Source organism: Mesorhizobium sp. M1027 (assembly GCF_040318745.1).
In the GTDB taxonomy this organism is placed as follows: Bacteria; Pseudomonadota; Alphaproteobacteria; order Rhizobiales; family Rhizobiaceae; genus Mesorhizobium.
The window spans coordinates 1-57,671 of the sequence record NZ_JAMYMW010000005.1 but is presented as its reverse complement, the minus strand read 5'-3'; the positions used below and the strand labels follow the sequence as shown (position 1 = coordinate 57,671).

The 57,671-nt window shown below is 58.7% G+C and carries 38 protein-coding genes and 20 pseudogenes; 42 read left to right on the top strand and 16 right to left on the bottom strand.

The genetic code is table 11. The features are described 5' to 3' along the window. Positions 1–794 precede the first annotated feature (794 nt). A pseudogene (locus NKH50_RS11210) lies at positions 795–926 on the top strand (Lrp/AsnC family transcriptional regulator); the annotation flags it as partial. 30 nt (positions 927–956) lie between these two features. After that, positions 957–1,250, top strand: a complete 294-nt coding sequence (locus NKH50_RS11205; protein ID WP_352879102.1) for an Lrp/AsnC family transcriptional regulator — start codon at positions 957–959, stop codon at positions 1,248–1,250. A gap of 324 nt (positions 1,251–1,574) precedes the next feature. Here NKH50_RS11205 and NKH50_RS11200 read toward each other — a convergent pair whose 3' ends face one another. Next, positions 1,575–1,889: a hypothetical protein gene (locus NKH50_RS11200; protein WP_352878664.1), complete on the bottom strand. Its 315-nt coding sequence runs from the start codon at positions 1,887–1,889 to the stop codon at positions 1,575–1,577. A 214-nt stretch (positions 1,890–2,103) separates the two neighbouring features. Here NKH50_RS11200 and NKH50_RS11195 point away from each other — a divergent pair, with 214 nt between their 5' ends. Continuing rightward, a complete protein-coding gene (locus tag NKH50_RS11195) occupies positions 2,104–3,078 on the top strand; it encodes a D-alanine--D-alanine ligase family protein (protein ID WP_352878661.1) in 975 nt (324 codons plus the stop codon). A gap of 3 nt (positions 3,079–3,081) precedes the next feature. On the opposite strand, the pseudogene NKH50_RS11190 reads toward NKH50_RS11195, so the two are convergent. Beyond that, positions 3,082–3,410 (bottom strand): annotated as a pseudogene (locus NKH50_RS11190) (IS66 family transposase). Positions 3,411–3,534: 124 nt separating this feature from the next. Next, a pseudogene (locus NKH50_RS11185) lies at positions 3,535–3,591 on the bottom strand (hypothetical protein); the annotation flags it as partial. A gap of 201 nt (positions 3,592–3,792) precedes the next feature. On the opposite strand from NKH50_RS11185, the pseudogene NKH50_RS11180 reads away from it, so the two are divergent. After that, positions 3,793–4,755 (top strand): annotated as a pseudogene (locus tag NKH50_RS11180) (IS110 family RNA-guided transposase). A 315-nt stretch (positions 4,756–5,070) separates the two neighbouring features. Further along, positions 5,071–6,084 (top strand): annotated as a pseudogene (locus NKH50_RS11175) (IS256 family transposase); the annotation flags it as partial. Positions 6,085–6,398: 314 nt separating this feature from the next. Here the strand turns inward: NKH50_RS11175 and NKH50_RS11170 are convergent. Beyond that, a complete protein-coding gene (locus NKH50_RS11170) occupies positions 6,399–7,616 on the bottom strand; it encodes an IS110 family RNA-guided transposase (RefSeq protein ID WP_352516397.1) in 1,218 nt (405 codons plus the stop codon). Positions 7,617–7,868: 252 nt separating this feature from the next. Here NKH50_RS11170 and NKH50_RS11165 point away from each other — a divergent pair. After that, a pseudogene (locus tag NKH50_RS11165) lies at positions 7,869–8,084 on the top strand (transposase); the annotation flags it as partial. Here NKH50_RS11165 and NKH50_RS11160 read toward each other — a convergent pair. Beyond that, positions 8,074–8,238: a transposase gene (locus tag NKH50_RS11160; protein ID WP_352879100.1), complete on the bottom strand. Its 165-nt coding sequence runs from the start codon at positions 8,236–8,238 to the stop codon at positions 8,074–8,076. The pseudogene NKH50_RS11165 and the gene NKH50_RS11160 overlap by 11 nt on opposite strands. Positions 8,239–8,856: 618 nt before the next feature. Between NKH50_RS11160 and NKH50_RS11155 the strand changes: the two genes are divergently transcribed. The 4 genes and pseudogenes from NKH50_RS11155 to tnpC all read left to right on the top strand — a co-directional run. Beyond that, positions 8,857–10,233, top strand: coding sequence for an ISNCY family transposase (locus NKH50_RS11155; protein ID WP_352878658.1), 1,377 nt, complete (start codon positions 8,857–8,859; stop codon positions 10,231–10,233). Positions 10,234–10,299: 66 nt separating this feature from the next. Next, a complete protein-coding gene (locus NKH50_RS11150) occupies positions 10,300–10,680 on the top strand; it encodes a transposase (RefSeq protein ID WP_352671857.1) in 381 nt (126 codons plus the stop codon). After that, the gene (gene tnpB / locus NKH50_RS11145; protein WP_096453731.1) at positions 10,677–11,021 is read left to right on the top strand and encodes an IS66 family insertion sequence element accessory protein TnpB; all 345 of its coding nucleotides are present in this window, start codon (positions 10,677–10,679) and stop codon (positions 11,019–11,021) included. Before NKH50_RS11150 ends, tnpB (NKH50_RS11145) begins: the two co-directional genes overlap by 4 nt. 73 nt (positions 11,022–11,094) lie before the next feature. Beyond that, positions 11,095–12,207 (top strand): annotated as a pseudogene (gene tnpC / locus NKH50_RS11140) (IS66 family transposase); the annotation flags it as partial. Positions 12,208–12,258: 51 nt separating this feature from the next. Here the strand turns inward: tnpC and NKH50_RS11135 are convergent. Next, positions 12,259–13,632 carry a hypothetical protein gene (locus NKH50_RS11135; protein WP_352878654.1) on the bottom strand — a complete coding sequence of 458 codons (1,374 nt, stop codon included), beginning with the start codon at positions 13,630–13,632 and terminating at the stop codon, positions 12,259–12,261. 894 nt (positions 13,633–14,526) lie between these two features. Here NKH50_RS11135 and NKH50_RS28975 point away from each other — a divergent pair. The 5 genes and pseudogenes from NKH50_RS28975 to NKH50_RS11115 all read left to right on the top strand — a co-directional run. Continuing rightward, positions 14,527–14,856: pseudogene (locus NKH50_RS28975) on the top strand (ATP-grasp domain-containing protein); the annotation flags it as partial. Then, positions 14,845–15,525: pseudogene (locus NKH50_RS28970) on the top strand (transposase); the annotation flags it as partial. The pseudogenes NKH50_RS28975 and NKH50_RS28970, both read left to right, overlap by 12 nt. A gap of 410 nt (positions 15,526–15,935) precedes the next feature. Further along, positions 15,936–16,979, top strand: a complete 1,044-nt coding sequence (locus NKH50_RS11125; protein WP_352878651.1) for a GntG family PLP-dependent aldolase — start codon at positions 15,936–15,938, stop codon at positions 16,977–16,979. 179 nt (positions 16,980–17,158) lie between these two features. After that, positions 17,159–18,547 (top strand): M20/M25/M40 family metallo-hydrolase, encoded by a 1,389-nt coding sequence (locus tag NKH50_RS11120; protein ID WP_352878648.1) that lies wholly within the window; start codon positions 17,159–17,161, stop codon positions 18,545–18,547. A gap of 194 nt (positions 18,548–18,741) precedes the next feature. Then, the gene (locus NKH50_RS11115; RefSeq protein WP_352878645.1) at positions 18,742–19,974 is read left to right on the top strand and encodes a hydantoinase/carbamoylase family amidase; all 1,233 of its coding nucleotides are present in this window, start codon (positions 18,742–18,744) and stop codon (positions 19,972–19,974) included. A 45-nt stretch (positions 19,975–20,019) separates the two neighbouring features. On the opposite strand, the pseudogene NKH50_RS11110 reads toward NKH50_RS11115, so the two are convergent. Then, positions 20,020–20,700: pseudogene (locus NKH50_RS11110) on the bottom strand (helix-turn-helix domain-containing protein); the annotation flags it as partial. A 143-nt stretch (positions 20,701–20,843) separates the two neighbouring features. Continuing rightward, entirely contained in the window at positions 20,844–22,070 is a 1,227-nt protein-coding gene (locus NKH50_RS11105) for an ATP-grasp domain-containing protein (RefSeq protein WP_352878642.1), read from the bottom strand. Between the two features lie 149 nt (positions 22,071–22,219). Here NKH50_RS11105 and NKH50_RS28965 point away from each other — a divergent pair, with 149 nt between their 5' ends. From NKH50_RS28965 to NKH50_RS11095, 3 genes and pseudogenes are all read left to right on the top strand, one after another. Then, a complete protein-coding gene (locus NKH50_RS28965; RefSeq protein WP_502906856.1) occupies positions 22,220–22,486 on the top strand; it encodes an MlrC C-terminal domain-containing protein in 267 nt (88 codons plus the stop codon). Between the two features lie 92 nt (positions 22,487–22,578). Then, a complete protein-coding gene (locus tag NKH50_RS11100) occupies positions 22,579–22,803 on the top strand; it encodes an MlrC C-terminal domain-containing protein (RefSeq protein ID WP_352878639.1) in 225 nt (74 codons plus the stop codon). 102 nt (positions 22,804–22,905) lie between these two features. Beyond that, a pseudogene (locus tag NKH50_RS11095) lies at positions 22,906–23,333 on the top strand (transposase); the annotation flags it as partial. A 336-nt stretch (positions 23,334–23,669) separates the two neighbouring features. Here the strand turns inward: NKH50_RS11095 and NKH50_RS11090 are convergent. The 3 genes and pseudogenes from NKH50_RS11090 to NKH50_RS11085 form a co-directional block, all read right to left on the bottom strand. Next, positions 23,670–24,085 (bottom strand): annotated as a pseudogene (locus tag NKH50_RS11090) (MlrC C-terminal domain-containing protein). A gap of 2 nt (positions 24,086–24,087) precedes the next feature. After that, complete coding sequence (locus NKH50_RS28960) at positions 24,088–24,366, bottom strand: MlrC C-terminal domain-containing protein (RefSeq protein ID WP_502906849.1); 279 nt, start codon at positions 24,364–24,366, stop codon at positions 24,088–24,090. 15 nt (positions 24,367–24,381) lie between these two features. Further along, positions 24,382–24,582 (bottom strand): M81 family metallopeptidase, encoded by a 201-nt coding sequence (locus NKH50_RS11085; RefSeq protein WP_352878636.1) that lies wholly within the window; start codon positions 24,580–24,582, stop codon positions 24,382–24,384. A 795-nt stretch (positions 24,583–25,377) separates the two neighbouring features. Here NKH50_RS11085 and NKH50_RS11080 point away from each other — a divergent pair. Together NKH50_RS11080 and NKH50_RS11075 are read left to right on the top strand one after the other, a co-directional pair. Then, a pseudogene (locus tag NKH50_RS11080) lies at positions 25,378–25,828 on the top strand (M20/M25/M40 family metallo-hydrolase); the annotation flags it as partial. 35 nt (positions 25,829–25,863) lie between these two features. Beyond that, on the top strand, positions 25,864–25,974 hold the full coding sequence (locus NKH50_RS11075; RefSeq protein WP_502906855.1) for a hypothetical protein: 111 nt from the start codon (positions 25,864–25,866) through the stop codon (positions 25,972–25,974). Positions 25,975–25,997: 23 nt separating this feature from the next. Here NKH50_RS11075 and NKH50_RS11070 read toward each other — a convergent pair whose 3' ends face one another. Next, positions 25,998–26,996 (bottom strand): D-alanine--D-alanine ligase family protein, encoded by a 999-nt coding sequence (locus NKH50_RS11070; protein ID WP_352878633.1) that lies wholly within the window; start codon positions 26,994–26,996, stop codon positions 25,998–26,000. A gap of 601 nt (positions 26,997–27,597) precedes the next feature. Between NKH50_RS11070 and NKH50_RS11065 the strand changes: the two are divergent. The 3 genes and pseudogenes from NKH50_RS11065 to NKH50_RS11055 form a co-directional block, all read left to right on the top strand. Further along, positions 27,598–27,851: pseudogene (locus tag NKH50_RS11065) on the top strand (Zn-dependent hydrolase); the annotation flags it as partial. A gap of 1,563 nt (positions 27,852–29,414) precedes the next feature. Further along, positions 29,415–36,680 (top strand): alpha/beta fold hydrolase, encoded by a 7,266-nt coding sequence (locus tag NKH50_RS11060; protein ID WP_352878630.1) that lies wholly within the window; start codon positions 29,415–29,417, stop codon positions 36,678–36,680. 336 nt (positions 36,681–37,016) lie between these two features. Further along, positions 37,017–37,634: a 4'-phosphopantetheinyl transferase family protein gene (locus tag NKH50_RS11055; protein ID WP_352879098.1), complete on the top strand. Its 618-nt coding sequence runs from the start codon at positions 37,017–37,019 to the stop codon at positions 37,632–37,634. 436 nt (positions 37,635–38,070) lie between these two features. On the opposite strand, the gene tnpB (NKH50_RS11050) is transcribed toward NKH50_RS11055, so the two are convergent. From tnpB (NKH50_RS11050) to NKH50_RS11040, 3 genes and pseudogenes are all read right to left on the bottom strand, one after another. Next, positions 38,071–38,187, bottom strand: coding sequence for an IS66 family insertion sequence element accessory protein TnpB (gene tnpB / locus NKH50_RS11050; protein ID WP_352878628.1), 117 nt, complete (start codon positions 38,185–38,187; stop codon positions 38,071–38,073). A gap of 195 nt (positions 38,188–38,382) precedes the next feature. Continuing rightward, positions 38,383–38,484: pseudogene (locus tag NKH50_RS28955) on the bottom strand (transposase); the annotation flags it as partial. 660 nt (positions 38,485–39,144) lie between these two features. Further along, entirely contained in the window at positions 39,145–39,318 is a 174-nt protein-coding gene (locus NKH50_RS11040; protein ID WP_352878622.1) for a hypothetical protein, read from the bottom strand. A 120-nt stretch (positions 39,319–39,438) separates the two neighbouring features. Between NKH50_RS11040 and NKH50_RS11035 the strand changes: the two genes are divergently transcribed. The 3 genes from NKH50_RS11035 to NKH50_RS11025 all read left to right on the top strand — a co-directional run bounded on the left by NKH50_RS11035 (position 39,439) and on the right by NKH50_RS11025 (position 41,748). Next, entirely contained in the window at positions 39,439–40,221 is a 783-nt protein-coding gene (locus NKH50_RS11035; RefSeq protein WP_352878619.1) for an SDR family NAD(P)-dependent oxidoreductase, read from the top strand. 9 nt (positions 40,222–40,230) lie between these two features. Beyond that, the gene (locus NKH50_RS11030; protein ID WP_352878616.1) at positions 40,231–40,995 is read left to right on the top strand and encodes an SDR family NAD(P)-dependent oxidoreductase; all 765 of its coding nucleotides are present in this window, start codon (positions 40,231–40,233) and stop codon (positions 40,993–40,995) included. A 129-nt stretch (positions 40,996–41,124) separates the two neighbouring features. Next, positions 41,125–41,748, top strand: coding sequence for a TetR/AcrR family transcriptional regulator (locus NKH50_RS11025; protein ID WP_352878614.1), 624 nt, complete (start codon positions 41,125–41,127; stop codon positions 41,746–41,748). 6 nt (positions 41,749–41,754) lie between these two features. Here the strand turns inward: NKH50_RS11025 and NKH50_RS11020 are convergent. Then, positions 41,755–42,162: pseudogene (locus tag NKH50_RS11020) on the bottom strand (transposase); the annotation flags it as partial. A 96-nt stretch (positions 42,163–42,258) separates the two neighbouring features. On the opposite strand from NKH50_RS11020, the gene NKH50_RS11015 reads away from it, so the two are divergent. The 16 genes and pseudogenes from NKH50_RS11015 (at position 42,259) to NKH50_RS10940 (ending at position 57,278) form a co-directional block, all read left to right on the top strand. Further along, the gene (locus NKH50_RS11015; protein WP_352878611.1) at positions 42,259–43,119 is read left to right on the top strand and encodes an IS110 family RNA-guided transposase; all 861 of its coding nucleotides are present in this window, start codon (positions 42,259–42,261) and stop codon (positions 43,117–43,119) included. Continuing rightward, positions 43,116–43,277 (top strand): hypothetical protein, encoded by a 162-nt coding sequence (locus tag NKH50_RS11010; protein ID WP_352878608.1) that lies wholly within the window; start codon positions 43,116–43,118, stop codon positions 43,275–43,277. The genes NKH50_RS11015 and NKH50_RS11010 overlap by 4 nt, the downstream gene beginning before the upstream one ends. Positions 43,278–43,598: 321 nt before the next feature. Next, positions 43,599–44,576, top strand: a pseudogene (locus NKH50_RS11005) (IS110 family RNA-guided transposase). A 683-nt stretch (positions 44,577–45,259) separates the two neighbouring features. Then, entirely contained in the window at positions 45,260–46,051 is a 792-nt protein-coding gene (locus tag NKH50_RS11000; protein ID WP_352878605.1) for an SDR family NAD(P)-dependent oxidoreductase, read from the top strand. A 372-nt stretch (positions 46,052–46,423) separates the two neighbouring features. Next, complete coding sequence (locus NKH50_RS10995; protein ID WP_352878602.1) at positions 46,424–48,013, top strand: ABC transporter substrate-binding protein; 1,590 nt, start codon at positions 46,424–46,426, stop codon at positions 48,011–48,013. Positions 48,014–48,030: 17 nt separating this feature from the next. Further along, on the top strand, positions 48,031–48,987 hold the full coding sequence (locus NKH50_RS10990; RefSeq protein WP_352878599.1) for an ABC transporter permease: 957 nt from the start codon (positions 48,031–48,033) through the stop codon (positions 48,985–48,987). A 36-nt stretch (positions 48,988–49,023) separates the two neighbouring features. Then, entirely contained in the window at positions 49,024–49,881 is an 858-nt protein-coding gene (locus tag NKH50_RS10985; RefSeq protein WP_352878596.1) for an ABC transporter permease, read from the top strand. Positions 49,882–50,059: 178 nt separating this feature from the next. Continuing rightward, entirely contained in the window at positions 50,060–51,775 is a 1,716-nt protein-coding gene (locus tag NKH50_RS10980; protein WP_352878593.1) for an ABC transporter ATP-binding protein, read from the top strand. Between the two features lie 192 nt (positions 51,776–51,967). Then, complete coding sequence (locus NKH50_RS10975; protein WP_352878590.1) at positions 51,968–52,711, top strand: IS4/Tn5 family transposase DNA-binding protein; 744 nt, start codon at positions 51,968–51,970, stop codon at positions 52,709–52,711. Beyond that, positions 52,663–53,190 (top strand): COG1470 family protein, encoded by a 528-nt coding sequence (locus tag NKH50_RS10970; RefSeq protein WP_352879136.1) that lies wholly within the window; start codon positions 52,663–52,665, stop codon positions 53,188–53,190. Before NKH50_RS10975 ends, NKH50_RS10970 begins: the two co-directional genes overlap by 49 nt. A gap of 261 nt (positions 53,191–53,451) precedes the next feature. Beyond that, positions 53,452–53,826 carry an IS66-like element accessory protein TnpA gene (gene tnpA, locus NKH50_RS10965; protein WP_352878587.1) on the top strand — a complete coding sequence of 125 codons (375 nt, stop codon included), beginning with the start codon at positions 53,452–53,454 and terminating at the stop codon, positions 53,824–53,826. Then, positions 53,823–54,170, top strand: a complete 348-nt coding sequence (gene tnpB / locus NKH50_RS10960; RefSeq protein ID WP_352878584.1) for an IS66 family insertion sequence element accessory protein TnpB — start codon at positions 53,823–53,825, stop codon at positions 54,168–54,170. The genes tnpA and tnpB (NKH50_RS10960) overlap by 4 nt, the downstream gene beginning before the upstream one ends. A 62-nt stretch (positions 54,171–54,232) precedes the next feature. After that, positions 54,233–54,406 (top strand): annotated as a pseudogene (locus NKH50_RS10955) (IS66 family transposase); the annotation flags it as partial. Next, positions 54,405–55,368, top strand: a pseudogene (locus tag NKH50_RS10950) (IS1380 family transposase); the annotation flags it as partial. The pseudogenes NKH50_RS10955 and NKH50_RS10950, both read left to right, overlap by 2 nt. A 709-nt stretch (positions 55,369–56,077) precedes the next feature. Beyond that, positions 56,078–56,366 (top strand): annotated as a pseudogene (locus NKH50_RS28950) (transposase domain-containing protein); the annotation flags it as partial. Positions 56,367–56,630: 264 nt separating this feature from the next. Beyond that, positions 56,631–57,278 (top strand): TetR/AcrR family transcriptional regulator, encoded by a 648-nt coding sequence (locus NKH50_RS10940; RefSeq protein ID WP_352878581.1) that lies wholly within the window; start codon positions 56,631–56,633, stop codon positions 57,276–57,278. Positions 57,279–57,671: the final 393 nt, after the last annotated feature.

The window sequence follows — 57,671 nt, the reverse complement described above, 5'->3', positions numbered from 1 at the left end:
CAGCAACAGTCCTGACTTCCGATCTGGTGGGCACGCTGTAGCAGACTTCATCGAACTTGCCCGCGTTCATCTTGCCCATCTTCGTCGGTGCGATCGCTGGTACCTTCAGCCGTCGCCGTGTCACGTCCGCCGGCCCGGTGCCTTATGGCGGTAGCACCTCCGGATGCTGACGCTACAGTGGCGCTCGGCTTCTTAGCCCCCTTGGGTAATCCTCGGCTAAAGCTTCTTGGTCGCATGCGGCGCAGCTCTCGACGATCCCCCGCCTGGCAGGCCCCGGTTGACGATATCGTGGACCAACGCGGTGTTCCGCTGCCGTCAGATTAAGGCTGTCCGGACCGCGGGCCAGCGCTCATGGGCTCTTCGGTGACGAGAGCCCGCGTTCCTCCTATTCAAAGCCTTTGCATCTGAGGAACCCCGGCGAACTCGGCCGCTACCCGTCATGCCCTCATCAAGTCAAAAATGTACCCTTCCTGGCGCGAAAGATAGCGGTCCAGGTTCCACGATCATTGACGAGCCACTCGAAGCGGATCGTCTCGATGCCGCCATCTTCGAACTCTGAGGTTCGCTCAAAAATGCGTCGGTTGCCGAAATTCGAATGACTAAGCCGTGCGGTTTTGAAAAGTCATCAGCTTTGACCCACCTCGGACCGACTGGAGTTATCCGGAATGGGCGCGCGTTCGGTCACCTGCCGGCCCAAAAGCGCCCCGTTTGTTTCAATTGTCGCCCCTAATTGCAATGAATGTTGCGAAAATCCATGCGAATGTTAAAGTTCTCAAGCGAAAATAGTGGCATCGATGTTGGACGACCTAGACCGAAGGATCCTTACTGCGCTACAGAAGAACAATCGGCTCCCCTTTGCCGAACTCGCGGAGCTTGTCGGTTCTTCGGCTGCCTCATGCATGCGTCGAGTGAACAAGTTGCGTCTGGATGGCGTAATTGTTGCGGATATAGCGCTCGTGGACCCGAAGGCTCTTGGCAAATCACTGACTGTTGTCGTGACCGTAGAGCTCGACCGTGAACGTCTGGACCTGGTCGACGATTTCAAGCGCGCAATGCGAGCGGCCAAGGAGATTACCCAGTGCTATATGGTGACAGGCGATGCCGATTTCGTCCTGATCGTGGCTGTCGAGGACGTCGAGGCCTTCGACGTTTTCGTCAAGACGAAGCTCTATACTAATCCCAATGTCCGAAAATTTCGGAGCATGATCGCGCTTGATCGTGTCAAGTTCGAGCCGCGGGTTACGGTGTAGCATTGGGCGGGTTGCGCCGAAGCCTTCACGGTCGGAGTCGAGTAGCGCAGCCGTTCGGGACCCCCCACAGATCCGGCACAGATCCGGGCGGGCGGATTTCCCGCATCCGGCTCTTCCGGAGGGTGACCCGCGGCTCGACCCTATGCTTGCGCCCAAGCTCGAGGGATGCGCGGAGTGGCAGAGGGAGCGCGTGGCTGCGCCGTCTCGCTTGTGGAGCAATAGCAGAATGCCACTTGTTGCGAAGGGCGATGCAAACCTTTGCAATGGTAACCGCCAAGCACGGACGATCCGCGATTCCCCTGCGCCCAGCTCATCAACGCCGGGTCAAAACGGACGTTTTGTCATATTTTCAACTCCGCTGTCAGTGATCAGCTGCTCTTCCAGCTTCACACATTCGCGCCCATCAGACTCGAGCACATAGTTGAACGCTCCCGGGATGAGGTTTTCCGGATACAGGATGGCCGGATAGGCGTCGCAAAACCCAATGCCATGCATCCATGACGCCATAACGCTGCTCGACGAATCCGCAGGGGGCTTGTGACTGCGTTCCTTAAGGATGAATGACACGCCCGGGCCGTAGCACGGCCATGTTGCTGACCCGTACACCGTGTACAAAGGCGTGCAGTGTTCGCTGTTCATCGGTGGGCCGGCCGTCACCGCAGTGCCAGGTGCGGAGAATCTGCACACATCCCGTAAGGGCCGACAACATGACGCTGAAAGCACCTACTCCGTCGGCAGCACGAAATGCGTGGTTTTCTCTTTGTGCTCGCAAATCCGGCACACCGATTGCATTGGCACGGCTAGAGCTCGCTGGAATGAATGGGCTAGCGGGCAAACATCAAGGGAGTAGCTCATGCGGGTAGCTGTCGTGTGGAACAATGATTATACGGGCGTAATCAATCAGTTCGGTCAGCCCCGTCCACGGGTCGACGACCGGGAGACGGTCGAAATGGTCATGGCGGCCCTGCAAGAGGGCGGCCACGAGACGCTGCTGTGCGAAGGAGATAAAGAATTGCTCGCTACGCTCGAGCGGTTCATGCCAGCCGATCGACAAGCCCGCCCCTCGGGAATCGTCTTCAACAGGACGTACGGAATTCAGGGCGAATGCCCTTGCAGCCACATTCCGGCCATGCTCGAGATGGCCGGCGTTCCGTACACCGGATCGAGCCCGCTCGGGCACGGGCTGGCGACGGACAAGGTCATCACCAAGATACTCATCCGCAATGGAGGCGTGCCGACGCCGAACTTTCGCGTAATGCGTAGCGGCACTGAGAGTACCGGCGACCTGCGATTCCCATTGGTAGTTAAGCCGCGTTATGGATCGACCAGCCGTGGATTGCAGTTCGTAGATGAGCCCGCTCAGCTGAGGCAGACCGTGGAAGGGATCGTCACGCATTATGCGCAGGATGCGCTCGTCGAAGAATACATTGACGGGCGAGAAATCCATGTCCAGCTGCTGGGAAACGCGGAATTCGAGGCGTTGCCCCTGGTGGAGTACGACTTCGGCGACCGCGAAAACCGTCTTTTGACTTGGGAAGTGAAGTGCACGGCGGCAGCGGCGGTGCCGAGTGTTTGCCCGGCGCAAATCGGGAGTAATCTTGCGAGGGAGCTACAGGATATTTCGGTCGCGACCTTCCGCGCCTGCCACTGCCGGGACTATGCTCGCGTCGACCTTCGGATCGATCGCTCCGGCCGGCCATTTGTCCTGGAGATCAACTCCATGCCGGGGCTCGGAAAGACCAGCTCGAGCTTGGTTAATCGTATCCTCGATGTCGCCCACACGCGGTATTTCGGAACCGGCATTACCAAATCATTCCTGGCGCACTGAACGTCAGCAGCGTGGCGATGGTGGCCCATGTCCGTCCGCCGTCGCTGCCAGCGAAGAAGCTATTCTTCGGGTAATTGTCTGTGGCCGGATGGCGCGCTCGACGGTGTTGGCGTCGATTTCGATGCGGCCGTCGGTGAGGAAGCACTCCAGCGCGCACGCCGGCCGAGCGCATAGCGGATCGTCCTTCGATTTTCCCGACAGCTTCGGCAGCTCCTTTCCCAGAGCGCAAAGAGAGCGGCAACGACGGCGGTGGATTTCTCCTGACGCGCAGCTATCCGAGCTACCGGGTTCTGGCCGCGCACGGCCTCCTCGGCGGCCCACAGCGGGGCCATCTGCGCCACCGTCTGCGAGGCGATAACGGAGGAGCCTGCGGCATGCAGTTCCTAGAAATTGCGCGGCACGTGCGAAAGCACGCCGCCAGCACCACGCCATCATTGCCCGATCGGATCGGGCCAGCCGGTAATAGGCGGCGTATCCCTCGACCTGCAGGATGCCGCGATAGCCGTCCAGACGGAGGGCGACACATTCGCCGGCACGGCTGTCTTCGAAGCGGTAGACGGCAAGGGGCTGCTGCCGCCAAAGGGCCGATCATCGCGGACATAATGAGATGGACGACCTCCCACCGCTGAGCCGATGATGCCGAAGGGGAGAAATGAGGAGATGATCATGACAGTCGTTACGATAGGGCTCGACACATAGAAGAGCTGGTTCCAAGTGCATGGGGTCGACGAGGTATGGGCAAGTCATCCTCCGTTGCAAATTGACTCGCAGCAAGGTTCTCACCTTTTTCGCCAATCTTCCACCTTGCACGGTGGGCCTTTGAAGCGTGTGGCGGCGCGCATCACTGGGCGCGGGAATTGGCCAAGCTCGGGCATGCGCCGCGCTAGATGCCGGCGCGCTATGTCCGGCCCTATGTGAAGACAAACAAGCACGACGCCGCTGACGCCGAAGCCTGTTGTGGGGCTGTCCAGCAGCGGCCGGGATGCGATTTGTCCCGCTCAAGACGGTGGAACAGCAGAGCATGCTGATGGTGCATGGCGTTCGCGAGTTGCTGATCCGGCAAAGAACCGGTACGGTGAATGCGTTGCGTGGCCATCTGTCAGAGTTTGGCATCGTTCGGCCCAAGGGAACTGCCAAGGCCCGGGAACTGATGGACCTGGTCGCCCTCGATGATCGCATCTCGGCGGTTGCCCGCGACGCGCTCCAGAGCCTCGTCCGTCATATCCGCGATACTGAGCAAAAGATTGCGGTTTTCAATGATCAGACTCTGGGTATGGCGAAGGAGAACCAAACCTGCCGCCGCCTGATGAGCGTTCTCACCATTGGTCCATTCGCATCGATAGCCCTTTTGGCCGCCGTCGATGATCCGCGGTATTCTCCTCGGGCCGACATTTCGCGGCCTGGGTTGGGTCTCGTGCCCAACAACATTCCACCGCCGGGAAGGAGAAGCTCGGCGGCATCAGCAAACGAGGCGACAGCTATGTCCGGAAGTTGCTCATTCACGGCGCCCGAGCCACCGTTCACAACGTTCGAAGCGGACGGGTTAAGGGAGCTTGGGTTACAGGCCTACTAGCGCGGCGGCATTTCAACGTCGCAACCGTCGCGCTGGCAAACAAGACCGCTCGGATAGCCTGGGCAGTGATGACGACCAGGCAGAGTTACCGCGCAGCGATCTAAAGGACGTCGTTGCTCAGTTTCGGCAATGCGAGGGCGTTGAAGTGTGATGTCATCCCGGTCGGACGGGATCGACCAAACTCGTTGGACCTATTGGGCAATCATGCCCGTCAACGTAATGGGGTGTCAATCCGCGAATCTCATCGAGGTCAGCAGCAAACGGCTGCATCAAAGACTGAATAGATAGCTGCAACCGATAGCTTGTCAGATCACCAAAACGCACTTGCAGAAAGGAGGCCGTCCATAGATGCATCTCGCTGGGGACTGTCGGGAATTCTGTGCGCGAGGCCATGATGATGGAAAGGAGAGAATCATCGCATGGCTATTGAGAAGGAACTTCTGGACCAACTGCTTGCCGGCCGCGATCCGAATGAGGTGTTTGCCAAGGACGGATTGCTCGACGACCTGAAGAAGGCGCTTTCGGAACGGATTCTGAACGTTGAACTCGACGAGCACCTTGAGGACGAACGCACCGACGGCAGCGTCAATCGCCGCAACGGCCATTCGCGGAAGTCGGTGCTGACGGGCACGTCAAAGATGACGCTGTCGATCCCGCGCGACCGGGCCGGGACCTTCGATCCGAAGCTGATCGCCAAATACCAGCGCCGTTTTCCCGATTTCGATGACAAGATCATCTCCATGTACGCGCGCGGCATGACAGTGCGCGAGATCCGCGGCCATCTGGAGGAGCTCTACGGCATCGACGTGTCGCCGGACCTGATCTCGGCGGTTACCGATGCGGTCCTGGAGGAAGTGGCCGAGTGGCAGAACCGGCCGCTGGACGCGGTATATCCGCTCGTCTTCTTCGATGCCATACGGGTCAAGATCAGGGACGAGGGCTTCGTCAGGAACAAGGCCGTCTACATCGCGCTCGGCATCCTGCCGGACGGCACGAAGGAGATTCTCGGCATCTGGATCGAGCAGACCGAGGGCGCCAAGTTCTGGCTGCGCGTCATGAACGAGTTGAAGAGCCGTGGCGTCGCCGACGTCCTGATCGCCGTCGTCGACGGCCTCAAGGGCTTCCCCGAGGCGATCAACGCCGTCTTTCCCCAGACTGTCGTCCAGACCTGCATCGTGCACCTGATCCGTCATTCCCTGGAGTTCGTGTCCTGGAAGGACCGCAAGTCCGTCGTGCCGGCGCTGCGCGCGATCTACCGGGCCAAGGACGCCGAAGCCGGCATGAAGGCTCTTGAGGACTTCGAAGCCAGCTACTGGGGGCAGCGGTATCCGGCGATCACCCAAAGCTGGCGGCGCAATTGGCAGCACGTCGTCCCATTCTTTGCCTATCCCGAAAGCGTGCGGCGGATCATCTACACCACGGATGACATCGACAACCCTGATTTCGACTTTTTCGATTCCTGTTGCGTTTCTTTGTTCGGCTCAGGTGAGCCTGTTTCTTCGTCCCGGCCCACAGGATTTCCCACGCGAGCGTGTCGAGACGCAGTCAAGGCTGGCCGGTGCGATGGCGCCACGGCCGGCTGCGAGGTTTCCAGGCCACGCCTTGACGGCGTCGAGCACGGCGCCATTCTGGAGCGGACCGAGGGCGTCGGTCGTGCCGCCAGATTTCCTTGTGCTATATTTGTCCGGCACGGACGACCACGTGGCAAAGAGTGGTGCGAGAGGATGAGAGTGCCGCCACGCAGCCGTTATAGTCGTTCCTCGTTTGTGGCGTCCGTGCGCCGCTTCGGCCCGCGTGACCGCCAATGCCGAACCATTAGCTCGTAGGCACGTTCGGCATTCTCGGCCGCGGCTTTCTCGCTGTTTCGCAACTCCTTCACGTTGTAGGCGTAAGCCGAACCGCGGCGACCGACACCGCGCTCGCCCGGCGCGCCGGCCTTGAGAGCGAGCTGCCTCTGCTTTGCCGCCACCAGCGCCGGGCGAGCCCAGAAGTAGTCCTGCTCCTTTGTCAGCAGATGCCAGATCAACACGGCGAGCTTGCGGGCGAGTGCCACGGCTGCGACCTGATGGCCGCGCTTGTTACGGATGCGTAGGAAGAAGGCCCTGAGCGGTCCGGGCGCCTTCGCCGTCGCCCAGGCGGCCTCGACCAGCATGGCGCGGGCATGGGAACGACCATGTTTGCTGATCCGGCCATATTGCGCCAAGCCAAGACCGGATTGGCGCACACGCGGATTGAGGCCGAAGTAGCTCACCAGCTTCTGCGGTTCGCGAAACCGCCGGATATCGCCGACGGCGGCGATGATACCGCTCGCGACGATGGCATTGACGCCGGTGATCGTCTGAAGCCGCCGGACTTGCACATCATCAATCGCTTCCCGGGCGATGTCGCGATCGAGGTCGGCCAGATCCTCGGCCAGGCGATCGATCTCGCGGATGTGGCGGGCGATAGCGGCCCGCTCGTCATCGGGAAGCACCTGCCGCTCGAGCCAGGCGCGACCGCGATTGTTGAACAGATCGGCATGCGGGCACTTCGGCACTAGGTGCGCCTGCAGGATGCCATGCACCTCGTTCTTCACGCGCGTGCGATGCCGAACTACCTGGTTGCGCCGCGCGACGAGGCGGCGAAGCCGCTCGGTCCGCTCGTCAGGTACCCAGACCTCCGGCAGAAAGCCGCTGGCATGGAGCTGCGCCAGAACGCCGGCATCGATCTTGTCGGTCTTGATCCTGGCATGAGCGATCGCCTTCACCTGCATCGGGTTGGCGACAATCACCCGGCCGACATAGGGCGACAGAACCCGCACCACCGCCATGGCGTTGCCCGTAGCCTCGACGACAACCTCATCAGTCCGTCGCAAACTGCGGCCGAACCCTTCCAGTCCCGAGCGGGTCATGTCGACCCGTCCGTGATGGCGCAGCCGGCCGTCTTCCCAAACCACCACCTCCGCAAAGGTGCGGTGGATGTCCATTCCAATCACACGTCTCATCGGCTCCCTCTCCTCAACAATCGGGAGCCGGCGGGCGACGCGACACCTACGGATCCGCGCTCTCGGCGCAACCGGGCAGGTCGCAGGGGCGGCCAGCTACTAACGCGAGCTCGCAGCTCATCGAATACATCGGCCTGCCCGCACTTGGCGTGCTCCCGGTGCCCCTGTCCCGGATGGTCGCACCATACGCCGAAAATCGCTCATCTCCAGCGGGGATCGGATGGCACCGTCATGATCATACCGGTTACGAACGCCATAGAGGCGCTGAACTCCAAGCTGCGCCGCGCCGTCCGCACCCGGGGACACTTCCCCAGTGACGATGCGGCCATGAAGCTGCTATATTTGGTGCTGAACCACGCGGCCGAGGAATGGAAACGACCGCCGCGCGAATGGTTCGAGGCCAAGACCCAGTTCGCCGTCGTCTTCGGCGAAAGGTTCGTCAGCCAATGACGAAACCGGCCTCGCGCACAGAATTCCCGACAGTTCCATCTCGCTGCGGCGTGATCGCACCGCTCTTCATCGCCTTGCTCCGCCAGTCGAACAATTGGGCTGGCGCCATCCCCGCTTGTCTGGCGATGGCCGATACATTCGCGCCCGGCTTCAGTATCGCCTCGATCAGCCGCGACTTCGCTTCCGCCGACCAGCGCCGCCGCGGACGCTGCGGGCTTGCCTCCAGCCTGTTCGGGACCGCCTCAAGGACATGGAAACTTCTTCATCAGGCATAGGCGCAGATATAGAAATTGACACTGCAAGCTCCTCGGCTCCCCGGTTCAGTGTCACTATCTCTCGCTCATCACCTGAAGCCGTGCCAGATGCGGCCAGCTTGGCACTTATTCGGGCATCCGGACCATCCACCTGACCGTCCGCCTCGCCATCTCACGGGAGCAACGGCGCCAGATCAAGTACTAGTGTACTAGTGGCATTTGAAGATGCTGCACGAGTCGTGGCACCGGGCGCTCTACCTGCCGAAACTCTGGACTGATGATGGGTATGCCAGAGTCTTCGACATCAGTTCGGCCTCCAGCGACTCATTGAAGGCGAAGGATATCAATGAGAACTAGTGAATTATCACTCTCTAGACTAGTTTCCGTCCATAAACGCCAAACCATTGATCTTATTGCTTTAATCGTGATTTTGCGAAGGCAAGGCCCGGCGGTTTCAGGTACACTTTGGTTTCATGCCACTGATTCCAAAGCACAATCTGCAACCGCCGGAGCCGACAATGCGACAAGAACGCACCGTCCAAGCCAGCATATTCGATCTTTTCGCCGCGCACGAGATCGGCCACGAACTGAAGGCGATGTCGCACTGGCTGGACGAGCGCCGCGATCTGCTTGGCTTGGTGGCGCGAGATTTGGGTCGGCACGGCGTCAGGGCCACCGGACGGCAAGGCCTACCTGCTGAAGCGGTCTTGCGTTGCGCGCGTCTCAAGCAATACCGGCAGTTGACCTATCAGGAGCTGGCATTTCATCTGGAGGACTCGGCATCGTTCCGGGCCTTTGCCCGCCTGCCGTGGTCCTGGAGCCCGCGGAAGTCGGTGCTGCAAAAGACGATCAGCGCGATCCGGCCCGAGACCTGGGAAGAGATCAATCGGGCGCTGCTGTCGAATGCCCGCCAGGCAAAACTGGAAGATGGTGCGGTCGTGCGGCTGGACAGCACTGTGACCTCGGCACTCATGCACGACCCGAGCGACAGCAGCCTGCTGTGGGACGCTGTGCGGGTCATGGTGCGCCTATTGAAGCAGGCTGATGCCTTGGCCGGTGGCGCCGGCCTGGAATGGCGCGATCATTGCCGCGCGGCCAAGAAGCGCGCCCGCAAGATCCAGTTCACACGCGGCCGACCCGACCGCGTCCAACTCTACCGTGAACTGATCGCGATCGCCTGCGCGACCTTGGCCTATCTGAAGCAGGCGACGGAACGATTGGCCATGGCGAGCACTCCGCTCGTCGAACTCTGGCAGGCCCAACTCTGTCACTATCGGCCGCTGATCGAGCAAATCATCGCACAGAGTGAGCGGCGAGTGCTGGCCGGCGAGCAAGTGCCGGCCGGCGACAAGCTGGTCAGCCTGTTGTTCGAGCCCCATGCCGATATCATCGTCAAAGGCAGCCGCGACACCGAATACGGCCACAAACTGAACCTGACCACCGGCAGGAGCGGCATGATCCTCGATCTGGTGATCGAGGCGGGCAATCCGCGCGACAGCGATCGATTGCTGCCGATGCTGGAACGCCACATCGCCTTCTATGGTCACGCGCCGCGGCAGGCGGCGGCCGACGGCGGCTTTGCCAGTCGCGACAATCTGGCTACAGCCAAGACCTTGGGCGTTCGCGACATGGCATTCCACAAGAAAGCCGGCCTCAGGATCGAGGACATGGTTAGAAGCAATTGGGTTTACCGCAAGCTGCGCAACTTCCGTGCCGGCATCGAGGCCGACATCTCATGCCTCAAGCGCGCTTATGGCTTGGCGCGCTGCACCTGGCGCGGCCTTGATCACTTCAAGAGCTACGTCTGGTCCTCTGTCGTGGCCTACAATCTCGTCCTCTTCGCACGTCTCAAACGTAAGCGCCAAGCCGACCCTATCTGGCGCGGCTTGAGGTGATGAGCGAGAGATAGTGACACTGAAGGAGCTGAGGAGCTTGCAGTGTCAATTTCTATGTCTGCGCCTATGCCTGATGATAGGAGCTTCCATATCCTTGAGGCGGTTGCGAACCGGCTGGACGCAAGTCCGCAGCGTCCGCGGCGGCGCTGGTCGGCGGAAGCGAAGGCACGGCTGGTTGAAGAGTCCCTGAAGCCAGGGGCGAACGTGTCGGCGATCGCGCGCCAGGCTGGACTGGCGAGCTCGCAGCTGTTCGGCTGGCGGCGCAAGGCGATCAAGAGCGGTGCGGTCAGGCGGCAGCGAGATGCGGCTCGGCTTGGCTTTGTCGAGGTCACGCCGACAGCGTCTGCGTCGGTGGAGATCGAGCTGGGTGGCGTGGTCATTCGCGCCGGTGCCGATATCAATGAGGAGCAGCTGGTGCGGATCATCCGGGCGGTTCGCCAGGCATGATCCCGGCCGGCGTGAAGGTGTTGGTCGCCAGTCATCCCGTCGATTTTAGAAAAGGTCCCGACGGCCTACTGGCACTGGTGCGCGATGCCGGCTCGGATCCGTTCAACGGCGCGCTTTATGTCTTCCGCGCCAAAAGAGCGGACAGGATCAAGATCGTCTGGTGGGACGGCAGCGGCGTGTGTCTTTATGCCAAGCGACTGGACGACGCGAAATTCTGCTGGCCGCGGATCGGCCACCACCGGGTCCAGCTCAATCATGCTCAGCTCATGGCTCTGGTTGACGGAATGGACTGGAAACGGGTTCGGACGGAGACCGTCAGGCGGCCGCAATCGGTTGGGTAAAACCCTGCGGCATGATGAATCAGGGAGCTGAAAAAGCGGGAAAATTGCCCGCGAATATGCTCTGATTTTGGCCATGTCGGCACCCGAACTCGCGCTCCCGGACGACGTTGACGCGCTCAAGGCGATGGTTATTGCCATGGCCCAAAAGGCCGCCCTTCTGGAGGAGCGCAACCTCCATCTCGAGTTGGTCAACAAGAGCGCTGATGAGCGGATCGCACGCCTGACGGCGGTCGTGAAGATGCTGGAGAGGGCGCGCTTCGGCAGCCGCTCCGAAAGGTTGCGGACCGGCGCGCTGAGCGAGGAACAGTATGCGCTGGTCTTCGAGGAGATCGAAACCGGCGTGGCGGCCATCGAAGCGCAGATGGAGAAGTCTGCGGGCGGCTCGAAAGCGAAGCGCGCGCCGCGTCCTCGCAAAGGCTTTGCGGCCCATCTCGAACGGGTCGAGGTGGTCATCGAGCCCGAAACGCCTGCTGGCTGCGAAGCGCTGGATAAGATCCTGATCGGCGAGGACGTCTCCGAACGGCTCGATGTCACCCCGGCGAAGTTCCGGGTGATCGTCACGCGTCGCCCCAAATATGCCTACAAGGGCTGGGACGGCGTTATCCAGGCAGCCGCTCCCGCCCGCATCATCGAAAGCGGCATTCCGACCGAAGCGCTTCTGGCGCAGATCGCCGTGTCCAAATACGCCGATGGCCTGCCGCTCTACCGGCAGGAAGCGATCTATGCCCGCGATCAGGTCGAGATCGACCGGTCACAGGTGGCGCAGTGGATGGGCAAGGTCGGCTTCGAGCTCGAGCCGCTCGCCGATTACGCACTGACCCGCATCAAGCAGGGTGAGCGGGTCTTTGCCGATGAGACCACGCTCCCAACGCTGGCCCCAGGATCGGGCAAGGCCAAGACGGCCTACCTCTGGACCTATCTCCGCGATGATCGGCCGTTCGGTGGCAGCGGACCGCCCATCGTCGCCTACCGCTTCGAAGACAGCCGTGCCGGCGAATGTGTCGCCCGCCATCTGGACGGCTATCGCGGCATCCTGCAGGTCGACGGATACGCCGCCTATAACCGGCTGGCCCGATCGGATCGGGGCAATGACGGCGTGACGCTGGCGGCGTGCTGGTCGCACGTGCGGCACAAGTTCTACGAACTGCATGCCGCAGGCTCCTCCGTTATTGCCTCGCAGACGGTGGCGCAGACAAGCCTTCACGCGAGGGAACGTCTTGGTGAGCTAGGACGAATTTTAGTCAATAGCGACCGGTAGCAGTATCCCGCTCCGCCCAACGTTCATCACAGGATCGAAGCTTGCGCGCGACTGAAAACCTGCCAGGCGGCCACCGAATACATAACAGTCAATTCCATACGCCATTTTCTTGATTGACCGGCTTGGCGGGTGCAGAGCTGTAACCTCTCCGGGTCTGACGTACTCTTGAACAACGTAAGGATTGTGGGCGGCCCGGTCAATGTGTTCCTCCCACACCTCTGAGGATGTGAGACGCCCAACCAAGACATGCTCGCCACGGGTCGCATTAGAGGGCTTCAGAACAAGATGGGCCTTGTTCTCACGGATGTAGCCGATGAGCTCGATCCGACGCCGTTCGGGGTCAGTTGTTACCCCTGCTCTAACAAGACGGGTCCATGGAACGTGGCGTGCAATGAGCTCGATCTGCTCGGCGTTGAAGTTCGAGCTGAATCGATCATCGCTGAGTACAGCAAGGATGGCCTTGTCAGATAATATCCACTGGGAGATCCACGGGTTTATCGAAACCACCTCTTGAGCCGCGCAGGCGTCTAAGTAGTCTCTTAATTCCCCGGCCTCAATGACGTCCCTGGGATCGAGTTTATTGTAAACAAGTTGGATGAGTTGGCCGTCCGGACCGGCTAGTCCACGAGGTGTTCGCTTCATCGCGCTAGCATCTAGCAACGCTGCCTTGGCGCCTGCGTCTCTTAGACCGTTCACAATCCAGTCAACTTCGTTTGTGTACCGACCGCGAAAGTTGATCACAGCGGCACTTTTGAGTTCGCTGCCGGTCGCAGCATAATAGGCAGACACCAGCTCCCGGACAAAACAGTTCGGATCTTTCGCGAAAGGCTGCTTGCTCACGTCGAGTGACAGGCCATGTGTCAATGGGTTGGGTATACGGCTCCAGACTTTTGCGGCGAGGCCATTCTGAATAACGCCGCCAGGCGATTCGGTATTGGTTTCGATTATCTTATAATGGCCATTGCTGCCGAAAAGGCCATCCAGTCGGCATATTGTTACAATCGGACGATGTTTTGGAAGACAAGTGATCCAATGCCGCAAATGTTTATAGGCAGGAAATAGGTCTTGTACATCTTCATTGCCGCAATACAGCTCAGCAGCGACATCAAGAAGCTTGACCACAGCCTCAGCGGTAGCACTGAGGTGATTTGCCAGACAGCAGTCTATCGCAAGGGGCCGGAGACATACGGGATACGCCCCGCCCTCAAAGTGCATGCCCGCCTCTGCAATCGCGCGGGACAGTTCGTCTTGAGCCTCCCAGGTCGAGGATGAATCGCAGGTTGCGAGCTCGCGAAGTCGGCGTTCAATTCGCGCATCTGCTTCGCTGACTGCAGGCACCGTCGCAATTGTCATGGGCAGTTCCTATCTAGTGGGCTTATTGGAGTTTGCACGACCCCACAGATTATGGGCACAGTGCGAATTTAGCTCTGGGATCGATCCGGTCAGCCGTAAGCAGGCCGCCGGAGCGCGGCACATCTCATCTTCGTTCAGCGTGGTGTGGCGGGGCGATTTTGTGCCCGTTGGTCGCTGACAGGGCTTGAAGATAGTGTGTTGACGTTTTTCAGGAACTGCCAGATCTGGTGGCTTGACGCTGCCGCGATACCGCGATGGCACTGTTCTACCGTTCATCTCTGCGGGGAAAAGTTACTGTAGCTCTCGACCTATCGAGAAGGATCTCCTCTCTTCGCTGGTCGAACCGGGTCAGCCGCTTAAACCTGCCGCGGGGAATTTCACCCAGTGGGGACCAGAGCTCGGGCCGTTGAGGGCGATGGAATTCACGTCGTGAGTCAAGCGAATAACCATACGCTTGACTCGGGCGTTGAAGACACGCGCGAGACGAGCCTAGTGCTCGATCAGACGGGAGCGACAGATGAAGCGATTCAAGTCAGCCGACACGTCCGCGTTTTCTGTCCATATGATCGATTAGCAACCTGGTTCACCTGCGGCGCTATCGCTTGACCGCAGTTGACTGCCTAGAGGGCGAACCGCAGCCTTCGAGATATGGACGACATCTCCCCTGTAATGCTCGTGCGTGAAAGCACCACTTTCCAGCCGCCATTCTGCCGACGTGGCGACGTGGTCGAGATGCTCTGTGCCAGACCGCCAGCAAATCAAAACGTTGTAACAAAACCTTCGAACGAATTTACAGAACCTTCACGCCGCAAATCGCAGACAATGGTACTTTCAACACAAGGTCTGAGGTTCGCATAGCATGCAACGGAGGCTCAACAAGCAAGAAGAGCGCTCATCCTGGTTGAAGGCAATCCATGGGTATTGGCCTGCTATACGTCCAAGCGGCCCAGAGATCTGGCCTTTTCACTACCCTCTCGGCTGATCCAGCGCATTATGACTATCTCTCGTCGGAAAGGCATCGAGGTAATGGGTGTCGATACGGATAATTGGGACGCGCTAATCCGCGAATGTTGCCGGCCGGGTGCGACATATGACATTGCCGGCATGACGGCCGCCGAGGAGGAGGTCTATGCGCCAGTTGGCAAACTCTGTCGGCATTTCGATCTACCAGGGCCAAACCCCGCATCCGTTGAACGGTGCTGCGACAAATTCGTTCAACGTGAAGGCAAGCGCATCTGGCGCGGGAAGTGCGCCTCCCATCCGAAGCTGATTGCCCATCTTATCCAGAAACGCGCACCATCGGCCAAACGTGTGGTGTTCGAGACCGGCCCCTTATCCGTGTGGTTCTATCACGCGCTCGGCGCAGAGGGCTTGCCCGCGATCTGCATCGATGCGCGCCATGCCAAAGCAGCGCTCGACATGGCCGCGAACAAAGCCGACGCGAATGATGCGGATGGTTTAGCGCATCTTGGGGAGGTGGGGCGTCCTTTCGTGAGGTGCGGGGTGAAAGGCTTCGACAGCATGCTGACGCGCGCGCTCGTTGCGGCACGCACCAGGCTGGTCAGGATCACGACCGAACTCCCAAACCAGATCTGGGGTCTCATGAAGACATTCGGACTGCTTGTTCCCGCCGGCAAAGGAAGCACGTTCGAGAAGAATGTCCGCAATCTCCTGGCGTGTCAGATTCTCATGTCGATCCCCGGTGTCGGCGCGATCACCGCGACTTCGTTCGTGACCGCCATTGAGGAGCCGGACAACTTCAAGAAGGGCGACCAATGCCACCAATACACCACGCCGCGGGACACGATCGGACGTTGGTTCTACAGAAACCTGAGACATGCTTCGGGTCTGCTGATCGAAACGAGGCTGGTCCGGCGTACATCCAACCGGCTGACGACATTTCAAACGACACCACTTAATGCGGTCGGCGTTTCAAAAGGCGATGCATTTTGGCGCGAACCTGCCTCCCCTTATGCATCATATTTCCTGAAGGCGATAATCTCGTCGAGACCATTTTGGATGGCGTATGGCTGCGACGTTTTCAGCGATTCCTGCAGGCCGGCGTCCCTTTCCCGAGATCAGAGTACGAGCGGCGCAGCAGAAGGTACTTGAGGCAATGGCGCGTGCGGATGCAGTGTTGGTCACCGCCCACTGCCATCTTCGGTATCTCGACGGGACAGCATGGGTTTGAGGGTACTTCGCGCCGTTCCCGTTGATCCTCACCTGCCGCTGGACAGAGGCGGAACGGCGCCGAAGGTCCGTCGTGCGACATTGATCGCCAATGCCACTTATGGGAGAGAAGAATGATAGATCTGCTCAGCGATACCGTAACCCTCCCCACCCAGGAGATGCGGCAGGCGATGTTCGACGCGGAAGTGGGTGACGCCGGTTACGGTGAAGACCCGACGCTTAATCGGCTGGAAGCATTGGCGGCAGAAATGCTCGGCAAGGAAGACGCCGCTTTCCTATCGAGCGGATGCCAGGGGAACCTTGCTGCGCTGCTCGCGCATTGTCCGCGTGGGCATGAGGTGATCGTCGGTGATCGCTCCGATCTCTACGACTTCGAAGCTGGCAGCGTTTCGGTGGTGGGGGCTCTCGTCCTGCACCCCGTGCCGACGGAACCCGACGGACGGCTGTCGCTGGATAACCTGCGCTCGGCGATCCGCGACAAGAGCGATTACCAATGTGCGCCGCCAGGCGTCATCGTGCTGGAGAATCCGCACTGCCAAAGCGGCGGGCGTGTCCTGCCCGCGTCCTATATCAAGGAAGTGCGCGAGCTTGCCGACAAGCACGGCCTGCCACTGCATCTCGACGGCGCCCGCGTCTTCAATGCGGCAATCGCCTCGAAGAGGACGCCGGCGGAGATGGCGAAGGACTTCGACTCTATCATGTTCAGCTTGTCGAAAGGACTCGCCGCTCCATTCGGCTCCATGGTGTGCGGAACACGGCCCTTCATCGACCGGGTGAGACGCTATCGCAAGCTCTTGGGAGGCGGACTTCGCCAAGCCGGCTTCATGGCCAGTGCAGCTATCGTGGCGCTTCAAACCATGGTGGACCGGCTGATTGAAGACCACCGGCGCGCGCAGTTGCTGGCGACGAAAATCCGCGACATTCCCGGCATCCGCCTCGAGCCCTCAGTCATCGACACGAATATGGTGTTCTTTCGGCTTGAACAGGACGGTCTGTCGGTCCCAGACTTCCTGGCGGCACTGTCGCAGCGGGGCGTGCGGATGGGAACGCTCCGCGAAGGAGTCGTTCGCGCCGTGCTCCACCATCTCGTCAGCGATCACGATGTCGATACGACCGCAAACGCCATTCGATCGGTTCTGCAGGCGGAGCCACGATGACCGCGGGGCTTCATCGAGGTCTGCGCAGCCCAAAAATGGCGGCACTCTCGCCCGCGACGGAACCAGAGCAATTGGGAGGATAGGAATGTACGGGTGGCGAATCAGTTGTTGCAGCAGCCGCCTGCTAGCTAACGACTCCCTGTATCCTCTAGCTTCTCACTTTAACTAAAAGCAAAGACATGACCTCTTCTGAAATATTGAACGCAGTTTTCGAACATATCGATAACAATCGTACGAACTTTCTTGAACGTCTGATGGATTATCTCCGTCATCCAAGCATCAGTGCCGAGAATATAGGTATCCATGAAGTGGGCGTCCTTCTGGTCGAAATGCTGACGGACATAGGGCTTAACGCCAGCCTGATGCCCACATCGGGGCATCCCATTGTTGTGGCACGGTGGGAAAAAGCTCCGGGTAAACCGACGGTACTGCTCTACGGGCATTACGACGTGCAGCCGCCTGACCCGATTGACAAGTGGCTCTCGCCGCCATTTGAACCCACTATACGAGATGGTCGGCTTTTTGCTCGGGGTGCTGGCGATAACAAGGGTCAGCATTTCGCACAGATCTTGGCAATTGAGTCTCATTTAAAGAGGCATGGCACGTTGCCGTGCAACGTCATCTTATTGTTGGAAGGTGAAGAGGAGATCGGCAGCCCGCACATTGCCGATTTCACGCGTGCCAACAAGGAGATCCTAAAAGCTGATCTTGTCGTCACTGCTGATGGCCCGCGTCATGCGAGTGGCGCACCTCTAATCAAGTTCGGTTCGCGGGGCGAGGTGACCTTTGAGCTCCGTTGTCGCCATGCTAGCCGCGATTTGCATTCGGGTAACTTCGGTGGCGTCGTGCCCAATCCGATATGGACGTTAGTGCACCTGCTCGGCACCATGAGGAATGCCGACGGTGAAATCACTATTGACGGCTTCCACGATGATATTGAACCCCCTTCAAAGGAGGATCTGGCTGCGGTCGAGCGCTTGCCGCTCGACATCGCGGAATTAATGCGAAATCTCAATCTTGCGCGACTTGACGCGCCGAAGGAAAGGCCTTTCTACGAGCGTCTCTGCTTCCGGCCCACACTGACGATCAATGGCTTCCATGGCGGCTATGGCGGGCCTGGCAGTAAGACCGTCCTGCCCAGCGAAGCTTCTGTAAAATGCGACATAAGGCTCGTAGAATCGCAGGATCCTAAAGACATTCTTCGCAAAGTAGCTGCCCATGTGGAGAAACACGCGCCCGATGTGGACTTCGTGGCGCAGGGGAGCATGTGCCCCTCGAAGACGCCCATTGCCTCCTCTTTCACAGCGCCGCTACGCCGTGCTTTCGTCGCTGCGCAAGGGGAGGAGCCTTTGTTGGTCCCCGCCGGCTTCGGCAGCCTTCCTTGCTATGTCTTCACCAAGATCCTCGGCATGCCTGCTTTCCAAACGCCATACGCGAACGCTGATGAGGCAAACCATGCGCCGAATGAAAATCTAGAACTCAGCTGCTTCTACAGCGGGATCCGCACAGGCGCTGCGCTTTTGTACGAGCTTGGTCTGTTGCAACTTTCTGAGCGCGAGGCCTGGTGAAATGCGATCCGCATCGAGGGGCCGTTAGACTAGAGGGACAGGAAGGTTCACCTGCAGGGATTCCCATCACGAGAACTGCGAGCCAGCGGGCCAAGTATCGTTTAGTTCCGAGGACAAGCAGTTGCCGTGCGAAGGGGAGACTCAGCCAAAAAGTATTTTACTATATTCAGACAATCCAGGAAGGTGGTGCAGCAATGCCAAAAATCAACGCCGGGCGGTTGCTCTCGGATCTTAGACGTTTTGCGCAATTCGGCGCGTACCGGACCGGTGTTCATCGCCCAACCTATTCGAAGGAAGACATGGACAGCCGTCGCTGGCTTGCGCAGCAGTACGAAGCCTTAGATCTTCAGGCCCATATCGACGGGGTGGGCAACGTGTTCGGCATGCCGCGCTCGGAACGACGATCACTGTTGATCGGGTCGCACGCAGAGTCCCAGAACCATGCCGGATGGCTCGACGGAGCGCTTGGCGTGATCTACGGCCTCGAGATCGCCCGGGCCTTCGAGGAAACGCCGGACTGCACCGGTCTTCCCATCGCCCCAGTCGCGTGGGCGGATGAAGAAAGTCATTACGTGCCGTTGCTCGGAAGTCGTTCGTTCGTCGGTGACATAGAAGAAGCGGAGATCGACTGCGCGGTGAATGTCGATCACGGCCTGCCACTTAGGGAGGCGCTCCGTGGGGCTGGCCTAGCCGGCGTTCCCCGATCTCTAGTGGAGCCGGGACGCTACGTCGGCTATCTGGAAGCACACATAGAACAGGGCGACGCGCTGGAAGCCTCGAGCAAGCGGATCGGTGTTGTTACCAGTATCGTAGGAATCTGGCAGTACTCAATCGCCTTCCACGGCATCCAGAACCACGCCGGTACGACGCGCATGGCTATCCGAAAAGATGCTGGCGTCGCTGCAGCTACGCTGGCCATGGCCGTTGCCGAGCGCTTTCCTGAAGTAGCCGGCCCGCGTTCTGTCTGGACAACAGGCCGGATGACGCTGGCGCCGGGCGCCCCCAACATAATTCCGGGGAAGGCAGAGATGCTGTTCCAGTTCCGGGATTCAGAGATGTTGGTGCTTGAGCGGCTGGATGCGGTGCTAAGGGAAATAGTTGAAGAGACCGCCACTAAGACGGGCTGCCGTGTCGAGCTAGAGCGGACCGCAACTGGCAAACCATGGCACATGGATCCGTCCTTTCAGGCTGCGATAGAGGCTGCGGCTGCGCGCCACGTCCCCGGTGCTTATGTGAGAATGCCAAGCGGGGCCAGTCATGATGCACAGGTCCTGGCCTGCAAACTGAGATCCGCGATGCTATTCGTGCCAAGCATCGGCGGTGTCAGCCACCATTGGACCGAAAATACAGACGACGATGATCTGGTGCTCGGCTGCCAGGTGCTGGCTGATGCGGCCGAGTCCATCCTCCGTGCCGAACACACCTGACGATTGCGATCTGAGCAAGCTCGATAGTGCCAGCGCGCCATCGTGGAACGGTCGAGATTGGTAGCAGGAGCCGTTATCGGTCATCACGCGCTCGATACGGATTCCCATCTTGGCAAAATAGGCAACGGCGGCCTCGAGGAAGGCGACAGCGCTCTCCTTGCGCTCATCGGGCATGACCTGGACGAAAGCGACACGCGAAGCATCGTCGATGCAGACATGGACGAACTCCCAGCCGATACCGAGGTGGCGGTTGACCACGCCAGTTTGCCGTCCAGTGATGCGATGTGTGTCCCACGGAGCCGATCCGACCGAGCTTCTTGATGTCGAGATGGATGAGTTCGCCCGGATGCTCCCGTTCATAGCGGCGCAGGGGTTCCGGCTCCAAGGCGCTCAGCTTGTTCAAGCCCAACCAGCGCAGAACACGGCTAACAGTCGCTGGCGAGACGCCGGCCTCGGCGGCGATCTGTTTGCCCGTCCAGCGCGACGGCGCAACCGTTCGATCGTCTCGATAACCGCCGCAGACGTCGGTCGGCGCGGCCGATGCGGGCGGGATGAGCGATCTCGCAATCCCGCCGATCCTTCGTGGCGATGTCGGTCGACCCACTTGCGGACCGTCCGCGGGCAGACGCCTGCGGCTGAGGCGACGGCCTCCGGCGTTTGCCCGCTCTCGACCTGCCTTTCAATTCGCTCTCGACCGCGCGGCGTCAGCCGGGCATTCTTGTGGACGTATCCGGTGCTCCGAGAATCACTGAAGCTTCGACAACCTCAGCTTTCCCGGTCCGGACCGGATGAACAACCTATTGAAAGCTCACAGCCAGATAGCACGCGCTGCGCTGGTGCGAGGAGGTAAGGGCGGTAGATTGTTCCTGTTACCCAGGCGGCGAAAATGGTGTGATCGACCAATCTACTAGGCCGACGGCACGCTGAAGTATCGCCTCCGTCCGAGCAGGGCTGGGAGAAGCGGCGATGACGTGTCCGATACCATCTTGGATATCACCTTTTCGGACTATGGGCATCGGGGGTTTCACATAGAGTTGGACCTCTGCGACACCCGACACAGCAGCAGCCCGACTTTCGCCGTCGACCCGATCAAGAGTACCATCGAGATCTGGTATCAGAATCCGGGCACTCGCGGTGTGCGACTTCGTTCTGCGCAAATCCCATTCGTCGCCGATAGCAAGCTTGATGTGCTCGGTGATGACATCGATACCGTAAGCAAGCTGAATCAGTTGGGGAGTGGGCGGGCCATGAAGCCGCGGATTGACTTCAATGACGACTGGGCCACGCTTCGTCCACCGGAATTCAATGCCCGTTGGCCCCCAGCCAAGGCCGAGAGCTCGCAAACAGCTCAGCGAAACATCGGCGATACGCTCATGCTCGTCATCAGTCAGCGGGGCCGGAATGGTGCACTCACGACAGACGAAATGCGGTAGAGGGCCGGAGTCACCGATGCCAATCCCAATGATCTGATCTCCCATTATGTCGGCCCAATAGAAGGGGCCTTGTGCGAATTCTTCGACCAGTATCCTCGGCGGGGATCGCCATATGTGCTGCCCGCCCAACAGGTAGGTCGTGTGTTCGGCCAGCTCATCGACATTGCGGCACAATCGGACACCGCTGCTGCCGCTGCCTACGGCCGGCTTAAGAATCACCGGCAGGCCGATCTCCGCAGCAGAGCTTTCTACGTCGGTCACATCTGCTGCCAAGCGATAAGCAGGTATTGGTACGCCGGCCTCCACGAGGAGCTGCCGTTGAGTGAATTTGTCGTTGCATCGTTCAACCGATGCGGGGTTCGGTCCTGGTAGATCGAAATACCGGCAGAGCTTGCCAACTGTCGCGCAGCAAGACTGCGCAGCGGATGTAATGCCAGCAATGTCGTAGTCCTTTCCTAGCTGGGAACATTCGCGGATCAGCGCATCGAGGCTGTTTGTATCGACGCGGATTGCCTCGGTGCTTTCCGCCGCAAGATAGTCGTACCGAGCTGGATCAGTCGATAGTGTTATTGCTTGAAAGCCAAGACGCCTGGCGGCTTCGACATATAGCAGACCAGGACCCCTCGTATGGCCTTCAATCAGGATGATCGCTTTTCTTGGCATTGGCTGTTAACTCCCACGTTGCGTGCTGTGCGGCGATCCGAGCGAAACTCGGCATCAGTTCCTTAGCCGTGCGTGACCTCAGACTTCGTGGTGAACATACCAGTAGCGGCGATTTGCGGTTGCAAAGATTCTGTAAATTTAATTGACGGATCTGTTGCAACCGATCGGGCCGTCTTTGCCATAACAGCTCTTCAAGGAGCCAAAACCGGGGAGGCGGACGCCGACAAGCCGCTGGTGCTCGCCGATTCAGCGACAATCCAGGGGGCAATTGCGGCGACACTACCAACCTGCTACGCGCGACGATTGCGGTTGGCCTGCAGAACGCGGCCTTCTATGCAATCTTCGATCCGGCCGCGGTGCAAGCCGGCATTCGGGATTGGCGTCGGCACCAAGGGGCGCATCCTGCTCGGCGGTAAACACGACCCGAGTTGGTTGGGGGCCGCTCGACGTCGAGGCGCAGATTGTCTCCATCACCGACGGGCATCTCCGGACCCATGAAAGGTGACACATGGCGCAGTTTTTCGGGCCGAGCCTGATGCTGCGGGCGTGCGGCATCGAAGTTGCGTTGATCTCGCGGAATGCGCAAGCGATCTATCTCGCGCAGCTCACTTCCCTCGGCATCGACCCGCTTCACTGCGCAACTGTAGAAGTCCCTCATCATTTCCGTGCGGCGTTCGAACCGATCGCGAGGCGATTAGGGTTGACGGCGGCGTGTGAGAGCCGCCGCCTTTAACAAATATAGTCTGCCGCCATGTCCGCCGCCCGATTTGGGACTAGCACTGCTTTGGCAGGTTAACGGTTTCATTGCCAAGGATTGGCGATGTTTCGCGCGACGATGAGATGGAGCGCGCGATGGGGCGTGGAGGAGATCACGCCGTGGCTTGAGCCCGTCTCCGGCGCGGCTCGGCCACTGCGGCGGCAGATGTGCCCGCTCTATGTGAGCGGTCTGCCCTGTCCCGGCGTGCGCAAGAGCATTGAGCCGATGGCTGCCCGGCTGGTGGCCTGACCGATACGATCGACTGCATTTTCATTTCGAGCGGCGTCTGGGATGCGGGCCCGCTAGAGGAACAGCTGGCGCGCCAGGCGGACAAGATGGTCGGCGGCCCGGATGCGATGCTGGTCATCGATGACACTGCGAAGAAGGGCAGACATTCGGTAGGGGTGGCGCCGCAATATGCTTCGGCGCTCGGCAAGAATGCCAACTGCCAGACACTCGTGTCGCTGACGGCTTCCTGCGACGAGCGTCTCGTGGCCGCAGGTTTAGCAAGTACTTGTTGGCCTTGCCAAGCTGCTCAGTCTGATCAAGGCGTTACCGTGGGCTGGCATCAACTGATGCGAGCACTAATCGAAGAGGCAAGCTCGTCAGGATCACGGATTTCGAGATGCAGGCCCTGGAGATACTATCTGACATGGACCGACAATCGATCCCTCACGCCTGCGGCCGAGCGGCTGCGAGTGGTTGCGAGGGATGTCGGCCGAAGAGCGGAATTCTTGACGCTAGGGTGCCTGGGCTACTGAATTGGTGGAAGAGATACCCTGCTTGGTGGTCTATAACGCGGCAAGGCATGGCGCGGACCGGTCATGTCGCTTTCCACCGGCTTAAATGTGCATTACTCGATCGAGTGGGAAGATCGGCCGCGGTACGTTCCGATACCGCAGCTTTTCCCAATGCGGGGTGCAGAGTGCGCCGCTGTCGCAGACGATGACCTTGCCGGCAATAAGCTCGAAGGGGGCGCTGAAATGGTGCATAGATTTGAGGCCGACCACGATCTTAGCGGCTGGAACGATGCCGAAGGCGCGGAATTGCTGCAGATCCGCATCTGGGCGGGCTCGCTCACCACCAGAACGTCAATGCCGCCGACGCGCAAGACCACGGTCTCGCCCCACCCGAAATGCAACCCTCCCAACATCGGACCGGCGCCGGTGTAAAAACCATCGCTGATCAGGCGAATCTCGCCCTCGAGGTCCAGCGGCGTTCCGCCGAAGCGCGGATCGGGCTTACCGCCCCGCTTCACCTTCACGCGCTCGCCGCCTTGTGGCGATGTAACTGCTTAGCTGTTTCCGCATCAACCATTGGGCCGAAGGCGGCATCAACAATTCCGGCATCAAGCAGCACCTTCAGCAGATTAGTCGAATCGCCACAGGCACCGCCACCCGGATTGTCAGCGTAGTCGGCGATGATAGGACCTTTACCGCGCTTGTAAGCCTTGGCGATGTCGGCCGCCTCCTCAACCGACATATAGTAATTGATGACGTCAAAGCGATGCTGACGGCGAAGACCCAGGCTCCTTCTCATAGGCTATGGCTTTGGCTACCGATCGATCATCGGACCGACATCGGTGCGCCCGCAACTTGCCTCTTCCAGCATCGGGCGGTGCACGCGCAGGGTGCGTGGTCGAATCTCGCCCTTCATCGCGCGCTGGAGGATGCCGCCGGAAAGCTGGCCGCATTCGCGCATATCGACATGGGGGCAGGTCCTGTAAGACACGACGATATTGGCGAGCTCGCACATCTTCGGCGTGATGTATCCGTGGTGATCCAGTGTGATTGCAATGGGGCATATCCGGGCCGATTGATGCGCGCACGGAGAACCCGGCGGTAAAGAACGGTGAAGAACATGATGAAGTCCTTGTTGGCAGGTGATTGCAAAGGTTGCTGAGCGCGATCAGCGACGCCATGGACGCGCTCGAAGTACCTGACAGCGAAACAAGCGCGAACTCCGGCGCGACTTCGCCGTCGACGATTGCAAACGCCTTCGCTTAGTATCGGCGATCAGATGGTGAGGGTTCAAGCTCGTCCTGTCGCGCTCCGTTGGTGAGCCGAGATTCTTAACCTCGAAAGCGCTCTAGGACGTTTTGGCGATTCAGCAAAGTTGAATATGATTGTTGCCGGCACTACCGAACCGCACATTACAGACACCTCATTTGAAAGCTCGGCATGAGCATGGATCGTGTAACGAAAGAGCAGGTCTTCACAGCCGCCGTCGTAGAGCTGACCTCCAAGCATGTTATGGCCCCCTATGACCGCTTCCGCCGGCGGCGATCGGGCGCTGCCCGGTAACCGCGGATTGCCGGATAAAACCTGAGAGCGAATCGAACCCGAGAACCGCCATGACTGGCCCGCCCGCGCAGCACGCGCGGCGGTTGCGGAAGGTACGTGAGGCAACGGGGCGCGCGGACCTCGTACTCGTTGTTACCGCCACGGCCACCTCCGGTAACTCACCGGAGCCAAGAGACGGCGCGGAAAATACTGAGCCGTACACTACGCGACACTCTCTTCTACATGATCCGTAAATTGCGGACCCGACATGCACAGCGTTGAACATTTCCGGGATATGCAGCGGGAAGCAACCGAATGGCGCCACTATCTCCATGAAAATCCCGAGCTCGATTATCGGTTACACAACACAGCAAAGTTCGTTACCGAGAAACTAGCCTCTTTCGGAATCAATCACATCGAAACGGGAATTGCTGAGACCGGTATGTCGCATTAATCCAAGGCGAAGGCGGAGACACGGGCCGACCATCGGATTAAGGGCGGACATGGACGCCCTGCCAATCGTTGAGGCCTCAGACAAACCCTGGTCGTCGAAAATACAAGGCAGAATGCATGCATGCGGCCACGACGGGCACACGGCCATGTTGCTGGGCGCCGCAAAGCATCTTGCGAGTACGCGCAAATTTAAGGGCTCCGTCGCCTTGATCTTCCAGCCGGCAGAAGAGATCGAATTACCATCGGGCGGCCCGATGATGATCCAAAGAAGTGCGCGCCGGCAGTGGCCTGCGGCAAAACGATGGTATTCAAACCGTCCGACAGGACGCCCCTCTCGACCCTCAAAGTTGGCCGAAATCCTGACCGAAGCCGGGGCCCGAAGGACCTACCACGGGATGCAGGGCTATGGTGACGTGGACGCGACGCTAGCTAAGTCTAGGGGATGCCGATTCCGAAATACCGCGTGTGGGCGATATCGAGGATGCGATTAACGAAGCTCGAGAAGCTGTATCCGGCAGTCGTCGCCGCCAGGGCATAAATGGTGTTCCTACCGATTCCCGGATTGGCGTTAATCTCCAAGACAAAGGGCTGGCCGAAGCGGTCGATCCGGAGGTCGACGCGGGCGTAATCCAGGCACTGGCAGGCACGGAAGGTTGCAACTGAAATATCCCGCAGCATCGTCGCAAGCTTGCTCTCGATTTGCGCCGGGCAAATCTTCGGCGGCGCGGTCGCCGCCCTGTGCATCTTGTCTTCCCAAGTGAGAAGATGCATTTCGCGGTCGCCGAAGTCATGCTCCACCAAAGGCAACACCTCGAGCTCTTCGTTTCCCAGCAGCGCGACGCAGATTTCCTGCCCCTCGATGTATTCTTCCACGAGCGCGTCCTGCGCGCACTGCGTGACTATCACTTCTACGGCCTGCCTCAACTGAGCGGGCTCATGTACGAGCTGCAATCCGAAGCTGGTGGATTCGCGACAGGGCTTCACTATTACTGGGAATCGCAGGTCGCCGGTACTCTCGGTGCCGCGACGCATCACGCGAAAGTCCGGCGTCGGCACGCCGCGATCGCGAATAAGCCTCTTCGTGATGGCCTTGTCCAGCGCGAGCCCATGCCCGAGCGGGCTCGATCCAGTGTACGGAACGCCGGCCATTTCGAGCATGGCCGGAACGTGGGTCTCACGGCCCTCGCCCTGAATTCCCGCCGCCATGTTGAATACCATTCCGGAGGGGCGGGCCTGCGGATCGGATGGCATGAACCGCTCTAGCGCAGGGAGCAGCCCCTTATCGCCTTCGCACAGCAGCGTCTGGTGACCCTCCTCTTGCAGTGCCGCCACCACGCTTTCGACCGTCTTGCGCTCGTTGAACTCCGGAATAGGCTGACCGAATCGGTTGATCACGCCCGTATGATCATGGTTCCACACGATGGCTACTCGCATACGCTACTCCCTGACTGTTTGCCCGCTGTCGCGATCATTCGCTAGCATTTGGCCGATCGAAGCAACAGTTCGTCTGGACGCCGCGCCCTCACGGTGTCCCATGCAATCAGCGTGCCACCGAAGAGGTTGTGCAGCAGAGGGGAAACCACGGGTTTGGCGCCGCTCCCGGCGGAACACTTGCGTCTCAGTGTCGGGTTTCCAACATAGGTGTCTTCAATCGGCCACAGCTGAAGATGAGGACGCGGAACGACGAATAACGACGGTCGACTTTCGTGCCAAACTCGAACATCTGCTCGACAACGACGCGGCTCGGCTATGCGAGTCGGTGAAGCTCACATACGGTCGCCGCTTGCAGCGGCTAAATGAGTAACCCGCCTGCGGCGGCAAGGGCCCATATGGACTAGTCCCGTATTCGATATAGCTTTGAAGCCAGCTAGAATCTCGGTTCGCCTTCTGGTCCTATCGAGGCTGACCAGGCCCTGAAGGATAGGTGTGTTAGCGGATGGTGAGCTTCTATCGTTAGAGTTTTGATCGGGTAATCAATGGAATAGCGGTTCGCCACGCAAACGCCGGACTGCACCGGTCTTCCCATCGCCCGGTCGCGTGGGCGGATGAAGAAAGTCACTACCTCCCCTTGCTCGGAAGTCGTTCGTTCGTCGGTGACATCGAAGAAGCGGAGATCGACTGGAAGCACACATAGAACAGGGCGACGCGCTGGAAGCCTCGAGCAAGCGGATCGGTATTGTTACCAGTATCGTGGGAATCTGGCAGTACTCAATCGTCTTCCACGGCACCCAGAATCCCGCCGGTACGACGCGGATGGCTATCCGAAAGGATGCAGACGTCGCTGCAGCTGCCGAGAGCCGGATTGCCGTCCCGTTCCAATATGCCGCCCTCGCCTATGAGCCCGTGCGCCAACCGATGGCGACGCGCAATCCGTGTCCCATTCCTGGATCAGAGCACGAACTGGGTGCAGCAGGATGTGATGAGGCGAAGGCGCGCGGGCCTTCACGTGGCGGGGAACTACTTAGTCGTACAGCACACACACTCTATGTGATATTCATAAGTTGGAGGCCTGACACACACAGCGCGGAACTTTTTCCGGAATCTACACCACGAGGCAGCCCGGTGGCGCCGCTGACCTCCACGAACATTCCGAACTCGAGTTGTCGGGCGAATTGAGAAACTGACCCCCTTTTGCCTCACTTCGCTTGACACGAGTATCGGGTGCAGGAAACAGCGAGGTTCGCGACCGAGAAGCTGGCTCGTTTCGCGTGGAAGGGCCAAACTGAGGCGACTGGTGATGATCTGACCTGCAACGTCCTAGAAGGTCCAAAAGGAGATATGGACTGAGCGAGCTGAGAGTTCTCACCAACCCAGCCGTTGACCGCAGCGATCATCAACGAGTGCCGATCTTGGCCGAGACCAAACAGCAGGCGTCGCTCTTGCCGACAGCGCGCCTCACTTGCGGCTGGTGCCAGGCTCAAACTAAAATAGCTTGAGTCCACCTTTGACCACCAAATCAATAGTCGAGTGGATAAATATGAATTGTTACCCTCTTCATAAAACTTAATTGAAGCGGCTTTAACTTAAGTTTCACGAATATTGTCTTTCTGCAGTCACCTGCCACTGCTATCCTCGCCGTCAGGAAGTTTAGTCCAGCTTGGCGACCACACGGAGGAAGTGTCATGAGCAGCTCGGATCGACAGACCGCATTGGGGCAGGCCGCGCTGGAGCGTATCAAGGCCTCCTACGCCCTCGACGGCGACGCCGCTGACTTGGATAACTTTTATCGCGGTTCGGCGAGGTCCAATGATGTCGGCCGCGAGGAGTATTGCGGGCCGACGGTCGTTGCAGAACTCGCAAGTGCCGTGCAGACAGCGTATTTGGCCAACGACCGTGCAGCCACGGAAATTCTAGACGCTGGGTACGGAACCGGCCTTATCGGTGTGCAGCTGAAGCAGTCCGTCGGGTCGGACGTGCGCGAGCGTGAAACCGCCTCGGGTTTCAGTTGCTCGATGGATTCGACCTCTCAGATGAGTCTACCGATATGTCAAAGGCGATGTCGACTTCAACGGGCCGCTCTAGTGCGAGTTAGGACATTACAGTCTGCTACGGCGAGAACTGGTTCGCCTCACGCGTTCGAACGGTTTCGTTATCATAAGCACTCGCAAGAGCTATGCGGAGGCAGCATACTTTGGAGATGAGGTGCGACGTCTGCAGAAGGCGGGCCTCATTATGGCGGTGCACTGTCTAACTACGAGAGTTACGTCGCGGAGCAGGGTGACCATTTACTGGATTTTCCAAGTCTCTTGAAAGCAATATATGCCAGGATTGATTGTGAAAATCTCGGTCGAGAAATTAACGTCCAGATGGAGGCGTTTATCTATAGCTTAATCGAAGCGGAGACGTCTAAAAATGGAACGAGTTAATAAAGAAGGCAAAGCATTTCTAAGCGTTGTAAAGAGCTCACTTGAGCCTTCGTATCGAATAATCTGCTTCCCGCACGGTGGCGGCGGTACCCAGTCATTCCGTACTTGGTCTGACTATCTGCCAGAAGACGTTGAACTTATTTGCCTGGATCTTCCCGGGCGCGGTAAACGGTCAGTGGAGGCCGCTATCCGCAGTATGGACGTACTAGTACCGATGGTCACCGAGGCGCTGCCCGAGTACAGCGATCGGCCCTTCATTTTCTTCGGTCACAGCGTAGGTGCGTTGGTGGCTTACGAGACCGCCCGCTCCCTTGAAAAGGCCGGTCGGCCATCTCCCTTTCACGTTGTCGTGTCAGCTCACCCTTCAGCGGATATACCGGCGGATGAGCCGCCGATGTATAGATACCCGGATGACAAGTTAACCGACGTGGTCCGGAGTCTAGGTCTGGTCCCCAAGGAGGCGCTGGCAAATGAGGAACTCCTACGTGACTTCATCTTGCCTCCAATGAGGGCCGACTTCGAACTCGCTGAGACCTACGACCGAAACTTACCTTCGCCTCTCGAGGCGGCGATCACGACAATGGGGGGTGCCCAAGACGAAACAGTCAATGCTAATGATCTAGACAAATGGCGTCAGCTCACGACGTCACGGTTCGCCCGGATTATGTTTGAGGGCGATCACTTCTACACCCATTCCATGACGGCGGAAGTAGTGTCTACGGTCCTGCGTGAAGTTGGGGAGGTAAAGGCACAACTCCCAGCTTCCATTCGGATTGCCGACGCTCTACCTTATCCTGAACTACCACTGCATGACCAATTCCGTAAACAAGCGGCCCTCAATCCGGACGCCCCAGCCGTCGTCTCAGACATTGGGATCTTAACATACCGTGAGCTCGACCACCTGAGCGAGATTCTATCCAGACACCTCCTCGGACAAGGTCAGAGCCGAGGTTCGCGCGTCGGTATCCTAATGGATACCTCACCTGAATACGCCGTCGCGCTGTTCGGTATTCTTAAGACAGGGGCGGCCTACGTCGTTCTTGACAAAGCTCAGCCCGTGGCCGCGCTAATGCGGATGCTTGAGAAGGCATCTGTGGAAATCGTCGTCACCAATAACCGTTGCGCAGCTCGCCTTCCGCCTAACTGGTCGGGTCTTACGCTGTCGCTCGACGATGGTTGGGAAGCGAAACTCGGCAACGCCAGTCCGGCCAATCCCCAAGCGGTGGATCTCGATGCGCCGGCCCAGATCGTATTTTCGTCTGGAACGACTGGTGAACCGAAGGGGATCGTCTGCCCCCACCGAACCAATGTGTGCTCTTACCAGTGGTACAATCACGCGCTCCCATACGCGCCTGATGAGCGCGAGGCGGTCAATCTCTTCTTGGTCTGGGAGATAATGCGGCCAATCCTCGCCGGGATGCCGGCCTATCTTATCCCGGACGACGTTATCTACGATCCGCACCAGCTGGTCGACTACCTGGAACAAAATAGAATTTCCAGAACAGTATTAACCCCTTCCCTGCTCGATGTTCTTGTCAGCAGCGGCTTCCTCGACGACCGCTCCCGCCTTCCGGATCTTCGATTGATCTACCTGTCAGGCGAGGTGGTAACAGCAGCGTTGCTTGCGCGTGTGAAGGATGCGTTGCCTCATGTCAAAATTATCAATAACTACGGCACAGCGGAGACGCATGACGTCACGCACATTGATTTGAGCGAGATCGATCCTACGACAGCACAAAAGGTCGTACCGGTCGGTCCACCTCAGTACAATGTCAGTGTCTATGTCCTCGGGGAGCAGCGCGATCCCATACCATTGGGCTTCCTGGGCGAGATCTTCGTCGGCGGCGATGGAGTGGGGCATGGATATCTTAACAGCCCGGAGATGACACGGGAACGGTTCCTTCCCGACCCGTTCCGCGCTGGTGGCACGATGTTCCGCACTGGCGATCTTGGCCGCATGCTGCCCGGTGGCCAATTGGAGATTATCGGGCGCTGCGCTTTCATGGTGAAGATCCGAGGTTTCAGCGTCGTGCCGGGGTCTGTAGAAGCTGCTTTGCTTCGGTACTCCGGGGTCTGCTCCGCCGCCGTATTGCCGGAGCTTGACCCGACCACCGGCCGGCCTGATCGACTGATCGCCTATGTAGTCTTGCGGAATGGGGCCAAGGGCTGGGAGGCTGCTTTGCGGGCGCATTTGAAATCTGAGCTGCCACACTACGCGATGCCGTCGGACTTCGTCGCTGTGAGGGAATTGCCCATTGCGGCCAATGGGAAACTTGATCGGTCGCGCCTCCGCGAGCTGGCGGAAGAGGCGTGCGCTCCAGTGACAGGTGCGGACGAGGTCGAAACGGCACTTCGCGCAGCTTGGCGCGACCTGCTCCAGGCTGAAGCTGGTGAGCCGCGCGACAACTTTTTCGACTGCGGCGGACACTCCCTTCTGGCTGCCCGTCTTTGCACGCAGCTTCGCAAAAGTCTGAAGGTGGATCTCCGCGTAGTGGAGGTCTTCCTCAATCCGACTTTTGAAGAACTCACGGCTCTTCTGCACAAGCGCGGCGGCGAGCAGGGACGTCCCCAAATCCGGAAGCTCCCCAAAACACCGCCAGTCTCAGCGGGCAGGGCGCATATTAAGGCGTTCGACGGGCGACGCGGCCCCGGGATGGACATTGCGGTGATTGGTATGGCCGCGCGTTTCCCCGGCGCGGAGACCGTCGATGCGCTCTGGGAAAACCTCTGCCAAGGGGTCTGCTCGATCGCCCCGCTCTCCGCGCAGGAGCTCAAGGCCCGGGGCATTCCGGAGGTTGTCCTGAAGCGCTCCGATTATGTGCTCGTGGGTGCCCACCTGAACGATGTGGACCTTTTCGACCCGGATTTCTGGAATCTCTCGAGGCGTGAGGCAACGCTGATGGACCCGCAGCATCGCCTGTTTCTCGAATGCTGCTGGAAGGCACTCGAGTCGGCCGGTTACGCGCCCACCCAGCATGAGGGGCGGACGGGTGTGTTCGCAGGTTCGTCCTTCCCCCTCTATCTCTTACACCATTTGAAGGGCGGCGGCCTCATCGATCCCACTAACGCTCCGCTCGCTTTCCTAACGGATCTCGGCAACGACAAGGACTATCTTGCCTCGCGCGTCTCCTACATGCTGAACCTCAACGGCCCAAGCATGGCGGTGCAAACCTCATGCTCTACTGGGCTAGTGACGATCGCGGTCGCCGCTCAGTCGCTCGCGGCCGGCTATTGCGACATGGCGCTGGCAGGCGGGTCGAGCATCACCTTCCCTCAAGCGGGGTATCAGTATGTCAAGGACTTTATCAATTCTTCGGACGGTGTGTGTCGAGCCTTTGATGCCGATGCCAATGGCACGGTGCTTGGAGATGGGGTAGGGGTCGTCGTTCTCAAGCGCCTCGAAGATGCGCTTGCGGCGAACGACCCGATCCACGCAGTGGTAAAAGGATGTGCCATTAACAACGATGGCCGCGCCAAATCGTCCTTCTCGGCGCCTAGCGCGCGAGGCCAGGCCGATGTTGTGCGCCAAGCACTTGCCTCCGCGGCACTCGGCGCCGAAGACGTGGAATACATCGAAACTCATGGCACTGGCACCAAGGTCGGCGACCCGATCGAGGTCCGCGCTTTGGCAGAGGCTTTCGCGGGGCAAGAGGAAACGGGCAACGCCTGTGCGCTCGGGTCAATTAAACCGAACATCGGCCATGCCAACTTCGCCGCTGGGGTCGCGAGCTTTATCAAGACAGTTCTCACCCTTCAGCACGGGGTAATCCCCGCGACCATCAACATCAACCGGCTGAACGAAGATCTGGGTCTGGAAGACACGCACTTCTTCGTCAATGAGCAGCTCAGACCTTGGCCCCGTCGGCAGGGACGCCTTCGAACCGCCGGAGTCACTGGCCTCGGTATCGGCGGAACCAACTGCCATGTCGTGCTGCAGGAATGGAACAGCGGCAGCGCAAGGGCTTGGCCCGGATCGGTCGCGCGGGGATCTCACGCCCTTTGCCTATCTGCAAAGACTCCCTCGGCGCTACGCCGGGCCTGCCGGAATCTAGCCGTGTTCCTGCGGCGCAAGCGCGAGATCGATCTCGGTGACGTCGCCCACACGCTACGCGTGGCGAGATGCCAATTCGATCATCGAACAGTCGTTGTGGCGCGCAACTTGGACATGGCCATCGCGAAGTTAGAAGAAGAGGCGGATCGTGCGGCTGATCGGACCCTTTCCTCACCGTCGATCGGGTTTATGGTGCCGGGCTGCGGAGTGCAGCACACGCGAATGTTCAAGGATCTGCTCGATCACGTGCCGGACTTCCGCAGTGCTTTCCTGACTTGTGCGGCCGCTAGTCGCCCGGTTCTGGATCGTGACCTGGAGACGGTCATGTTTGGGGAAGATGACGGATACGCGACTGCTTCCTTCGAAGAAATCAGTGTCATGATTTTCTCAGTGCAATACGCCCTGGCGCGCTTGCTAGACCTGTGTGGAGTGCGTCCCGATTATCTGGTCGGACACAGCATGAGCGAATACGTCGTGGCCACCCTAGCGGGCATACTGAAACTTGAAGATGCGATTCGGCTGACGGTTGTTCGTAGCCGTGCGATGGCGAATCTTGGTATCGACGGTGCTATGCTTGTGGCCAGATGCGGCCCGGACGAGGCTGAGCGTATCCTTATGGAGAACGCTTGGCGTGATGGAGCTGAAGCTGGCGAGATCAGCGTTGGTGTCGTGAACTCAAATACCGATCTCGTGTTCACCGGCAAGCGAGAACTTATCGAAAGGCTTCAGGGGAGGCTCGAACAAGTACAGATTCCCTACCACGTCATTAATACAGCTGGCGTCCCCAGTCATTCTGCGCTGATGAAACCAGCGGCTGAGATCATCGATGCGCAGGTCCGCATCGTTGAAAAGCGGTTGCCGGATGTGGCCATTGCTCTGAATTCAGGATCCCTGCATGGCGTCAAAGTGCCCTTACCGCAGAGCCACTGGAGTGGACAAGCAACTGGGACTATCCGATTCGATCGCTCTATCCAGACCGTGGTCGCGGCTGGTGTAACTGCACTCATTGACCTTGGCCCTTCGCGCAATCTGGCCCGTTTCGCACATGGAGCGATCAACCCAGAGGATCGCAAGACAAGAACCCCATCGATTGTCCCAGCCGCGCGCGACGAGAACGATGAAGAGTCCACTGACCGCCATGTCCTTCTGGAATGCCTCGGGGCACTCTGGGCCGCGGGTGTTGCGGTGGATTGGAAGCGGGCCAGTGATCAATTGGAACCGTCCGGTACTCGCCGGCGCCTTCCCCTTCCAACGTACTCATTTGACGGTCACCGATGCTGGCCGGACGATCAGCCTGGGGGCCCGACGCTTCCGCGGCAGCCCGGGGAGCGAGGGCGACACAGGGGGGAAGTGCTCACCTATGCGCAGACTTGGACAGAGAAAATGCTTCCGCGCGCGGTTCCCGGTGGCGGAAGTACAAAGGCGCTACGCTGGTTGGTGCTCGCTGATCGGCCCTTTGGTGAAGCGGAGCACACGGGAAACGTGCTGGCAAACAGCATCACACGGCAATTGGAGGATGCGGGCCATGAAGTTGTTCGTGTTTGCCGACGAGCCAAACCCTTAAATTCGCCCCTGAAAATCAAGGGGCCCACAATCTTCATTGATCCCACCCCGGAAGGCCTGAAGGCGCTCTTCGATGCCGAGGTCGCTTCGGAGTGTCCCGCTGACCGCATTGTCTGCCTCTGGCACCTGAGTGGCACAGCGGACGCGTGCGAGGATCCTGGCACGTTGCAGACTGATCTTTTGCGGAGCAACGACGCCATACTCGATTTGGCGCGAGTTCTTTCCACTCTGGCGCTCCAGACTCCGGTCGACCTCTGGATCGTTGGTGACCGGATCGTTCAGGTCGGTGAGGAACCTGTAGATCCCGAAAAAGCGTGCGTGTTCGGTCCTGCCATCGTGCTACCGCAGGAAAACGCTATGGTCGATTGCCGGGTTGTTGATCTGAATATCGACGACCTGAATATAGCCTATCAGCTTGGGGGTGAAATCGGGCGTGACGTGCCTGGTCCCGATGCAATCGTCGCGCTACGCGGAAACCGACGGTGGGTGCCGCATTTTCCCGAGGTGGCCCTCGCTTCAGAGGTTTCCAGTCGGGAGGTCCTGCGGCCAAGAGGCGTCTATCTGATCACAGGACCTCTCGGGAGGATCGGTTTGTCTTTAACGGAACATCTTGTGAGCCTTGGGGCAACGGTCGTCGCGATAACCCCCCTTGCCGTACCCGAACATTTGAGTTCAGGGCGCGTGGATCTCGATGAGGATGGCTGGACACGCCGACTGGCCGCACTTAACGACTCAGTTATTCTTCGGCAGGCCGACGTATCCGATTTCGACAGCCTGTCGGGCGCGCTCGACACAACGGTTCGGGAATTCGGGCGGATCGACGGGATCTTTCACGCCTCGGGACCGGCCGATGTGAATTTCCTTTCAGAGATGAAGGACACGCCCTCTGCCAGTGAGTTAGCCTCCAAACTCGTGGGGACACGCAACCTTTACGGTGCGATCCAGCGGATACAGTCCATTCACGCGCAATCACCGGAGTTCGTGTTCTTTTTCTCGTCCCTTGCGTCGATCCTCGGCGGACCGGCGATGGCTGCGCACGCAGCGGCCAACGGGTTCATGGACGCATTTGCACGGCAGGCGCAGGGCAAAATCGGTGTCCGGTGGATCAATTCCAACTGGGATGACTGGGAATACTCCTACGATGAGCAGGTGACTGCCGCGTACCAGACATGTCAGGCGAAGGAATTGGCGCTCAGTCCCGACGAGGGGATCGACGTCATCAAGCGCATACTGGCAACCGTGGACAACGGCCAAGTTATTGTAGCCACCCGACCCTTGCCTCCACGCATCAGGGAATGGGTCGACCAGGTCCGGACAATCACGCCCGACGAGCAGTCGAACGAAGAGAAAAAATCTCCGCCCGAAGAAGTCAAAACACGCAAGGTCAACACGTTGAGGCACGGCGATCCGAGAAGCATTTTTCTTGATGAAGTCAGGTCTCTTCTCGGCACCAGAGAAATAGGATTGGACGACAACTTCTTCGACGTTGGGGGGGACAGCCTTTTCGCCGCAGAACTTCAAGCTCACTTGAAGACGAGCGACCGCTGGGGGGCGCCGCAATTAGATGAGATCATTAACGCGGCGACGTTCGGCGACCTGTTTGAGCGAATACGCAGACGTAACCACCCGTCGCAATGACCACAGCGGAAGGAGCGGGAGCATCATACGTGGCGATGCTTGAACGTGGTTGGCGATCTCTTGAGTTGGATTGAAAGAAGCGTTTGAAGCAGACGACTCGATGAGAGTGTGGTCGAACGGTACCGTAAGCACCGAGCGGGGAGCAATGCATCCAGCGGGGCGACCGGGCGGCGCTGAAGCGGTTGCTGACGGTGCTGCGCGACGCGGGCATGGCTGCACCTGCACCGCTGCCGCCGTTCGTCCCGGAGGACCAAGGGTATTTTCCAGGTCAGCGACTACCTGCGACAGGAACGCGGGCTAGTGTGAAATTCCCATCCGCTCAAGGGGGGCCAATTGGTGGATATTATAAGGTTTGATCAACCGAACATCCTCGTCGGCATTCGTCCGATAGAACACGTCGACGAAGCCGCCTTGTTCGCTTCCGAAGTTGCTGCGCTGGGGCGCGCTGTTGCCAAAGTCCGTCGCCAAAGCGGTGCGGCAAGAATTATCGCCCGAACACTCCTAGGTAAACTAGGATTTCCACCGATGCCTATCTTAAAGACGCAATCGGGCGTTCCGACCTGGCCAGCCGGCATTGTTGGCTCTTTGGCCCATCACGAAACGGTAGCAGCCGCCGCTATTGCTGAGAAGAAAATCATCGGGGCGCTGGGTATCGACATTGAACCTAATGAACCTCTTCCGGGCGGTTTGATTGACTTGGTTGCAACTTCCAGAGAGCAAGGCATGTACGACTCACGTTTGCTCCAGCGGCGAGACCTGTTCGTTCTTAAGGAGGCCGTCTATAAGGCCTGTTTCCCACTATGCAACGAAATCCTTGAGTTTCAGGACGTCGAGATTGACATCAACTCCAACACGGGATACGTGAAAAAGACCAATTGTACTTTTTCCATTGATCTCTACCGTTCTAAAAACGTTATCGGCTTGGCCTATAAAAAGGGAACTGATCAGAGATAAGTTGGAGGTTATTTTATTAAAACCTGCCGCTGGTGCAAGATTCTAAGTCTCGCATTTCTATAACAGCCGCGCATTACCGCTTTTGAGGCGCTGGCGCCTGGCCCGGCGCAGCTGAAAGGACTGGAAAAATTCGCCCCAGTATCTGATCTTTGCCCTTAGAGGCGAACTTCACCGAAGCTCGCCAGAGCGTATCGCCATGCCCCAAGTTTCTCCTAATTGGGAACACGCGAACGAAAAAGGCCCCGATCGCCCGCGAACTATCACACGCTGATTTAGCGCGGCTTGCTGACGGACCGAGGCAGATGCCAAAGGGATTTTCGAACCTGTCCTTCGAAATGAGGTGCGGGGTGGTTGTGGTCTGCAAAACTGCGGTCGGGTGATTGAGAAAGAGCCAACAGTTTGGGCACATTCTTCAACATAGCCCCGCGGCTCATGATCATCTCGCGCAAATCTGTAGGAGCCCGTCGGCGGTCAGCACGTTCTGGACCTGCGCGGCCAGGCCATCCATCCCTTTGCGCATGTCGCACGGCTGCGTCGCCAGATAGACGCGCACCCCATAGCCGGCGCAATCATGCCGCCGCCTTCCTAGCACCCGCCGCAGCGCCGCCTCGCTGACCTCGTCCGCGCACGCGCACGCCGCCGGTCAAGACGAACTCAATCACACCGCGCGCTCCATCTCGGCCGCCGCAGTTGGGACCGCAACCGGCGCACCGCTAGTGACCTCCATCAGGATCATTTCCAGCGGCGAAGCCGCCAACGCCGACGCACCCATCTGCCGGCGCCACGTGAACAACAGGTTCGCATTGATGTCGTGCCGCCGCGCCACCAGCGACACCGACGCTCCAGGCTCATAGCTCGACAACCAGCGTTTGGTCTCCTCTCGGACTATCTGCGTGGGTCCGGGGCGTGCGCTGAAGTCGCTGGAGGGCATTCTCCCGGGCAGCCGACGGTCTCTGGATGGTTCCGCCGTCATCATCCCGGCCAAGCGGCGCATCTCTTGCGAATTGATTTGCACCAGGATTCGCTCGCTCCAACCTACCAATGGGGAGAAGTCGATTATGACGGCCATATCCCGGCGCGGCGATCGACATTTGCGGGGAGTTCTGAAATCGGCGAAAGCCGGTTCGGCCTGCTCGGCCGTTTCGGCCGGGTCTTGCGACACCTCCATTGCGCCGGGAGTTCGCAGAGGCCAAGGATTCTTTTGGTGATCTGCACAAACGTTCGGTCCTCCACCGCCTGGCGCATGGGGAACATGGTCGCCCGGGATGCATCGACGTAGAGAAAGTGCCGAGCACGTCCATGGCGTACGTCGACGTGAAGCACGGCAGCGCCTGCTTCGAGACAATTCGACGGGCGGCAGTTCGACCGGGCGTTAACGGGAATACCGGATGATCGGCTTTGGTTCGGTTCCACAGTTAGGCACGCCTGTCATCCGACAATTGTCGCGTGTCTGACAGGGCGCAAGATCCGCCAACCGATGATTCAATGAAGGTTCCTTCTCTGGCACGGTTCATGCTTCGTGGTTTACGATCGCATTAAGAAAGAGGTCGTTTCTCATGATCTTCTTCATCGAAAAGGCCGTCCCCGCCTTAGAGATCGCACCTTTTCGAGCTGAGCGGACGAGAGACTCAGACATCATGGCCCAAGAAAGGAACTGCGCCAGCGCACGGGCGACCACTGTCATTGAAGACGGGTAGGGAGTTTGCCAAATGCAGGCTGCAGCACGGCACCCCCCCCAACCACAGGCCGAGCCTGTTTAGCGAAAATGGGGTCGAGGTTTGCCCTCAAAGAATGACTCGACATTATGACTGACAGTGAGAAGACTGACATTGAGAAGAAAACCGCGGTGATAACAGGCGCGGCCGGAGGTATCGGGCAAGCGATCTCCAGGCAGTTCGTCGCGAACGGCTATCGTGTCGTTGCGGGCGACGCCGACCAGGCTGGCCTGGACAGGCTCGAGGCCGAGCTCAACCGAACCGGGCAGACTGTCTGGAGCAGGGCAGGCGACCTCAGGAACAAGGCCTATTGCGAGGAGCTGATCGACTACTCCATCCGGGCCACGGGACGACTGGACGTGCTCGTCAACAACGCCGGCATCATCACCCGCGGAAACATCCTCGAGACGACCGACGAGCATTGGGAGCGGACGTTCGACATCAATCTGACGTCGATTTTCTACACGTGCCGGAAAGCCATCGGACACATGAAAGGCCACGGCGGCGGTGCTATCGTCAACGTCTCATCGTGTTGGGGTCTTTATCCCGGACCGGGCCATGCGGCCTACTGCACCAGCAAAGCCGCGGTCGCTTCTTTCTCAAAATGTCTCGGCCGGGATCATGCGCCTGACGGGATACGCGTCAACGCCGTCTGTCCAAATGAGGTCAACACACCGATGATCCGGACGGGTTTTGAACGACGCGGTTTCATTCCGGACACAGCCATTGCGGAGCTCAACAAGACCGTACCACTTGGTCGTATCGCAGAGCCGGAAGACATCGCCGACGTTGTGTTCTTTCTGTGCTCCGACGCCGCCCGCTACATCGCTGGCACGGCGGTCGAAGTGAACGGAGCGAAGCCGGTCTACTGAGGACATCCCATGACTGACAGACTGGCAGGCAAGATCGCAATCATCACTGGCGGCGGCCGCGGCATCGGCGCCGGCATCACCCAGCGCTTCGTAGAGGAGGGGGCAAAAGTCGCCATCGTGCAGAGGAACGCACCGCCTGAACCCATGCTCAACGAGCGCGCGATCTATGTGAAGGCGGATCTTTCGAGCTCCCAGGAAATTTCCTCGGCCGTTCAGGCTGTCGTCGAGCGGCTTGGCGGCCTGGATATCCTCGTCAACAACGCCGGGATCATGTTTGAGAAGACGGTCGACGAGATGACCGAGGCGGACTGGGACCAGATGATGGACATTAATCTGAAGGCCCCGTTCCTGCTGACCAAGGCGGCAATGCCACACCTCCGGAAGTGGGGCAGGGGAAGCATCGTCAACATCGGTTCGATCGAAGGGCTGGCGTCCAATCCCGGGCATCCTGCCTATTCCGCTTCGAAAGCGGGCATTCACGGCTTTACGGCGGCGGTCGCCGTGGACCATGGGCATGAGGGTATCCGCTGCAATGCCATTGCGCCGGGCTGGATCAACTCCGATCTCAGCGAGGCTTATATCGACAGCATGGCCGACAGCGCCCGCGTCCGCAAGGAACTGCTCGCGATGCATCCGGTCGGGCGCCTGGGCGAGCCGAGGGACGTCGGACATCTTGCGGTCTGGCTGGCCTCGGACGAGAGCGCTTTCGTGACCGGTCAGGTCTCCGTCATGGACGGTGGCCGCACCAAGCAGTTGCCGCTGCCGATCTCCTGAAAATGAAAATGTCGACAATCTTGCCCATGCCCTAGGAGATGGCGCTGCGTGTCGTCCATGACATCGGTCGAAAATGGACGGCTATGACATTGAAATTTGCAGCTCAGGTAGGAAACCGGCTGGAGGGCTATGCCAAAAATTATTGATGTTGAGCTGACCCGACTTCGTATCGCTAGGGCAGCGGGTAAGGCAATAGCGGCGAAGGGTATTTCGGCAGTTACGATGATCGATATCGCCAACGCGGCCGGCGTAACGACGGGAATGATTACGCATTACTTCGAAAACAAGACGGACATCATCGCAGCTGCCTTGCGCATCCCTTTTCTTAACATGGAACGCAAGATCGCACATCTGCTGGAAAAAGGAGAAACCGATCTCGCGATCCTGCTTGACGCGGCGATACCATCGTCGAAATCTCACGAGGATAGTGTAATCTGGGTGAATTTCTGGGGGGTTATTGCCGCCGATCCTGAATTTCGTAAGCTCAATGCCTCGCTGCATCGCGAGGGAAAGAAGGTTTATGACCGAGTCATCTGGGCGGCTTGGCCGGAGAGTGAAGAGTGGCCAACGGACGTCTTCGAGACTGCATTGCGGTCGATTGTTACGTTCCTCTTCGGGCTGAACGCCGGCGGCGTGACAAATCGTGCCGTCTGGACAACTTCCGTTCAGCGCTCACAATTGGAGCTACATTTGCGCATGGTTCGCTATTGGGCACGACAACAGGCGCTTACCATTTGCGATAATGATAATTAGATAATTCTTGCCGGCGTCGTAACCCCTTGTTTCAGCTTGCGGGGCCTTGACCGACTGGCCGTCGATCACGCCAGCCGTGGGACTGGCCTCGCGCCCGGCTCGCTCGCGATCCAGCATCAGCGCCACGTCGTGGATAGTAAACAGAAAGCGCCGCGCCAACTCGCGGAACCAGCCGTAGCCGTCTGCCAGGGTCCGAAATGGATCGGTAGCATCCGCCAACCGCAACCGGAGCGGACCAAATAGCGCACGGCGTTGACCACCTCTCGGAAATCAACCTCGCGCGGACGGCCGCAACGCCCAGGCTTGGCATCAGCGGCGCGAACTGCTCCCACTCCTCGTCCGTCAATCAGACGGGTGGCGCTTGGTCTTCTTGGCAATCTGGGCCATCCGGCCACGGCTCTGCTCTGTCCACATCCACAGCTTGATGGGGGGACGGCCCCCGACCCAGCGGCATCGCAATGTGCCAAGATGGCGTTGTCAAAGGACCATCAGAGGGAAGGAACCGTCCGCATGCAAGTTATCACGATCGGATTGGATATCGCCAAGAACGTCTTTCAAGTTCACGGCGTCGATAATGCAGGAAACGCGGTGCTCCGTCGAAAAGTTCGGCGCGATCAACTTATCCCGTTGCTTCGCGATATGCAGCCGTGCCTCATCGGCATGGAGGCCTGCGACGGCGCACCATTGGGCGCGGGAGCTGATTGCACTCGGGCATGTGGTCAAGTTGATGCCGCCGGCTTGCGTAAACTCAAGCGCAAAAAGAACGATGCGGCCGACGCGGAAGCGATCTGCGAGCCGGTGACGCGACAGATAATGCGGTTCGTGGCTGTCAAATCGGCGGATGCCCAGAGCATTCTGATGCTTCATCGGGCTCGCCACCTCTTGGTTCGACAGCGCACATCGCAAATCAGCGCGATGCGGGCGCATCTGGCCGAGTATGGCGTCGTCGCACCGAAGGCCCGGGCCCATGTCCGTGGACTAATCGAAGCTCTTGACAAGGGCGATGGGCCGCTCCCCGCGATGGCGCGACAGGTTCTTATCCTCCTCGCTCGAACGATCGAGGGACTTGGCGCGCAAATCCGGGAGATCGAGATCGAGCTTCTGGCGTGGTATCGCACGAACCAGGTCTGCCGGCGGCTTTCAACCATTCCCGGAATCGGCTTCATCACGGCGACCGCCCTCGCTGCCACCGTCGTCGACGCAAAAGTCTTCCGCTTCGGTCGTCAATTCGCTGCTTGGCTCGGCCTTGTTCCAAAACAACATTCCTCCGGTGGCAAAGACAGAATGGGAGGAATCTCGAAGATGGGAGATCGCTATTTGCGGCATCTCCTCGTCGTCGGCGCCACGGCGGTCATCCGATACACGCGTTGAAAAGCGACGACCGTCAGTACCTGGCGAACCAGTTGCTCGAGCGTAAGCCGGCACGGCTGGTCACAGTCGCTGTCGCCAACAAGGTAGCGCGGATCGCCCGGCCGGTGATGGCGCGTGAGGAAAACTACCGCGCTACGCCGTCAATGGTTCGAGGGTAACGACGGTCGCGTGAATGACATCCAGTTTGGACAGGAGAGAACGACATCAGTGATGCAGATCCGGTTAAGCCGGGGATCGGGAGAACCTGAGTAATTCAACGCGCATCGCAGCGCGGCAGCTTGATGAGGGCCCGATCCACCGACACCATCATGGCCAGCGGCCTGAGGCCACACAAAAACAGGCCGAACACATGAATGAACCTGACCGCTTCAGTATTGCCATTGTCAGAATCTTCTTGCTCAACGGGGGGCAATGGTGTGGACCCCGCCCTCTAGGCGCGGTGAAATCTCGAACGCCAACTGCAACCGAAGGAGGATGTCATGCAGGTCGTTCGAATAGGTCTGGATCTTGCGTAGTATGTCTTCGAGGTTCACTGCGTCGACAGCCACGGAAAAGTCGGTGTGCGAAAGACGCTGCGTCGCGATGCGGTAGCCCGCTTCTTCGCCAATCTGCCGCCATGTTTGGTCGGCATGGAAGCCTCGAACGGAGCGCATTATTGGGCAAGAGTGCTTTCCGATCTCGGCCATGAGGTTCGGCTGATCAGCCCTCAGTTCGTGACACCATACGTCAAGTCGAACAAGAACGACCGGAACGATGCAGAAGCCATCTGCGAGGCGGTCGGTCGGCCATCAATGCGCTTTGTGCCGCCGAAGTCGACTGATCAGCTGGCAATTCCGAGCATTGGATTGTCATTGCTCGTGACATCTCGCAGCTGCGACGCAGCCTTGCCGTATCGTCGGGAACGACGATGACGGACTCAGCGACATGGTCCGTTCGCTCATGAGGGAATTGCGGGCGGAAATGGCCGAACTCGATGATCGCATTGCAACCTATGACCGGCGGATACGAGAGATCTTCCGCACCAGCGAGCAGTGCCAGCGGCTTGGAAAGATCGAAGGCATGGCCCCGTAACGGCAACCGCCTTGATCGCTGCCGTCGGCAATAGAACCTGCTTCAAGAACGGCCGTCAGTTCGCGGCCTGGCTCGGCCTGGTGCCGAAACAACGATCCAGTGGAGGGTGAGCCCGCCTATTCGGTATCAAAAAACGCGGCGATCGCTATCTGCGCACATTGATGATCCATGGCGCTCGCGCTGCGCTCGGTAAAGCAGCCGGCAAGCAGGATCCCCAAAGCCTTTGGCTAGGTAAGCTGCGGCAAAGGCGGCATCCCAATGTCGCGGCTGTCGCGCTCGCCAACAAGAATGCGAGGATCGTGTGGGCCATGCTCTCGGGCAGCACATTCTACGAGCCGGCACCGTCGGTGAAAGCAGCTGAGGCGAAGCGGCAAACGAACGAATAACAGAAGGAGGTCTCACCCCGGCAATTGCAACAAAATGGTAGGAGATGGTGAAACGGTCATTCCGTCGCTTCCCGAACCTGGTGTGTGGACCGGCTTGGCTTCGGCCAATGTCTAGGGGCCGATGAGGTGGAAGCGCGCGAAAATCCATCGGGGCTCGCGGCGAAGACGTTGTACAGCCGCATCAGGAAGCGGGATATACGTCAGCAGTTGTGACCAATGATCCTTATCCAGCCGACCTGTTGCAATCGGGCGGGGTCCATATACGTCCACACATGAATCATAACCCAGCCTCAGACGGAACCCATAGCAAGCCGATTTTCAAAACGGTCCCTAATTATGTTAAATGTAAATCGTTTGCAACATCATCTTGCAATATAAACGCAATATTCACCAATCAAATTAAATAAAACCGTGATTGACTAAAAAGATTTCGTAACTATTTTTACGTGAAGTTTTAGAAGTACATCGCGCGTCTGTAGTTGACTTCCGGCAATAAGATATTACAACTGCGCGTTAAATGCGGGAAGGAATTGCAATGTTAGGCTTGCTCCAAGATCCGTCACAAGTCAGTGGCTTCGGCCAAAGCCTCCCCTGAGAGGAAAAATGCCGTTAGCTCAAGCCAAAGGCGAATGTTACGTGCCCCCTGAGACGGTGGCGCAAGAGACACCCAATTCGAGGGCACCATGGCCAAAGTAGCAATTGTGACAGGATCGGCAACGGGCATGGGAGCGACTTGTGCCATCGACCTCGCGGCGCGGGGCTGGAACGTCACGATCAACTATAGTCGAAGCAAGCAAGAAGCCGACGAGACTTATGCCAAAGTTAAAGCGCAAGGTGTTGAAGCCATCGTTGTGCAGGCCGACGTGGGGCAGGATGCCGATTGCCGCAAACTGGCCGCCGAGACCCTGAGCGAATGGGGGCGCATCGACGGCCTTATCAATAACGCTGCCACCACAAAGTTCCAAAAAGTCGGCGACCTTGAAGACGTCACACCGGAGGATTTCGACCGCATATTTCGCGTGAACACAACAGGCGCTTTCATGATGGTCCGTGCTGTGTTTCCGGCCATGAGAAAACAATGGGAGGAACGCAAAGAACGCGGCGCGATCGTGAATGTGTCCACCAATGCCACCCTTCTCGGCAACGGCAGCTCACTGCCGTATATGCTGTCTAAGGGCGCCCTAAATACTCTTACCCTGATGCTGGCACGCTGGCTCAGCCCCGCCGTTCGGGTGAATGCCATTTCCCCCGGCCTTATCCAGACCCGTTGGATGGTGAATGGCGTGGGCGAAGTTGAATACAACAAGATGAAAGAAGACGAGGAACATCGAACACCTCTACGCCAGGCAGGCACACCGGAACAGATGTCTGAGGTTGCGCTGTTCTTCCTGACGGAAGGGTCAAACATTACCGGTCAGAACATCGTTGTCGATGCCGGCGGCCATCTTGGACTGCTGCCGAAGCCCTGCAGCTAAACTTGAACCGGCATGCGCGCGAAAGGGAATGCCAAGCCGGACTCTTATGTTAAAGAGGTAAATATGGACCTGCAGTAGAGAGACGATTGCCATCCTCCAGCGAACCGGGGCGTCGCGTAAGGCCAGACTCGCGTTTCGCTCGTTAAGGGCTCGAGCGCTCTCCATCAAATAAAGTCATTGGCAGCATTACATTTTTGTGCGGTTCCCAAGGCTTTCTAATGTGCTACCGAAGTGCAGTGGCGGTCGACAGCCTGCCCGGACCGGGGCTTCCTTGCATGGCTTTGGCAGAAGGCTTGACTGAACAGTGAACGCGACTCGCTGCCCATGTCTCGCGTTGACTCAGCAATCAGAAGAACAAGAGGGAGAACTGCTATGAGCAAATGGGGTAAAAAGTCGAGCCTACCCATCACCGCTAACCGAAGGGAAATCCTTAAATCCGCGGCCGCCGTCGGCGCTTTTGCCATTACGTCGTCGAGCGGAATTCTTCCAGCGTTCGCTCAAGATCCCGCCCCTAAGAAGGGCGGCCACTTCAAAATTGGGATTGGCGCAGGTGCGCCTTCCGACTCCCTAGATCCTGCAACCTACACGAACTCATTCACAGAATTGTTCGGCAAGACCCTGCATGGTTATCTTACACAGATAGACGCTGACGGGAAGCTTGGTGGTGAGCTCGCCGACTCTTGGAATGTGACGACGGACGCCAAAACCTGGACCTTTAAGTTGCGGAAAGGCGTAGAGTTCCACAACGGGAAAAGCTTGGATGCCAAGGATGTTATTGGCTCGATGAATCACCACCGCGGAGAGCAATCCAAGTCAGCCGCGAAAGACATCCTTGCTTCGGTCGAAGAAATCCGTGCGGACGGTCCTGAGACCGTAGTCTTCTCCTTGAAAGAAGGGAACGCGGACTTCGCGTACCTTCTTGAAGACTTCCACTTGGCTATTATGCCAGTAAAGGATGATAAAACGGATGTCTCCGGAGTTGGCGCCGGAGGCTATGTGCTAGATAACATCGACTACGGCGTCAAAGGCACAGGCAAACGTTTCGCAAACTACTGGAAATCGGATGCGGCTTGGTTTGATTCCTTTGAGGCTCTCTCCATTCAGGATGTCACGGCGCGCACAAACGCCCTGACAACAGGCCAGATCCACGCGATGGACCGATGCGACCTGAAGACGGTCCATCTATTAGAGAGGGATAAAGGTCTGGAGATTTTATCGATCGCCGGAACCCAGTTCTACACTATAGACATGATGTGCGATGCTGCCCCGTTCGACAATGCGGATGTCCGATTGGCGTTCAAATATGCGGTCGATCGGCAGCAGCTGCTAGATACCTTGCTCCACGGACACGGGAAGCTTGGCAACGATCACCCGATCGCGTCTACCAATCGTTTCTTCGCCAAGGATCTGCCACAACGCGAATATGATCCGGATAGGGCTCGGTTCCATCTCAAAAAGGCTGGCCTTTCAGAACTGAAAGTCAGCTTGTCTGCTGCAGACGCTGCGTTTGCAGGCGCAGTCGACGCCGCAACGATTTATCAGCAGAATGCAGCGAAAGCCGGCATCAGTATTGATGTAGTCCGAGAGTCGAGTGATGGTTATTGGGATACCGTTTGGTTGAAGAAACCGTTTTACATGGCCTACTGGCTCGGCCGGCCAACCGCCGATTGGATGTTCTCCATGGGTTATGGCGCCGACGCAGCGTGGAACAATTCCCATTGGAAAAACGCACGTTTCAACGAACTGCTGGTATCTGCCCGCTCGGACCTTGATGATGCCAGGCGCCTGGAAATGTATACGGAGATGCAAAGCATTTGCAGAGACGATTGTGGCGAAATGGCACCTGTCTTTGTCAACAACGTCAATGCCCTGTCCAAAAAAATCGGTCACAAAAAGATTGGACCAAACTGGGATCTGGATGGTTTCCGCTGCATAGAGCGTTGGTGGTTTGCTGATGCGTGATGTGATGCAGCATTAAAATGGCTTCCATCACCAAGATCATCGGTCAGCGCCTCTTTTTGGGCGTGCTGACCTTGTGGATTGTTTCTCTGGTCGTATTTGCCGGGGTACAATTTCTGCCCGGTGATATAGCTACTGAGATGCTCGGGCGGGCAGCAACCCCCGAGACAGTGGCCGCGTTCCGGAAGAGCCTCGGTCTGGACTTGCCCCTTTATCTGAGATACCTCCAGTGGCTAAGCAACGTTCTCCGAGGAGATTTGGGGATCGCGCTCTCCAACGGCCGAGATATTGCGGCACTAATTCGACCGAGGCTATTCAACACCTTGGTCCTGGCGCTAACCGCTGCAATATTGGCGGTTCCCTTAGCATTGCTGACCGGGTTACTTGCAGCGCTTTATCGCAACACTTTTCTAGATCGTCTGATCAATGTTCTTACGCTCACGTCAATTTCATTTCCGGAATTCTTCATTGCGTATATCCTTATCTTAGTATTGGCAGCCAATGCGGGTATATTTCCTAGCCTCTCTGATGTTGATTCTACGGATGGTCTTGCCGGACGGTTGAATGCAGTCGCCCTACCTGCCCTTACTCTTACGCTGGCAGTCCTGGCCCATATGACTAGAATGACGAGAACAACTATCGTCAGTCTGCTTGCAAACCAATATATCGAGACAGCACGGCTAAAAGGACTGCCAGAATGGAGGGTGCTTGTTCGACATGCGATGCCGAACGCTTGGGCGCCGATCGTCACGGTAATCGTGCTGAACCTAGCCTATCTGATCACGGGCGTAGTGGTTGTCGAGGTCGTGTTTGTTTACCCGGGGCTCGGGCAATTGATCGTCGATTCGGTCCAAAAGAGAGACATTCCCGTCGTGCAAGCCTGCAGTCTGATTTTCGCGGCAACTTACATCCTGCTCAATCTTACGGCCGACGTCCTGTCGATCATACGCAATCCGCGCCTTATGCATCCAAAATGAGGGGCGGGCCCTGTGAACAGCCGATGAGCGAAATAAATGGCAATCATTGATCCGCACGCAATTCTTATTTCGGGAGCCAGACAGTTTGCCTCGGCGCCGCTAAGCGCAAAATTCGGGATAGTAGTCATCGCGATATACGTGCTTGCGGCCTTGTTGGCCCCGCATATGACTCCTTATGGTGAAGCCGAGATTGTCGGTACGCAATTCGAACCATGGAGTTCCAAGTTTTGGCTCGGCACCGACAACCTTGGGCGTGATATGCTAACACGGCTTGTATTCGGTGCTCGAAACACAATCGGCATCGCGTTTCTAACGACCTGTCTCGCGTTTTCCATTGGCGCCTCCGCCGGCTTGGCAGCTGCCACCTTGGCCGGATGGGCCGACCAAATCTTGTCACGCCTCGTGGATGTTCTGATGTCCATACCACAGCTGATATTTGCGCTGCTGCTGCTAACTATTTTCGGCACCTCCGTCTCCGCGATGGTGCTCGTCCTTGCTGTCCTAGACTCGACGCGCGTGTTTCGGCTCACCCGGGCCGTAGCGATCAACGTCGCGGTTTTGGACTACGTCGAAGCAGCAAGGCTCCGCGGTGAAGCATCCACCTGGATCATGACACGCGAGATACTGCCAAACATAGCGCCTACCCTCGTAGCTGAGTTCGGCCTGCGGTTTTGCTTCGTGTTCCTGCTAATTAGCGCTTTGTCATTCCTTGGACTTGGAATGCAGCCGCCTACAGCCGATTGGGGTTCTATGGTCCGTGATACCGCGGCATTGATTTCGTATGGTGACATCACTCCACTTCTTCCAGCCGGTGCGATTGCTCTACTGGCGGTGGCAGTGAATTTAGTTGTGGACTGGTTCCTCCACTCAGCAAGTGGGCTCAAAGAGGATTGAGGTCGCTCGCTAAGCGCCGGCCTATTCTCCCAGGCGAGCTCAACGCGAAGTCGCTGCCTCGGTTCAGTCGTTTGATGCGATTGTGCAACGAATGTCGCCTTCAGTGTGGTGCCGGGCCCTTCGTAGTGCCCAGAATTAAATAGCTGGCGACGGGCAATCAACATCGCGGAACCTGCAAATGTCAAAAGAACGCGCATTGTCGGACGAACGGGTTGGCGTGACGCTCTCCAAGGTTGAGCAAGCCAGCCGGCCAGGAACGGCCGAGACATTGCTCAACATACGCAACCTTCGGATTGAGGCGACCGTCTACCCACCAGGCGAGAGCCCACATAAAATGATTCTCGTCGATGACGTGTCGCTAACGCTGAAACGTGGCAAGGTTCTGGGATTGATTGGCGAATCGGGCGCCGGCAAGTCCACCATAGGTCTGGCCAGCATGGGTTATGGTCGCGGCGGGGCGAAAATAACTGGCGGCGAGGTCATCCTTAACGACCGTGACATACTGAAGGTCGGAGCACGTGGCATGCGCACACTCCGGGGCCGCGAGGTCTGCTATGTGGCGCAGTCGGCCACCGCTGCATTCAACCCCGCCCACCGGCTAATGGACCAGGTGGTGGAGGCGGCACTTTTGCATGACATGGCAACGCGAACCGAGGCGGAGAAGCGGGCGATTTTTCTGTTTAAAAAGCTTGGCTTGCCTGACCCAGAAAACATCGGCAATCGTTTCCCCCACCAGGTTTCGGGCGGTCAGTTGCAGCGGGTCATGACGGCCATGGCGCTCTGCTCCGAGCCTGACCTCATTGTTTTCGACGAGCCGACCACGGCGCTCGACGTCACCACGCAAATCGACGTGCTGGCCGCGATCCGGGATGCCATCCGCGACACCGGCGTTGCGGCACTCTACATCACCCACGACTTAGCGGTGGTGGCGCAGGTCGCGGACGAGATAATGGTCCTGCGCCACGGCAAACTCGTAGAGCGGGGAATGACGCAACAGATCATCAACCAACCGCACGAACAATATACCAGAGCCCTCGTTTCAGTGCATCACATCGATCGCGAGGAGAAGGACGGCGGCACTGCGCCTGTGTTGTCAGTCAAAGGCGTGACAGCAGGTTACGGCGACGGAGCAATCAAGGTCTTACGCGATGTTTCCCTGGACCTTCATACTGGACAGACGCTCGCTGTGGTCGGTGAATCGGGGTCGGGTAAATCGACGCTGGCGCGGGTGATCACCGGGTTGTTGCCGCCTTTGGTAGGCAGCATCCAGTTCGACGGGCGCGATCTTTCCCAGCGGCTGGCCGAGCGCTCGAAGAACGACCTGCGGCAGCTTCAGATGATTTATCAAATGGCGGATGTTGCGATGAATCCGCGCCAGACCGTTGCAACAATCATCGGTCGACCTCTCGAATTCTATTTTGGAATGCGCGGCGCAGAGCGCGACCTTCGAGTGGCCGAGTTGCTTGACCAGATCGAAATGGGCAAGAGCTTTGCGGACCGGTACCCTGCAGAACTATCAGGTGGACAAAAGCAGCGCGTTTGCATCGCGCGGGCGCTTTCGGCAAAGCCCAAGCTGATCATCTGCGACGAGGTGACTTCGGCCCTCGACCCCCTGGTCGCCAATGGCATCTTGAAGCTGTTGCTGCAGTTGCAGAAGGATGAGGGGGTAGCCTATCTCTTCATTACCCACGATCTCGCAACGGTGAAATCAATCGCCGATTCGATCTCGGTGATGTATCGCGGGCAAGTGGTCCGCTCTGGGCCAAAGGGTCAGGTTCTCGCCCCGCCGTTCGATCCCTATACCGATCTTCTCCTGTCTTCCGTTCCAGAGATGGAGGTCGGCTGGTTGGACAAGGTTATCAGTTCCCGACGCATGGAGAGCGGCGGGAACTAACCGCTCTCTGTGTTTCTTCGTACGGGCACACAGACTTACGGGCATACGTCGTCGATGCTCTCGGACCGTGTTGTTGCGGCTGCCGAACTGTACCCCTCCGGTGACGCTTCCGATTACCCACATCGTCGGCGGGCCTATTGCCCAGTATGAATCTGCCGTGATTCTGTCCGTGGAATCACGGAGGCGTCACGGATGCGAGACAAGACCAGCAGCAGCGAAGCCGCTTGGCAGGAAGAGCTTTGCGCGGCGGCCCTTCCCGACAAGCGTCTGGTCCGTCGGCTGCAGCGGTTGCTGGATCAGCTGTCAGCAGCGCCGGGCAAGCCGATCCCGGCGGCCTGTGGCGACTGGGCAGCGGCGAAGGCGGCCTACCGCTTCTTTGACAACCCGCGTGTGACCGAACACAGCGTTCTCGCCGGCCATTTCGCTGCGACCGCGGCGCGCGTTGCGGCGAGCGAAGGTCCGATCCTTATCCTGCAGGACACGACCGAATTTATCTACAGCCGCGCGCAGCCGTGCAAAATCGGCTTCACCAAGACCATCAACGCCGGGCGCTACAAGGCCGGGCAGCCCAAGGTGCTGATTTTGTGCGGGGTGCTGATGCATTCGAGCCTGGCCGTCACCCTCACCGGCACACCCCTCGGTCTGACGGCGGTGAAGTTCTGGACACGAACGAAATTCAAGGGAACGCTCGCGCTCAAGCGGCACATCAATCCCACGCGCGTGCCGATCGAGACGAAGGAGAGCTACCGCTGGCTGGAGAACCTGCGCCAGTCCATCGCGCTCGTTGGCGCAGCCGAGCGCTGCGTGCATGTTGGTGACCGAGAGAGCGACATCTACGAGCTCTATTGCACCGCGCAGGACCTTGGCACCAGCTTCAGAGTACAGTCATGCGCAACAGCTTTCAGTTGGACATGCATCGCCGCTGCGCGAACGTGATGCGGGCGATGAAGCCTGATCTCGTCTGCCCTGGGCACGGAGAGCTAATTGGCATGGATCAGTCTAGGATCACCGAGTACACGGACTACATTGACCGCAAGGAAGCAGCCTTCCGAGATATAGTTGACGAACCCGCAGACCATTTTATTGATCTATTTTGGACGCGAATGCTATCATATCTTTCGGCGGCCCGCCCAAATAGCAAGGTGACCTATACAGTCAACATCCGTAACAACTTTGAGCGCAATGCTGTGTATAGCGCTCGCCTACTACCGGCATTCGGTTGGGTCTCGGATGGGGAAGCCGAAAGCATCATGCTTCAACCGGGGGAGCGAGGCGAGATAATGCTCTGGGCCACTGCCCCGTCTCAGGTCGATCCGCGGCGAAGGCTTATCAACGCCGAAGTTCTGATCGACGGTGTATCGCAAGGACCGTTCTGCGAAGCGCTCGTGTCAACCTTACCAGGACCGGACTCGTGACCTTAAGCTGACGGTCGCGGCGATGCAGACTGCGGCGAGGAGATTTGGTCTCCAGGCGGTCGTATCGGGTTGCGAACCGACAGAGGCCCTTGAGGCGACAGAACATGCGCTCGATTGCGTTCCGGCGCGCTAGCCTGAATATCTCAAGGTAAGGGGTGCATCGTAACCGCCCGATTGTCACCGCCTGCCTGACATCGTCGTGATGGCCTATGACACGTGTTTAACGACGTCGTTTGCGACGTGTCTTGTGCGAGGTTTGCGATGCGTGTCGAGATTCTTGGTGCTGAACGGCGTCGTCGCTGGGGTGATAAGAAGAAGCTCGACATCGTCATGTGGGTTGGAATTGACGGGGCGACTGTGACTGAGGTTGCCGAGCGGCATGATGTGACACGGCAGCAGATTTACACTTGGCGGAGAGAGCTGAGGAGGAAGGGGCTCCTGTTGCCGTCGGCGGGTCCCATGTTCCTTCCCGTGGACATGCCCGTGGCGCGGAGCGAACCCTGTATGGGCAAAGGCACCGACAGATTGTCAGCGCTGGTCGAATTGCAACTATGCTGTGGGCGGAACCTGCGCTTTGACAGAGAGATCGATACCGCCACTCTGACTCGGCTTATCCAGGCGGTTGAGACAGCATGATCGGACCGGGAACTGGGGTTCGGGTGTATCTTGCCTGCGGGTTCACGGACATGCGCAAAGGGATCGAGGGTTTGGCTGCACTGACGCAGGATGTGTTGCGCCAGAAGCCGACGGGAGGCGCGGTCTTCGCCTTTCGGGGAAGGCGTGGCGACCGTTTGAAGCTTCTTTATTTTGATGGCCAGGGGTTCTGTCTTTATTACAAGGTCTTGCAGAAGGGCCGCTTTCCGTGGCCGTCGGCGGCCGACGGGACGGCCCGGCTGACGTCAGCGCAAATGGCGATGTTGTGGGAAGGAATTGACTGGCGACGCCCCAATTGGGGGGCGCCGCGGGCGCGTGTCGGGTGATTTATCTCTCTGAATCTAATGGTTTTTATGGCTACTCGCCCTGACTTATGGTAGTCAGGTGCATGCCGAATGTCGCCGAAAATCTTCCAGACGATCCTGCCTTTCTGAAGGCGATGATCGCCGCCTTGCAGGCGGAAAATGCGAAGATGTCGGCGACGTTGCAGGCGCATGACCAGTTGATCCAGGCCTTGCGGCTGCGCATTGCCCGGCTGAAGAAACAGGTCTTCGGCAAGTCACACGCAGGCGATCGAAGCTCTGTTCGTCGACCTGTTCCTGGAAGCCCACGACACGTCGCCGGCCGAGATCGTGCTCGACCTCGACGCCACCGATGATCCGCTGCACGGCCACCAGGAAGGCCGGTTCTTCCACGGCTACTACTACAACTGCTACTGCTACCTGCCGCTCTACATCTTCTGCGGCCGGCACCTGCTGGCGGCAAAGCTCAGGCGTCCAACATCGACGCCAGAAAGGGAGCGGTCGAGGGGTCGAGCGGATCGTGGCCCAGATCCGCGGGAAGTGGCGCAGGGTGCGCATCATCTTGCGCGCCGATTCCGGCTTTGCCCGGGAAGAGCTGATGGCCTGGTGCGAGGCAAACGGCGTCGACTATGTCTTTGGCCTTGCCCGCAACGAGCGGCTGGAGAAGAAGATCGCTTCCGCCTTGCAGGAAGCTCGCCTGGCATCCAGGAAAAGCGGCCAGGCCGCGCGCGTGTTCCGCGACTTCATGTGGTCGACCAAAGACAGTTGGTCACGCCGACGGCGGGTCGTCGCCAAGGCCGAGTGGACGACGCAGGGCGCCAATCCGCGCTTCATCGTGACCTCGCTCAAGCCAAAGCGTTGCGCGGCACGGGCACTTTACGAGGATCTCTACTGTGCCCGCGGCGACATGGAGAACCGGATCAAGGCGTGCCAGCTCGACCTCTACGCCGACCGCACCAGCGCTCACACCATGCGCGCCAATCAGCTGCGGCTCTGGTTCGCCTCGTTTGCCTACGTCCTGATCTGCGCCTTGCGCCGCCTCGGCCTCGCCCACACCAGGCTCGCCAACGCCACCTGCGGCACGATCAGGCTGAAGCTGCTGAAGATCGGTGCGCAGGTCCGTGTCTCGGTGCGTCGCATCAAGGTCGCAATGGCTTCGGCCTGTCCATACGCACAGGAGTTCAGCCTCGCGCACGCTCGAATATGCGCCGCGGCCCGCTGACGCCGCCGGACCTGAACCCTTCCCGCAAACCACTGAGGGATAAATTGCACAAGCCCAGCACCGCCGCTCTCCGCGGCGCAGGCCGCGCTCGTCCTCAAAACCAGGATAAGCAGCGCCGACCAGCACCAGTCAAGATGCGGCTCGAGCCGGGGCGCGGTGAGAGAAGCGGGCTAGAGGAAGGGCGATAGCAGTTCGTCCAGATGCGATTACCTTTGGCGGGATGTTGGGGAAGGCTCCCCGTTCCCTGATCTCCTGATCTGGCGGCGGATGGCGTTTGTTGTCGTAGCCCTCGTCAGCGTTGCCGAGACCGGTTGCTGGCATCTGTTCTAGAAGGACTTCACCCGCCTTGCAGCCGGGGACCTGGACGCCAGTGAGCATAAAGGCGACGGGCCGCTACAAGCCGTAGGTCAGAGCATGGATCTTGGTGGTGCGTCCGCCGGCGTGATCGACCGATGGCATGATTGCGTTCCCGCTGCCGCGCAACTCTCCGCACGCACGGCCGAAGAAACGATGAGAAGCTGGGTCGGTGGTGCATCGGCACCGGCAGGGCATGGAAGATATCGCTCCCTACGCCCTTAGCTGCCCAACGCTGGAAGAGCGATGCGGCCGATCAGCCCCAATGATCTTAACAGTGCGCACGCGATGATCCTCTCGGAGCGCACGGCCCACCGGTGACCTGCCACTGAACTGGTGAGGCGCAGTTGAACGGATCGCGCGACTGCGACCGGAGATCGAGAAGCTGAAGCTCGACAGCCATGGCAGTCGCTCGGAGCGGAAAGCCTGGCTTTTTGACCAGATGGAGTTGAAGCTCGTTAGCGGGAAGCCAACGCCAGCCAAGACGGATCGGCAGCGGAGATAGCGGCGCTCTTGTCGGCGGTCAGGGCCTTCGAGGCAGGCGTCCAACGCGCAAGCCTTTCCCCGAGCATCTACCGCGCGAGCGCGTCGCTTCGCCCCGAAACTGCCCCTGCTGCGGTTCAGCCAAGCTGGCGAAGCTTGGCTAGGACGTCACCGAGAGCTTATCGGTTCTGCTTTGACTAGACCCTTCCCAATGACTTGCGCTGGGCGACTGTAGCCAAAGCTCGCGGAAACTCAGTTAATGTTCGTTTGACCATATTGCATTAGCTCGTGAAGCAGATGATAGAGCATTCAGGCACGACCTCAAACGTGCTACGGGTTGGCCCTTCGGGCCATCCATGGCTTCCGCCGGAAATGGCGCAGCTACGATATTGAAATTGCAAGTCAGGTAGGACCTATCGAGGGCTATGCCAAAAATTATTGATGTTGAGCTGACCCGACTTCGTATCGCTAGGGCAGCGGGTAAGGCAATAGCGGCGAAGGGTATTTCGGCAGTTACGATGATCGATATCGCCAACGCGGCCGGCGTAACGACGGGAATGATTACGCATTACTTCGAAAACAAGACGGACATCATCGCAGCTGCCTTGCGCATCCCTTTTCTTAACATGGAACGCAAGATCGCACATCTGCTGGAAAAAGGAGAAACCGATCTCGCGATCCTGCTTGACGCGGCGATACCATCGTCGAAATCTCACGTCGAGGATAGTGTAATCTGGGTGAATTTCTGGGGGGTTATTGCCGCCGATCCTGAATTTCGTAAGCTCAATGCCACGCTGCATCGCGAGGGAATGAAAATTTATGACCGAGTCATCCGGGGGGCTTGGCCGGAGAGTGAAGAGTGGCCAACGGACGTCTTCGAGACTGCACTGCGGTCGATTGTTACATTTTTGTTCGGGCTGAGCGCCGGCGGCGTGACAAATCGTGCCGTCTGGACGCCTTCCGTTCTACGCTCACAATTAGAGATACATTTGCGCATGGTTCGCTATTGGGCACAACAACAGGCGCTTATGATTTGGGATGATCAGAATAGAGTCAGGAATGTAAAAGGATAGGTAACCAGTGCCGGCGCTAAGAGATGGTGGACGTGCCCGGATGACACGCCGCATGACACAGGAGACTGGATAGGCCAAGTCCCAGACTGAATTGGCCTCTGCACCAGTCACCTGTCCGGCATTCCGAAGAGAGAGCTTTCCGCCCGCGCTTGCACCACGTCGACCGGATAGCGCCGGACTGCGCCTCTCTTGCCGTCGAGCGAAGAAGTGGGCCTTCGGCTAGTCATTTTTTAGTGGGATTTGCTGCTTATCTAAACGGTATGGCTGCCCGCCAGACCGGTCTTTGTGATGTTTCACATTGCTCCGCTGATACCCTCCGGCGAAGGCCGCCTTGCGAGAGGACGGCACGGTAGCGAGGCTGCGCTCTTAAGGTCGCCCTTACGAGCGAAGTTA

What these genes read in the sequence shown, in the direction of transcription:
- NKH50_RS11200 (WP_352878664.1), bottom strand. Translation starts at nt 1,889, where the DNA reads ATGAACAGCGAACACTGCACGCCTTTGTACACGGTGTACGGGTCAGCA.
- NKH50_RS11195 (WP_352878661.1), top strand. Translation starts at nt 2,104, where the DNA reads ATGCGGGTAGCTGTCGTGTGGAACAATGATTATACGGGCGTAATCAAT.
- NKH50_RS11170 (WP_352516397.1), bottom strand. Translation starts at nt 7,616, where the DNA reads ATGGACATCCACCGCACCTTTGCGGAGGTGGTGGTTTGGGAAGACGGC.
- NKH50_RS11155 (WP_352878658.1), top strand. Translation starts at nt 8,857, where the DNA reads ATGCGACAAGAACGCACCGTCCAAGCCAGCATATTCGATCTTTTCGCC.
- NKH50_RS11150 (WP_352671857.1), top strand. Translation starts at nt 10,300, where the DNA reads ATGCCTGATGATAGGAGCTTCCATATCCTTGAGGCGGTTGCGAACCGG.
- tnpB (WP_096453731.1), top strand. Translation starts at nt 10,677, where the DNA reads ATGATCCCGGCCGGCGTGAAGGTGTTGGTCGCCAGTCATCCCGTCGAT.
- NKH50_RS11135 (WP_352878654.1), bottom strand. Translation starts at nt 13,632, where the DNA reads ATGACAATTGCGACGGTGCCTGCAGTCAGCGAAGCAGATGCGCGAATT.
- NKH50_RS11125 (WP_352878651.1), top strand. Translation starts at nt 15,936, where the DNA reads ATGATAGATCTGCTCAGCGATACCGTAACCCTCCCCACCCAGGAGATG.
- NKH50_RS11120 (WP_352878648.1), top strand. Translation starts at nt 17,159, where the DNA reads ATGACCTCTTCTGAAATATTGAACGCAGTTTTCGAACATATCGATAAC.
- NKH50_RS11115 (WP_352878645.1), top strand. Translation starts at nt 18,742, where the DNA reads ATGCCAAAAATCAACGCCGGGCGGTTGCTCTCGGATCTTAGACGTTTT.
- NKH50_RS11105 (WP_352878642.1), bottom strand. Translation starts at nt 22,070, where the DNA reads ATGCCAAGAAAAGCGATCATCCTGATTGAAGGCCATACGAGGGGTCCT.
- NKH50_RS11100 (WP_352878639.1), top strand. Translation starts at nt 22,579, where the DNA reads ATGGCGCAGTTTTTCGGGCCGAGCCTGATGCTGCGGGCGTGCGGCATC.
- NKH50_RS28960 (WP_502906849.1), bottom strand. Translation starts at nt 24,366, where the DNA reads ATGAGAAGGAGCCTGGGTCTTCGCCGTCAGCATCGCTTTGACGTCATC.
- NKH50_RS11085 (WP_352878636.1), bottom strand. Translation starts at nt 24,582, where the DNA reads ATGTGCGAGCTCGCCAATATCGTCGTGTCTTACAGGACCTGCCCCCAT.
- NKH50_RS11075 (WP_502906855.1), top strand. Translation starts at nt 25,864, where the DNA reads ATGGTATTCAAACCGTCCGACAGGACGCCCCTCTCGACCCTCAAAGTT.
- NKH50_RS11070 (WP_352878633.1), bottom strand. Translation starts at nt 26,996, where the DNA reads ATGCGAGTAGCCATCGTGTGGAACCATGATCATACGGGCGTGATCAAC.
- NKH50_RS11060 (WP_352878630.1), top strand. Translation starts at nt 29,415, where the DNA reads ATGGAACGAGTTAATAAAGAAGGCAAAGCATTTCTAAGCGTTGTAAAG.
- NKH50_RS11040 (WP_352878622.1), bottom strand. Translation starts at nt 39,318, where the DNA reads ATGACAGTGGTCGCCCGTGCGCTGGCGCAGTTCCTTTCTTGGGCCATG.
- NKH50_RS11035 (WP_352878619.1), top strand. Translation starts at nt 39,439, where the DNA reads ATGACTGACAGTGAGAAGACTGACATTGAGAAGAAAACCGCGGTGATA.
- NKH50_RS11030 (WP_352878616.1), top strand. Translation starts at nt 40,231, where the DNA reads ATGACTGACAGACTGGCAGGCAAGATCGCAATCATCACTGGCGGCGGC.
- NKH50_RS11025 (WP_352878614.1), top strand. Translation starts at nt 41,125, where the DNA reads ATGCCAAAAATTATTGATGTTGAGCTGACCCGACTTCGTATCGCTAGG.
- NKH50_RS11015 (WP_352878611.1), top strand. Translation starts at nt 42,259, where the DNA reads ATGCAAGTTATCACGATCGGATTGGATATCGCCAAGAACGTCTTTCAA.
- NKH50_RS11000 (WP_352878605.1), top strand. Translation starts at nt 45,260, where the DNA reads ATGGCCAAAGTAGCAATTGTGACAGGATCGGCAACGGGCATGGGAGCG.
- NKH50_RS10995 (WP_352878602.1), top strand. Translation starts at nt 46,424, where the DNA reads ATGAGCAAATGGGGTAAAAAGTCGAGCCTACCCATCACCGCTAACCGA.
- NKH50_RS10990 (WP_352878599.1), top strand. Translation starts at nt 48,031, where the DNA reads ATGGCTTCCATCACCAAGATCATCGGTCAGCGCCTCTTTTTGGGCGTG.
- NKH50_RS10985 (WP_352878596.1), top strand. Translation starts at nt 49,024, where the DNA reads ATGGCAATCATTGATCCGCACGCAATTCTTATTTCGGGAGCCAGACAG.
- NKH50_RS10980 (WP_352878593.1), top strand. Translation starts at nt 50,060, where the DNA reads ATGTCAAAAGAACGCGCATTGTCGGACGAACGGGTTGGCGTGACGCTC.
- NKH50_RS10975 (WP_352878590.1), top strand. Translation starts at nt 51,968, where the DNA reads ATGCGAGACAAGACCAGCAGCAGCGAAGCCGCTTGGCAGGAAGAGCTT.
- NKH50_RS10970 (WP_352879136.1), top strand. Translation starts at nt 52,663, where the DNA reads ATGCGCAACAGCTTTCAGTTGGACATGCATCGCCGCTGCGCGAACGTG.
- tnpA (WP_352878587.1), top strand. Translation starts at nt 53,452, where the DNA reads ATGCGTGTCGAGATTCTTGGTGCTGAACGGCGTCGTCGCTGGGGTGAT.
- tnpB (WP_352878584.1), top strand. Translation starts at nt 53,823, where the DNA reads ATGATCGGACCGGGAACTGGGGTTCGGGTGTATCTTGCCTGCGGGTTC.
- NKH50_RS10940 (WP_352878581.1), top strand. Translation starts at nt 56,631, where the DNA reads ATGCCAAAAATTATTGATGTTGAGCTGACCCGACTTCGTATCGCTAGG.